This window comes from Gluconacetobacter tumulicola (assembly GCF_014174215.1).
Taxonomy (GTDB): domain Bacteria; phylum Pseudomonadota; class Alphaproteobacteria; order Acetobacterales; family Acetobacteraceae; genus Gluconacetobacter; species Gluconacetobacter tumulicola.
Map to the genome: position 1 here is coordinate 1 of NZ_JABEQL010000034.1, position 40790 is coordinate 40790.

General features: G+C 66.9%; 38 protein-coding genes, 1 tRNA gene and 1 pseudogene. 9 read left to right on the top strand and 31 right to left on the bottom strand.

All coding sequences use genetic code 11. The annotated features are described in order from the left end of the window. Positions 1–101: pseudogene (locus tag HLH29_RS17125) on the top strand (IS5-like element ISMex42 family transposase); the annotation flags it as partial. A 393-nt stretch (positions 102–494) separates the two neighbouring features. Here the strand turns inward: HLH29_RS17125 and HLH29_RS17130 are convergent. The 11 genes from HLH29_RS17130 to hisG all read right to left on the bottom strand — a co-directional run bounded on the left by HLH29_RS17130 (position 495) and on the right by hisG (position 8965). After that, positions 495–989, bottom strand: coding sequence for a hypothetical protein (locus tag HLH29_RS17130; protein WP_182968597.1), 495 nt, complete (start codon positions 987–989; stop codon positions 495–497). A gap of 75 nt (positions 990–1064) precedes the next feature. After that, entirely contained in the window at positions 1065–1469 is a 405-nt protein-coding gene (locus HLH29_RS17135) for a hypothetical protein (RefSeq protein WP_182968598.1), read from the bottom strand. A gap of 264 nt (positions 1470–1733) precedes the next feature. Then, complete coding sequence (locus HLH29_RS17140; RefSeq protein WP_182968599.1) at positions 1734–2978, bottom strand: hypothetical protein; 1245 nt, start codon at positions 2976–2978, stop codon at positions 1734–1736. A 67-nt stretch (positions 2979–3045) separates the two neighbouring features. Then, positions 3046–4110 (bottom strand): site-specific integrase, encoded by a 1065-nt coding sequence (locus tag HLH29_RS17145; protein WP_182968600.1) that lies wholly within the window; start codon positions 4108–4110, stop codon positions 3046–3048. Positions 4111–4493: 383 nt separating this feature from the next. Further along, a tRNA-Phe gene (locus HLH29_RS17150) sits at positions 4494–4569 on the bottom strand. Positions 4570–4628: 59 nt separating this feature from the next. Then, a complete protein-coding gene (locus tag HLH29_RS17155) occupies positions 4629–4856 on the bottom strand; it encodes a DNA gyrase inhibitor YacG (RefSeq protein ID WP_182968601.1) in 228 nt (75 codons plus the stop codon). Continuing rightward, positions 4849–5964, bottom strand: a complete 1116-nt coding sequence (locus HLH29_RS17160) for a ribonuclease E/G (RefSeq protein WP_182968602.1) — start codon at positions 5962–5964, stop codon at positions 4849–4851. The genes HLH29_RS17155 and HLH29_RS17160 overlap by 8 nt, the downstream gene beginning before the upstream one ends. After that, positions 5961–6572 (bottom strand): Maf family protein, encoded by a 612-nt coding sequence (locus tag HLH29_RS17165; protein WP_338030282.1) that lies wholly within the window; start codon positions 6570–6572, stop codon positions 5961–5963. Before HLH29_RS17165 ends, HLH29_RS17160 begins: the two co-directional genes overlap by 4 nt. Before the next feature lie 11 nt (positions 6573–6583). Next, the gene (infA, locus tag HLH29_RS17170; RefSeq protein ID WP_003622234.1) at positions 6584–6802 is read right to left on the bottom strand and encodes a translation initiation factor IF-1; all 219 of its coding nucleotides are present in this window, start codon (positions 6800–6802) and stop codon (positions 6584–6586) included. A gap of 142 nt (positions 6803–6944) precedes the next feature. Beyond that, entirely contained in the window at positions 6945–8258 is a 1314-nt protein-coding gene (hisD, locus tag HLH29_RS17175) for a histidinol dehydrogenase (protein WP_182968603.1), read from the bottom strand. Next, complete coding sequence (gene hisG / locus HLH29_RS17180; protein ID WP_182968604.1) at positions 8255–8965, bottom strand: ATP phosphoribosyltransferase; 711 nt, start codon at positions 8963–8965, stop codon at positions 8255–8257. Before hisG ends, hisD begins: the two co-directional genes overlap by 4 nt. A gap of 230 nt (positions 8966–9195) precedes the next feature. Between hisG and HLH29_RS17185 the strand changes: the two genes are divergently transcribed. From HLH29_RS17185 to eat, 3 genes are read left to right on the top strand one after another with little or no spacing between them, the layout of a single operon-like run. Beyond that, positions 9196–10572, top strand: a complete 1377-nt coding sequence (locus HLH29_RS17185) for an ethanolamine ammonia-lyase subunit EutB (protein ID WP_182968605.1) — start codon at positions 9196–9198, stop codon at positions 10570–10572. After that, positions 10565–11314: an ethanolamine ammonia-lyase subunit EutC gene (gene eutC / locus HLH29_RS17190; RefSeq protein ID WP_182968606.1), complete on the top strand. Its 750-nt coding sequence runs from the start codon at positions 10565–10567 to the stop codon at positions 11312–11314. The genes HLH29_RS17185 and eutC overlap by 8 nt, the downstream gene beginning before the upstream one ends. Further along, the gene (eat, locus tag HLH29_RS17195; protein WP_182968607.1) at positions 11311–12639 is read left to right on the top strand and encodes an ethanolamine permease; all 1329 of its coding nucleotides are present in this window, start codon (positions 11311–11313) and stop codon (positions 12637–12639) included. The genes eutC and eat overlap by 4 nt, the downstream gene beginning before the upstream one ends. 123 nt (positions 12640–12762) lie before the next feature. On the opposite strand, the gene murA is transcribed toward eat, so the two are convergent. The 5 genes from murA to HLH29_RS17220 form a co-directional block, all read right to left on the bottom strand. Next, positions 12763–14025, bottom strand: coding sequence for a UDP-N-acetylglucosamine 1-carboxyvinyltransferase (gene murA / locus HLH29_RS17200; RefSeq protein ID WP_182968608.1), 1263 nt, complete (start codon positions 14023–14025; stop codon positions 12763–12765). A gap of 10 nt (positions 14026–14035) precedes the next feature. Continuing rightward, positions 14036–14590: a dCTP deaminase gene (gene dcd, locus HLH29_RS17205; RefSeq protein ID WP_182968609.1), complete on the bottom strand. Its 555-nt coding sequence runs from the start codon at positions 14588–14590 to the stop codon at positions 14036–14038. A 79-nt stretch (positions 14591–14669) separates the two neighbouring features. Further along, positions 14670–14867, bottom strand: coding sequence for a hypothetical protein (locus tag HLH29_RS17210; protein ID WP_182968610.1), 198 nt, complete (start codon positions 14865–14867; stop codon positions 14670–14672). Between the two features lie 25 nt (positions 14868–14892). Further along, entirely contained in the window at positions 14893–15138 is a 246-nt protein-coding gene (locus tag HLH29_RS17215; RefSeq protein ID WP_182968611.1) for a hypothetical protein, read from the bottom strand. Further along, complete coding sequence (locus HLH29_RS17220) at positions 15128–16393, bottom strand: glycosyltransferase family 4 protein (RefSeq protein WP_182968612.1); 1266 nt, start codon at positions 16391–16393, stop codon at positions 15128–15130. Before HLH29_RS17220 ends, HLH29_RS17215 begins: the two co-directional genes overlap by 11 nt. A 381-nt stretch (positions 16394–16774) precedes the next feature. Here HLH29_RS17220 and HLH29_RS17225 point away from each other — a divergent pair, with 381 nt between their 5' ends. The 3 genes from HLH29_RS17225 (at position 16775) to infC (ending at position 20544) form a co-directional block, all read left to right on the top strand. Next, a complete protein-coding gene (locus HLH29_RS17225) occupies positions 16775–17677 on the top strand; it encodes a glycosyltransferase family 9 protein (protein ID WP_182968613.1) in 903 nt (300 codons plus the stop codon). A gap of 41 nt (positions 17678–17718) precedes the next feature. Continuing rightward, positions 17719–19662, top strand: a complete 1944-nt coding sequence (gene thrS, locus HLH29_RS17230) for a threonine--tRNA ligase (protein WP_182968614.1) — start codon at positions 17719–17721, stop codon at positions 19660–19662. A gap of 360 nt (positions 19663–20022) precedes the next feature. Continuing rightward, complete coding sequence (gene infC, locus HLH29_RS17235; protein ID WP_182968615.1) at positions 20023–20544, top strand: translation initiation factor IF-3; 522 nt, start codon at positions 20023–20025, stop codon at positions 20542–20544. Positions 20545–20598: 54 nt separating this feature from the next. Here infC and HLH29_RS17240 read toward each other — a convergent pair whose 3' ends face one another. The 7 genes from HLH29_RS17240 to hrpB form a co-directional block, all read right to left on the bottom strand. Further along, a complete protein-coding gene (locus HLH29_RS17240) occupies positions 20599–21114 on the bottom strand; it encodes a YaiI/YqxD family protein (protein WP_182968616.1) in 516 nt (171 codons plus the stop codon). Between the two features lie 79 nt (positions 21115–21193). After that, positions 21194–21943, bottom strand: a complete 750-nt coding sequence (locus tag HLH29_RS17245) for an SIMPL domain-containing protein (RefSeq protein ID WP_182968617.1) — start codon at positions 21941–21943, stop codon at positions 21194–21196. Then, positions 21940–22269 carry a hypothetical protein gene (locus HLH29_RS17250; protein ID WP_182968618.1) on the bottom strand — a complete coding sequence of 110 codons (330 nt, stop codon included), beginning with the start codon at positions 22267–22269 and terminating at the stop codon, positions 21940–21942. Before HLH29_RS17250 ends, HLH29_RS17245 begins: the two co-directional genes overlap by 4 nt. Before the next feature lie 20 nt (positions 22270–22289). Next, positions 22290–23849 (bottom strand): sensor histidine kinase, encoded by a 1560-nt coding sequence (locus tag HLH29_RS17255; protein WP_182968619.1) that lies wholly within the window; start codon positions 23847–23849, stop codon positions 22290–22292. 22 nt (positions 23850–23871) lie between these two features. Further along, complete coding sequence (locus HLH29_RS17260) at positions 23872–24552, bottom strand: winged helix-turn-helix domain-containing protein (protein ID WP_182968620.1); 681 nt, start codon at positions 24550–24552, stop codon at positions 23872–23874. Positions 24553–24662: 110 nt separating this feature from the next. Further along, on the bottom strand, positions 24663–25769 hold the full coding sequence (locus tag HLH29_RS17265) for a trypsin-like peptidase domain-containing protein (RefSeq protein WP_182968621.1): 1107 nt from the start codon (positions 25767–25769) through the stop codon (positions 24663–24665). A gap of 75 nt (positions 25770–25844) precedes the next feature. Next, positions 25845–28403, bottom strand: coding sequence for an ATP-dependent helicase HrpB (hrpB, locus tag HLH29_RS17270; RefSeq protein ID WP_182968622.1), 2559 nt, complete (start codon positions 28401–28403; stop codon positions 25845–25847). 171 nt (positions 28404–28574) lie between these two features. On the opposite strand from hrpB, the gene HLH29_RS17275 reads away from it, so the two are divergent. Continuing rightward, positions 28575–30686, top strand: coding sequence for a protein-disulfide reductase DsbD family protein (locus HLH29_RS17275; protein ID WP_246374390.1), 2112 nt, complete (start codon positions 28575–28577; stop codon positions 30684–30686). Positions 30687–30727: 41 nt separating this feature from the next. Here HLH29_RS17275 and HLH29_RS17280 read toward each other — a convergent pair whose 3' ends face one another. The 7 genes from HLH29_RS17280 to HLH29_RS17310 all read right to left on the bottom strand — a co-directional run bounded on the left by HLH29_RS17280 (position 30728) and on the right by HLH29_RS17310 (position 37628). Next, positions 30728–31633 (bottom strand): hypothetical protein, encoded by a 906-nt coding sequence (locus HLH29_RS17280; protein ID WP_182968623.1) that lies wholly within the window; start codon positions 31631–31633, stop codon positions 30728–30730. Between the two features lie 69 nt (positions 31634–31702). Beyond that, positions 31703–32662: an Hsp33 family molecular chaperone HslO gene (gene hslO, locus HLH29_RS17285; protein ID WP_182968624.1), complete on the bottom strand. Its 960-nt coding sequence runs from the start codon at positions 32660–32662 to the stop codon at positions 31703–31705. Positions 32663–32707: 45 nt separating this feature from the next. Beyond that, positions 32708–33028, bottom strand: coding sequence for a hypothetical protein (locus HLH29_RS17290; RefSeq protein WP_182968625.1), 321 nt, complete (start codon positions 33026–33028; stop codon positions 32708–32710). Next, positions 33025–34020: an ornithine carbamoyltransferase gene (gene argF, locus HLH29_RS17295; RefSeq protein ID WP_182968626.1), complete on the bottom strand. Its 996-nt coding sequence runs from the start codon at positions 34018–34020 to the stop codon at positions 33025–33027. Before argF ends, HLH29_RS17290 begins: the two co-directional genes overlap by 4 nt. After that, on the bottom strand, positions 34017–35219 hold the full coding sequence (locus tag HLH29_RS17300; RefSeq protein WP_182968627.1) for an aspartate aminotransferase family protein: 1203 nt from the start codon (positions 35217–35219) through the stop codon (positions 34017–34019). The genes argF and HLH29_RS17300 overlap by 4 nt, the downstream gene beginning before the upstream one ends. Before the next feature lie 238 nt (positions 35220–35457). Then, positions 35458–36948 (bottom strand): carbohydrate porin, encoded by a 1491-nt coding sequence (locus HLH29_RS17305; protein WP_408871990.1) that lies wholly within the window; start codon positions 36946–36948, stop codon positions 35458–35460. A 275-nt stretch (positions 36949–37223) separates the two neighbouring features. Continuing rightward, complete coding sequence (locus HLH29_RS17310) at positions 37224–37628, bottom strand: hypothetical protein (protein WP_182968628.1); 405 nt, start codon at positions 37626–37628, stop codon at positions 37224–37226. 485 nt (positions 37629–38113) lie between these two features. Here HLH29_RS17310 and HLH29_RS17315 point away from each other — a divergent pair, with 485 nt between their 5' ends. Next, positions 38114–40519 (top strand): membrane-bound PQQ-dependent dehydrogenase, glucose/quinate/shikimate family, encoded by a 2406-nt coding sequence (locus tag HLH29_RS17315; protein ID WP_246374386.1) that lies wholly within the window; start codon positions 38114–38116, stop codon positions 40517–40519. A gap of 52 nt (positions 40520–40571) precedes the next feature. On the opposite strand, the gene HLH29_RS19480 is transcribed toward HLH29_RS17315, so the two are convergent. Then, positions 40572–40790: hypothetical protein (locus tag HLH29_RS19480; RefSeq protein WP_220791573.1), on the bottom strand; the 219-nt coding region annotated here is incomplete at its 5' end.

The following is a 40790-nucleotide window of genomic DNA, read 5'->3' on the forward strand; positions in this document are numbered from 1 at the left end:
TGAAGGAATGGCGCGCCGTCGCAACCCGATACGAAAAGACCGCCACCTCGTTCCTCGCTATCCTTCACCTCGCAGCCGCCGCAGATTGGATCAAGATCTAACAGACCCTAGGTTTATGCGCGTAGCCAAGCACATGCGAGCGGAGCGAGTATGGGCTTTGGACACATAAATCTAATACGTCACATATCATGAACACCTCACAGATCACATCAGAGGACACCAAAGGCAATAGAACAGAGACAGATACGGGCGAGAGCCCAACGCTCGCACACTCGCGTGGGACTCGACCGCATACGTCGCAGATCTACGAGACGGACACACTCACTGCGTTCGCGTTCCGCTCTTGATCTACTTGTATGCGGCTTTTTCAAATCATATATCTCGGACATGACACGAGAACAGAGATATACAGGAAACATCCAAAGTAAGAGCGAAGCGAGCTAATCAGCCAATAAGAGTGGAGATTAGGTGACGCTGCGTAACACCTTCTGATATCAGCTTGGGTGTTGTAGTTTGATCAGCAGAATCGCATCTGTGGCAACCTCGTCATATAGCATCACGAGGTTTACTGCCGAGATGCCGTCGCGACTTTCGAGTTCTGTGGCAAGATTGAAGAAACCATCATTCCTTTCGTCGAGATAATTTAAGTTCTCCGGAACGATCATGTAGTTCGTTCTATCAACGCCATGATCTTTCATAACCTTATGGTAGTCATACATTTGATCCGTGGTTACATCTGTGAGCCGGAGTTCTTTTTTGAACCTTAACGAATCATTGGCCGTATCTTTGATGGCTTTGAGGAGACTGGCGTATTCGTCCATCTCTTCTTCGGTAGGATTTTTCGTAAGGTGCGAAATCCGCTCCCATTCGAAAAGTATAGAAACCAGTGCTCCTATGAGAACTTTGAAAGTTTCGACAGGGATGATGTTGTTCGCGAAAGCCTTGATAGCTTCATCAAGGCTGTTGTTCACTTCTTGCGTGGAAGTCATGTGTTTTCTCCAAGGTTAAGTGTTCCGACATCGGAACGATATGGGGTGTGGCTGAGCCACACCCCAGGTGTCGTGTTAGTGCTTCTTCTGAACCTGTGCGATCAGAGTGTTGATTGCCATCGGATCGCTCTTTGCGAGTTCGATGAAGTCCTGATAGAACTCGATGACAGCATCGAGGTCGGCGCGCTTCCGAGGCTTCTCTTCGCCGATGAACGGATTAAGAGTCTTGGGGCCATACTTGAGCGTCACCGCGTAGGCTCCATTGCCGTCAGGACCGAAAGTCATGGACGAGTGGTGGACCTCGTCGCCATTAGCTTTACGCGGACGGACAGCGCCGCCCTTGAGCTGCGTTGCGAAGTCGATTTGCTCCTCGCATCGAGCGATGAACTTGTTGACGGCCAAGTTGCTCTTGGCTGCCTTCTTCGGCATCGTGGTGGTGGTGTTGTACTTGGCGCGCAGTTCTTCGAGCGTGATTGCCACGTTATTTCTCCTAATCGGGTTATAGTTGGTTTTTACCAGGCCATCGGTGTTCTGTGCCGTTGACTATTTTGGTTTAGCAGAATCTACGAGCGGCGAAAGACATTCGGCTCAGATAGGCACGTCGTTCAAATGTGGAGAAAAAACGCAATACACATAATTTATGGCTGTAAACGGCAATTTTATAGATATGAAAAAAAGATCTATGATGGCAAATCTATCATAGTTCCTATGGGGCAGAGGGGTCTTTTCAGACCCCGACGAGGATCATATGGCGATGCGTAGAAGCTCTCGTGATCTCTCAAGGCGCCGATATTCAATGCCCGTCAGCTTTTCCAATGCGCTGAGTGTGAGGCCAACATTCTCGGCCACCATATCGACAGAGCCGACGGCATTGATGACCGACATGATGTAGTGGATGCGGATTGATTCGAGATTGCGCGGATTGCCATTGGCATCGATATCAAGTCGGCACTTCTTGATGGCCGCGAGAATCTTCTCGCCTAGGTCGTTAGCGTGCTGGCCGTTTCCATAGCGCCATATATGACTTTGTTCGAGTTTTTGGCCTCGGCTCATCTGCGTGAGCATTAAGAGATGGAGTGACTTCCCAAAGTCCATCAGAGGAATGACGGTTCGAGGCTTCTTGGGGTGGCCTATTCTGATGGTGATGTTTTGCGGGATTTCGTGATCGCTTGGTCTGGTTTCAAAATCCCATCCCAGGATATCATCCCATTTCAGAGCATTACATTCCCGTGGTGTGATACCTGATAGTCGCAGCAGATCGAAATACGCCATGAGCATAAGGTTCGTATAGCGGAGTCTGCTGGGTACGGCAGATGAGTCGCTCTGAGAACTCCGTTCCCATTGGTCGCCAAGATATTTGCCTATCGCCGTAATATCATCATTGGTGAACGCGACGGCCTTCTTCTTCTCGATTTTGGGAGCCGAGGGGAACGCGGGTAGAACCGCTATATAGCGCTCTTTAAGGCAATATTTGAGGAATTTTCTGAGAGTGCTTCTCTCTGTCTTCAGTGTCGCGTCAGACGGAATATCGTGGGATACTCTACGCCTGACAGTTCGATCCCCTCGCTGATACTCCACATACTCGTCGGTCTTGCCAGCGTTCTCGGTCCAGTAGGTCTTTCGCCATTTCACGAAGCCGATGATCATCTTCGTGGTGATCATGTCGGGTGTGAAGAATCGCCAGTACTCCGAGACATATCGGGTCAGCGTGGTTCGCTCAGAAGGTGCGACCTTCTCTTCTCTGATATACTGCTCGACCAGTTGATTGACGGTCTTCGCTTTCGGAGCGGATTCAGATTTGTCGTTCCGCGTTTCCCGTTCCCATACGGCCTCAGCCAGGATCAGAGCTTGCTCTTTGTCGCTGGTCCGAAGAGCGATGCGCTTTTGACCCACACCTTTGATCGAGAAGCTGACGTACCAGTTCTTCGAGTTTGAGGGTGAGTAGATGCTGTAGGGCTTCTTTGATGCCCCTGGGAGCGTCGTAGACAAGCGTTCGGTCCGGTCAGCTACGCAGATGCGTGGAGCAGGGTAAACCGGCTCTACGGGCTTCTGAGGGTTATAGTCGTGTCGTCTCTGGCCTCAGCTTATCCGCGCCATCTTCGGTTGTCACATGGCTATAATGGCGTTCGATGATGCCCACTGATGTGCCGCAGTTACGAGCGAGCAAGTGGATATCAACGCCTGCGACTAACTGGCTCGTGATGTAGTAGTGACGAAAGCTGTATGCGTCGCGTTTGTCGCCTTTGTAATCGAACTTCATCTTTAGCTGTCGGAGGAATACGTCTAGGGGCCGAGAGATGGTCTTGTACTGATTCATGTTGCGATAGACCCACACGAAGTCGTCGGGGGTGGGTTTGCGTTCGCATGTCTTGGTATAGATATCCCAGAGTGTTCGCAGGGTAATCTCGACGGAATCCAGAGGCACCATCACACGATGCTTGGCCTTGCCGTGAACCTGAATCCTGATGTTCCCGATTTCGTTGTTTATCTTCGGAGTGGGATTGAAATGTAGGATATCGCGCCAGCGCAGTCGGAGGCATTCGGTTGGTCTGAGACCACTCCCAGCCATAACGCTTATGTAGGCGTTCAGCACATGGGTATCGTGTATCTCTTGAAGGTACTTGGAATAGTTAGCGTGATACCAACGCTCAGCGTTGGCGACGGCCGCCATGACGATGACATTGATCTCTTGGGGATTGAAGCTCGGCCTCACACTCGTCCGAACACGGTCTTTGGTGAACTTCGGAGCCTTGGCGATATACGAGGCGTTGTCGCAGTAGGTGAGGAACTTCGACAGGATGACTTCGAGGGTGTGGATGGTTGAAGGCTTGGGCTCTTCGTGTTTGACGGGTCGCTTGAGCTTTCGACCGGCTCGCTCATACCAGAGGTAGTCGATCTCTTTCCCTGGACCCTTGGTCCAATAGGTCTTCCGCCATTCCTTGAAGTCGTGGATGATCTTGGCGTTGATCGTCGTCACATCTTTCGGACCCAGATACTCCCGAAAGTAGCGATTGATCACCGAGAGTTCGGGGGCTCGTAGAGTCGTCTTGGCAACCCATTCATCCAAGACATCGTTGACGGTCGTTTTCCGAACCAGAAGACCCGCTTCGGCCTTAGCCATGATCTTTAGGTATAGAGGATATGCGCGTCGAAGAGCTTCGTCTCGATCCGAGGTCTTTAGGGATTGCCGGAACTGCTTCTGTCCCGGAGGCGAGAATCTAACACACCACGAACTGCTGTTGGGCTTCTTGAAGATCGAATAGCCCTCCTGAGTCCGAATCGTAAGGTGCTCGCCACCTTCGGGCTCAGGGGAGTTTTGGTGTGTATAATGCTCGGTCAGGTGTGTTGAAACTGTGCTAGTCGATTTTGGCATGTTCGCTAACCCATTGAAATAACTGTCCTTAGCGCGATGCCCGAAACGGGTGTGCTAAGGTGTGTTAGCGTTATTTTCAACGTGCCAAAAGAGCAACCGCCGAGCTAAGTATTTGATTTTTAAGGAGAAAATGGTGCCCAAGACCGGAATCGAACCAGTGACACTGCGATTTTCAGTCGCATGCTCTACCAACTGAGCTACTTGGGCACCGGGCCGAGACCGGCGCGGGCGGTGCGATCGGGATCGTGCCGCCGTGGGGGTGTGATCTATCCCACCTCGTCATCGGGATCAACCCGTCTCGGATCGTTTTCGTCGAAGTTTTGTCCGCCTTCGCTCTGGTCGGGCACGCGGTAGCTTTCCGAGAACCAGCGGCCGAGGTCCACGTCGCTGCAGTGCTTCGAACAGAAGGGGCGGAACGCCGCCTCGCCCGGCCGCCCGCAGATCGGGCAGGGGGGCAGACGGGCGGGGGTGGCCGGTGCGGTGGGATCAGACATGGTCGAGCGTCCAGCTCAGGGGGGACAAGGACGGGTCCAGCCGCCAGGCCGGCTGGTGGCCCGATAACTGGGCGGTGTCGGCGATGGCGCCTGGATCATGGCCCAACGCCCGGGCCAGATCGGTGCCGACGCGCAGGGCAGGCGCCTGGCCCGGTTGGCCCGTGACCTGGCGCGCCCATTCATCGAGCATCCGCAGCATCTGGCCCGGCGCCTCCGACAGCAGTGCGTGCAGCGGCGGGCGGATGCGCGGGCGCATGATTTCGGCCAGCCCCAGGGCGCTGAAGCCGAGGAAGCGCGGGCGTAGCGGGTCCTGCGCCAGCGCGGCCTCGATCGTCTCGCGCAGGGCCGGGCGCTTGCGGATGGCCAGCCCCGCGACGTCGATCACGATGGCGCCGGAGAGGTTGCGCAGGCGGATCTGGTGCAGCAGGGCCGGCAGGGCGTCGCGGTTGGCGGCGAACTGCGCCGTCTGCTTGGCGCGCCGGTCGCTGCTGGCAGCCCCGCCATCCATGTCGATGGCGACCAGCGCCGGGGTGGGGGTGATGGTGGCCCGCAGCCCCCCCGGCAATGTCACCGATGGTTCGGCCAGCGCCGCACAGGCGGCCTCGGTCTCGGCATCGAAGGCATGGCGTTCGCGCCGCACCCGGCCGCGCAGCCCGGCGGGCAGGCGGGCCGCGAGGGCGGCATCGTCGATCACAATGGGCGCGTCGGGCCAGGCGGCGGCCAGGGCATCCAGCGGCGTCGGGCCGTGCGCCAGCAGGGCTGGCGGCCCGGATGGGCTCTGGCCTTCGGGCAGGACAAGGCCGGTTGCCGTCAGCCGCGCGCCCTTGCCGTCCTGCGGGGCGCGCACGATCCGCACCAGTACCGGGTCGCCCTCGGCCAGCGGGCCGGGCGCCGCCGAGTCGGGCAGGAAGCCGGAGGCCCCGTCGGCCAGGTCGATGAAGGTGCCGCCCATGGCCGTCAGCCGCGCGCCGGCACGGCCGCGATGCAGGTCGCCCACGCCGTCCGGCCAACCCGGCCGCCACAGCGCATAATCGCGCAGGCCGGCGGCATCGGTGACCGCGATGCGGATCTCGCCCGGCGCGCTGGCGGCGAGGATCCGCGCCGTCACGGCAGCCAGGCCCCTTTCTGGCCACGCAGCAATTGCGCGACCTCGAACACAGGCAGGCCGATCACGGCGGAGGGCGAGCCCGACAGGAAGCGGATATGCGCCGCCGCATGGCCCTGCAGCGCATAGCCCCCGGCCTTGCCTTCCCAGTCGCCGGCATCGAGCAGCGCCTCGATCTGCCGTTCCGTCAGTCGCGCGAAGGTGACGGTGCTGACGACCGTGCGCTCGGCGGCCCGGCCCTCGGGCCACGCGGCGGTGGGGCGCACGGCGATGGCGGTCAGGACCGTATGGCGCCGGCCCGACAGCAGGGACAGGCAGCGTCGGGCGGTCTCCCGCTCCTCGGCCTTGGGCAGGATGCGCCGACCCAGCGCGACCACCGTATCGGCGCCCAGCACCAGGGCGGGTTCATCGAGCATGGCGGCGACATGCGCCGCCTTCTCCCGCGCCAGACGCTCGGCGTAGGGGCGGGGCAGTTCGCCGGCGAGGGGCTGTTCGTCGAGATCGGCGGCGACGATCCGCCGGGGCACCAGTCCGATCTGCGCCAGCAGGTCGCGCCGGCGAGGCGAGGCGGAAGCCAGGATCAGCCCTGGTCCCGTGGCACTGTCGGACACAGGCAGGTGCCTTACTTGAAGCGGAACGTGATGCGACCCTTGGAGAGATCGTACGGGGTCATTTCGACGTTCACCCGGTCGCCGGCCAGCACGCGGATGCGGTTCTTGCGCATCTTGCCGCTGGTGTGGGCCAGGATCATGTGCTCGTTATCGAGCTTCACGCGGAACATGGCATTGGGCAGCAGTTCGGTCACCGTACCGCTGAATTCGATCATGTCTTCTTTCGACATTGTATCCTTCGATCATGCTGGTTGGCCGGCATCGGGCCGGAAATAAGGAAGCAGGCATGGCCGCAGGACCGTCCTATTGGGACGGTCCTGCGGCCGGTCGGATGAAATGCAGGCGGATATGTGCGGTCTGTCGGGGCCGCGGTCAAGCTTTGTCCGCGCCCGAGCATTGCGCGTCCAGCCGGGCCGATACGCTCAGGGCATGCGCATCAAGCCCTTCGGCCCGCGCCAGGGCCACCGCCGCCGGGCCGATCCGCAGCAGCGCATCCGGCCCCGCACCGATAAAGGTGGTGCGCTTGAGGAAGTCGAACACCGACAGGCCGGAGGCAAAACGCGCCGTCCGGCTGGTCGGCAGCACATGGTTGGGGCCACCCACATAATCGCCGATCGCCTCGGCGCACTGATAGCCCAGGAACACCGCCCCGGCATGACGCACGCGCGCGAACAGCGCCTCGGGCTCGGCCAGCAGCAGTTCCAGATGCTCGGGCGCGATCTCGTTGATCAGCGCCGCCGCCTCGTCCAGGTCGCGCACGATGATGATGGCGCCATGCGTCGCCCAGCTTGCCCCGGCGATTGCGGCGCGCGGCAGGGTGCGCAGTTCGGCCTCGACCGCCTCTGCCACCCGGTCGGCCAGGGCGGCGTCGGTGGTGATCAGGATCGACTGGGCCAGCGCGTCATGCTCGGCCTGCGCCAGCAGGTCCAGCGCCACGATCCGCGCATCGGCCCCAGCATCGGCCACCACCACGACTTCCGACGGGCCGGCGATGCTGTCGATGCCCACCCGGCCGAAGACCTGGCGCTTGGCCTCGGCCACATAGGCATTGCCGGGGCCGACCACGCGATCCACCGGCTGGATGGTGGCGGTGCCGTAGGCCAGTGCGCCCACGGCCTGCGCCCCGCCGACGCGATAGATCTCGCTGACGCCGGCACGGCGGGCGGCGGCCAGCACCAGCGGGTTCAGCACGCCGTCGGGCGTCGGCACGCACATGGCCAGCCGCTCCACGCCCGCCACGCGCGCCGGCACCGCATTCATCAGCACCGAGGACGGATAGGCCGCCGTGCCGCCGGGCACATACAGCCCCACCGCATCCAGCGGCGTCCAGCGCATGCCCAACTCCACGCCCTCGGCATCCGTATAGCGCAGGTCGGCGGGCAACTGCGCGCGATGGAAGGATTCGATACGCGTGGCGGCCACGTCCAGCGCCTGGAGCAGGTCCGGCGAGACCTGCGCACAGGCGGCCTCGATCTCGGCTTCCGTCACCCGCAGCCGGTCAGGCGTGATCGGCATGCGGTCGAACCGCTCGGTATAGGCGCACAGGGCCGTGTCGCCCTCGGCGCGCACGCGGGCCAGGATCTCGGCCACGGGGGCATCGACGCGGGCGGTATCGCCCTCGCGGTCGGCCAGCAGGCGGGCGAAACTGGCGCGGAAATCGGGCTGGGTGCTGTCGAGGCGTTTCATGCGGGCAGGGTCTCGGCGGTGGCGGGCGCGGACAGCGCCTGGCGGAAGCGCGCGATCAGCGCGCCGATCCGTTCCGGCTGGGTCTTCAGCGCCGTGCGGTTGACGATCAGCCGGCTGGTGACATTGGCGATCGTCTCGGTTTCCTCCAGCCCGTTGGCGCGCAGGGTGGACCCGGTATCGACCAGATCCACGATCAGGTGCGACAGGTCCAGCACCGGGGCCAGTTCCATCGCGCCATGCAGATGCACGATATCGGCATTGATGCCGCGCGCCGCGAAATGGCGGCGAGTGATGGCCGGATATTTAGTGGCCACCCGCACCCGCGACCAGCGGGCGGGATTGTCGCCCTCACCCTGGCCCTTGGGGCGCGCGACCGAGACGCGGCAGGCGCCGATGCGCAGATCCAGCGGCGCATAGATTTCGGGATAGTCGAATTCCATCAGCACGTCGGCGCCGCAGATGCCCAGTTGCGCCCCGCCGAACGCCACGAAGGTCGCGACGTCGAACGAGCGCACCCGCACCACGTCCAGCGTCGGGTCGTCGGTGGGAAAGCGCAGCCGGCGGCTGCCCTCGTCCAGGCAGTCCGAGGCCGGCAGGATACCGGCGCCGGCCAGCAGCGGGGCGGCGGCCTTCAGGATGCGTCCCTTGGGCAGGGCGAGGACCAGCTTCGTGTCCTGAGTCGTCGTTTCCTGAACTGGGGCGGTCATGCGAACTCCGGCTACAAGCGCGCCCCCATTGCGGTGGCGGCAGGGCCGCCAGGGCCGCGTCCAGGCGCCAGGTGCGCTGCGACTTATCACATTCCGCCCTGCGACAGGAAGGGCGCACAGCCGTGACTGGCGGAATCCGGCGCTTGCCGCGTATGCGACCGGCCGCTTACACAGGAACAAGAGGGCGCTCCGCCCTGCCAGACCCGCTCTCTCGACGACGGAACGGCCCCATGGTGTTTCACGCGACCCTCCAGGGCGAACGCTATCGGTTCGACGATCTGCGCACCCTGCTCGCCAAAGCCTCGCCCCTGCGGTCGGGCGACGAGCTGATCGGCGTGGCCGCCGCCGATCCCGTCGAACGGGTGGCGGCGCGGGAGGCGCTGGCCAACGTGCCGCTGCGGGCCTTTCTGAACGAAGCCGTCATTCCCTTCGAACAGTGCGACGTCACGCGTCTGGTCGTGGAACGGCATGATGCCGCGTCCTTCGCGCCGATCGCGCATATGACGGTCGGCCAGTGGCGCGACTGGCTGCTGAGCTACGAGGCCGACGAGGCCGCGCTGGCCGCCATCATGCGGGGCCTGACGCCGGAAATGGTCTCGGCCGTCAGCAAGCTGATGCGCAACCAGGACCTGATCGCGGTCGCCCGCAAGGTCCGCGTCGTCACCGCCTTCCGCAACACGCAGGGGCTGAAGGGGCGGCTGGGGTCGCGCCTTCAGCCCAATCACCCGACCGACGATGCGCGCGGCATCGCGGCTTCGCTGCTGGACGGGCTGCTGCTGGGGGCAGGCGATGCGGTGCTGGGCATCAACCCGGCCACCGATTCCATCGAGACCGGCATGGTGCTGGTGCGCATGCTCGACGAAATCCGCCGGCGCTACGACATCCCGACCCAGAGCTGCGTCCTGACCCACATCACCAACACGCTGGCGATGATCGAACGCGGGGCGCCGGTCGATCTGGTCTTCCAGTCCATCGCCGGCACCCAGCGCGCCAATGAAAGCTTCGGCGTCTCGCTGGCGCTGCTGGACGAGGCACACCAGGCGGCGCGAAGCCTGCGGCGCGGCAGCGTGGGCGAGAATGTGATGTATTTCGAGACCGGGCAGGGGGCGGCGATCTCGGCCGACGCGCATTTCGGGGTCGACCAGCAGACGCTGGAAGTGCGCGCCTACGCGGTGGCGCGAGACTATGCGCCGCTGCTGGTCAACACCGTCGTGGGCTTCATCGGCCCCGAATATCTCTATGACGGCAAGCAGATCATTCGCGCTGGCCTGGAAGATCATTTCTGCGGCAAACTGATGGGCCTGCCGATGGGCTGCGACGTCTGCTACACCAACCATGCAGAAGCCGACCAGGACGACAGCGACGACCTGATGATGCTGCTGGCGGCCGCAGGGGTGAATTTCCTGATCGCCGTTCCGGGAGGGGATGACGTGATGCTGAATTACCAGAGCCTCTCCTACCACGACATCCTGACCGTCCGCTCCGTCTATGACGCCGCTCCCGCCCCCGAATTCGAACGCTGGCTGCAACGGATGGCCCTGCTGGACGGCCAGCGCCGCCTGAATGCCAACGCGCCGCTGGCCCTTCCCGGCTTCATGGATGAGTGAGAGCCGGCCAGATCCCGCCCGCGACCCGTGGAGCGCGCTGCGTGGCCTGACGCATGCCCGCATCGGCCTCGGCCGGGCCGGCGACGCGCTGGCGGGGGCGGATGTGCGTGCCTTGCAGGCCGCGCACGCGGCGGCCCGGCGGGCGGTTCATGCCACGCTCGATCCGGCCCGGCTTTCCCTCGCCGAACCGTTCATCGAAGTGCGCAGCCGCGCGCCCGATCGCGGCGTCTTCGTGCGCCGCCCCGATCTCGGGCGCCGGCTGCGCGCGCAGGACGCGGCGCGCCTGCCGCATGCGCCTTGTGACGTCGTATTCGTCATCGCCGACGGGCTCTCGGCACTGGCGGCGGCGCGCCAGGCGCCCGGCGTGCTGGAGGCCGCGCGTGCGTCCCTGCCGGGCTGGTCCCTCGGCCCTGTCATTGTTGCGCATAATGCGCGGGTCGCGCTGGGGGACGAGATCGGCGCGCGGGTCGGTGCGCGCTGCGTGGTCATGATGATCGGCGAGCGGCCGGGCCTGAGCGCCGCCGACAGTCTCAGCCTCTACCTGACATGGGACCCGAAGATTGGCCGCATGGATTCCGAACGCAACTGTCTCTCCAACATCCATGCCCATGGCGGCATGACGCATGACGAAGCCGCCTTCCGCCTCGCCTGGCTGCTGCGCGGCGCGCGCACGCTGGGGCGCAGCGGCATTGCCCTCAAGGATGACAGCATGACCGCCCAATTGCCGCCCGGCACGCCATGACCACCCAGACCGACGCGCTGCCCCGCCATCTGGGCGTCATCCATCTCTGGTCCATCGCGGTCGGGCTGGTCATCTCGGGCGAGTATTTCGGCTGGAGCTATGGCTGGGCCAGCGCCGGCACGCTCGGTTTTCTGGTCGCGACCCTCGCGGTCGCGCTGATGTACCTGTCGCTGATCTTCTCCTACACCGAACTGACGACCGCCATGCCGCGCGCGGGCGGCCCGTTCGTCTATGTCACCGCCGCGTTCGGGCGGCGGGCGGGGCTGATCGCGGGCATCGCCTCGGTCATGGAATTCGTCTTCGCGCCACCCGCCATCGCGCTGGCGATCGGCGCCTACCTGCATGTGCAATATCCATGGCTGTCGCCGACCATGGCGGCGGCAGGCGCGTTCTGCGCATTCATGGCGCTCAATATCGCCGGCGTGCATCTGGCGGCACGGTTCGAACTGTTCGTGACCGTGGCGGCGATTATCGAGCTCCTGATCTTCATGGCCATCGTCTGGCCCGGCTTTTCGATGGCGCGCTTTACCGATGGCGGCTGGGCCGGCAGCGGACACCTCTCGTTCGCCACCTTCGGCGGCATCGCGCAGTCGGTGCCGTTCGCCATCTGGTTCTTCCTGGCCATCGAAGGCGTGGCGCTGACCGCCGAGGAAGCGCGCGACCCGCACCGCACCCTGCCGCTGGCCTATGTCGCCTCGATCTTCACGCTGGTCGCCCTTGCCCTCGGCGTGATGATACTGGCCGGCGGGGTGGGCGACTGGCGCGCCCTTGCCGACCGCAACGACCCGCTGCCCCAGGCCATGCGCATCGTCGTCGGCCCGCATAGCGGCTACGTCCACATGCTGGTATGGCTCGGCCTGTTCGGGCTCATCGCCTCGCTGCACGGCATCATCATGGGCTATTCGCGGCAGATCTACGCGCTGGCGCGCGACGGCGGCCTGCCGCGCCTGCTCGCACACCGCCACCCCCGGCTCGGCACGCCCTGGGTCGCCACCCTCGCCGGGGGTACGATCGGCATCATCGCCATCCTCTGCGACGATTTCGCCAGCTTCGGCGGCCAGTCGCTGACGGCGTCACTGGTCACGCTGTCGGTGTTCGGTGCGTTGATCGTCTATGTACTGACCATGGCCAGCCTGTTCAGGCTGCGCCGGCGCGACGGCAGTGCGCATCTGGTGTGGAAAGTGCCGGGATTTCCTTACGTCCCCGCCTTTGCGTTGCTCGCGGCATCCGGCGCGCTGGTCCTGATGGGTGTCTTCCATCCGGTCGCGCTGGGGATTGCTGTCTTGTTCGTTGGCGGTGCCATCGCGCTACCGGGCGAGGCCTGATGTTCTTTTTTGCAAAAAAGAACCAAAAAACTCTGATTCGTTCAGGAGCTTTTTGCCGGGGCATGCGACGCCCCTGAACGAACAAAAGTCTTTTTTCTTCTTTTTCTTCAGAAAAAGAAGGCCTTAATCCCGCACCCGCTCGATCTGCGCCCCGCACTGCGCCAGCTTCCGCTCCACGGCTTCATAGCCACGATCCAGATGATAAACCCGGCTCAGGATCGTCTCCCCATGCGCCGCCAGCCCCGCCAGGATCAGCGAGAACGAAGCCCGCAGGTCGGTCGCCATCACCGGCGCGCCCGACAGCGAATGCACGCCGCGAATGATGGCGGATGAGCCATGGACGTTGATGCGCGCGCCCATGCGGTTCAACTCGGGCACATGCATGAAGCGGTTTTCGAAGATGGTCTCGGTCACCATCGACGCCCCTTCGGCGACCGACAGCAGCGCCATGAACTGGGCCTGCATGTCGGTGGGGAAGCCCGGATAGGGTTCGGTCATGATGTCCACGCCGCGCAGCGCTCCGGTGCGGCGCACGCGCAGGGCGTCGTCCTCCTGGAACACCTCCACGCCCGCTTCCTCCAGCGCGCGGACGACCGCACCCAGATGATCGGCCCGGCCGCCGATCAGGCGCAGTTCGCCACCGGTGATGGCGGCGGCGCAGGCATAGGTGCCGCATTCGATCCGGTCGGGCATCACGCTGTGCGTGGTGCCGTGCAGGGCTTCCACGCCCTCGATCGTCAGCGTGCCGGAGCCCGAGCCGGTGATGCGCGCGCCCATGCTGTTGAGGCAGGCGACGAGGTCGGCGATTTCCGGCTCACGCGCCGCGTTGATGATCTCGGTGCGGCCGCGCGCCAGGCAGGACGCCATCAGCAGGTTTTCGGTGGCACCGACCGAGGCGAAGGGCAGGACGATGCGATCACCCACCAGCCCGCGCGGGGCGCGGGCGTTGATATAGCCGCCTTCCAGCGAGATCTCGGCGCCCAGCGCCTCCAGCCCCTTCAGGTGCATGTCCACCGGGCGGGTGCCGATGGCGCAGCCGCCGGGCAGCGAGACGCGGGCCTCGCCGCAGCGGGCCAGCAGCGGGCCCAGCACCAGGATCGAGGCGCGCATCTGCGACACGATGTCGTAGGGTGCCACCGTGTTGGTGATGCTGCCGCCGACGGCCAGCGTGCCGCCATCGCCTTCGATGTCCTCGACCGTCACGCCATGCTGTTCCAGCAGGCGGCGCATGGTCGTGATGTCGGCGATGCGCGGCACGTTGCGCAGCACCAGCCGCTCCGACGTCAGCAGGCCGGCGACCAGCAGCTTCAGCGCCGCGTTCTTGGCGCCGCCGATAACGATGTCGCCGCGCAGCCGGTGGCCGCCGTGAATGATGAAACGGTCCATGGCCTGTGTCCTACATCCGGGGGGTGGCGACGCCGCGCTGGCCCATATATTTACCCGCGCGGTCGGCATAGCTGACCTCGCAGGGGGAAGCGCCCTGGAAGAACAGGAACTGGCAGATGCCTTCATTGGCGTAGATGCGCGCCGGCAGCGGGGTGGTGTTGCTGATCTCGATCGTCACCTGGCCTTCCCATTCGGGCTCCAGCGGCGTGACGTTCACGATGATGCCGCAGCGGGCATAGGTCGACTTGCCCAGGCAGACCACCAGCGTGTCGCGCGGAATGCGGAAATATTCCACCGTATGCGCCAGCGCGAAGCTGTTGGGCGGGATGATGCAGGTCGGCCCCGTGCGGGTGACGAAGCTGTTCGACGCGAAATCCTTGGGGTCGACCAGGGCGTTGTCGACATCGGTGAAGATCTTGAATTCCTCGGCCACCCGCGCGTCATAGCCGTACGATGACAGGCCGTAGGAAATCACGCCGTCGCGCTTCTGCTGTTCCACGAAGGGTTCGATCATCCCGCCCTCCTGGGCCATGCGTCGAATCCAGCTGTCGGGCATAATAGGCATGTACGGTCCCTTGCGTCGCGTGGGGCGAATGTCTTCTCGTATCTGCCCGACCACTAGCGAAGGCCGGGCCCGACCGCAATCAACTCCCGCTGTTTGTCGTCCCGGCGGCGGGGGCGGGCGCCGCCTCGTCGCCGGCAGTGTCGGCACGGGCGCGGGATTGCTGCTTGCGGCGGCGCAGGTTCGCCCGCAGGGCCGCGGCCTCGCGCGCCAGGCGCTCCTGCCGCGCAATCTCGGCCTTCTCGGCCTTGGTCAGGGGAGGGGGGGAGGAATCGGTCATTGAAAATGGTCCGTATTCGGAAAGGTCAGCGGCTGCGGCGTCGGCTGGTCCACAATATGACGAGGGATGCCGCCATCAGCAGCGCGCCGGCGATATCCAGCCCCAGGATCGGCCAGCCCCGGCCCAGCAGCGGCCAGTGCCATTGCGATTGCCCGACTTCCAGCAGGATGCTGGCGCCGAAGCAGAACAGGGCGGCACTCTGGGCCCACGACACCAGGCGCGGCGTGGGGTGCTTGCGCGGCGGGGCGGCGCGGAACGGATCATTCGACATCGGTCTGTAAGGTCGCTTCCTGTAGGGGGGGCGTCTCGTGAAGAGCGTCCCCGGCCGGCTGGGTCCCCTGCCAGGCGAACCAGTCCGCCAGGCTCGAGCCCAGGATCTCATCATAGACCGCCAGCGTCGCCTGCTGCATCGCCCGGGTGGTATAGCGGGCCAGCACATGGGCGCGGGCGGCGGCCCCCAATGTTTCGGCCTCGTCCGGCGTCAGGCGCAGCATGGCGCAGATCGCTGCCGCCAGCGCATCGGGGTCGCCGGGCGGTACCAGCAGGCCTGTCTGTCCGTCCACCACGGTTTCCATCGCCGCGCCATGGGCGGCGACCACGACCGGGCGGCCCATCGCCTGGGCCTCGACCACCACCCGGCCGAACGGTTCGGGCTCCAGCGAAGGCACCACCACCACGTCCGCCATCGCCAGCGCCGCCGGCATGTCGGCACAATGGCCGGCGAAGAACACCCGCCCGCGCAGGGCCGGATAGGCCTGCGCCATCTGTTTCAGGCTGTCGCCGAACCGGTCGCGCCGGCGCGCCGGGCCCACGAAGACGCACACCCAGGGGCGCCCGCAGCCCCCTGCGGCTTCCATCCGCGCCAGGGCTTCCAGCAGCAGCGCCTGGCCCTTCCAGCGCGTGAGCCGGCCCGGCAGCATGATGATCGCGGCATCCTCGGGCAGGCCCCATTGATCGGCCAGCGCCTGGATGCGGGGGCCGCGGACCACGGCCGGGTCGAAGCGCACGGTATCGGCACCGCGCGGAATCACGCGCAGCCGGTCGGGCCCCACCCGGTAGTCGCGGGCCAGGCGCCGCGCGATGAAGGCGCTGATGGCGATCACCCGCCGGCCGGACGCCATGACGGCATTATAGCGCCGCTTGCCCGGAACATTCTCCCGATAGACGCCATGCCATGTGGTCACCAGCGGCACGCCGGTCAGCTGGCAGGCCAGCACCGCCGACCAGCCCGGCGCGCGCGAGCGGGCATGGACCAGATGCACGCCGCGCTCGCGGATCACCTCCGCCAGCCGCCGCGCGTTGAGCAGGATCGAGACCGGGTTCTTGGGCCGCAGGTCCAGCGGCACATGGACACCGCCGGCATAGGCCAGGCGCGGCAGCATTCGGCCGCCGGCACAGGCCGCGAGCGCCACGCCCCCGGCCTGCGCAATGGCCTGGGCCATGTCGACCGTGCCCTGTTCGATCCCGCCGGCATCGAGCGCGGGCAGAACCTGAAGAATGACAGGGCGGGCGACAGGCATGTCCATCCTGCCTCTCTAGCACGAACGGACCGCTCACGCATCGGCCGGGGAAGGCGGCTTTTCCGGAATTATCACGATTACGTGATATGTGATCGTGTAACATCGACACGGGCATCGTCCTTGGGTATAGAGAGGCTCAAGGGGCCGAAGCGCCTCCAAGAAGAGAGAAGAACAAGAAGAATCAAGAAGAGACGGAAACCTTCATGAAGAAGGGCCAGCATTTGCTGTCGTCCCTTTTCCCGGTGCCGCCCCGCCTGTGACCGACCTGTGTCGGCTTCCGGGGGCGGCGCCGGGCTATCCCCTGTTTCCTCCCCCGCTCCCATCCGGTTCGCCCTGCCGCCGCCCGGTGCTGTTTGCATCCCGGACGTTCTGGATTAATCAGGGCACATGACGCGCGTTCTCGTGATCAAGCTTGGGGCGCTGGGCGACCTCGTCCTGGCCTTCGCGCCCTTTGCGGCTATTCGCGCGCGCTATCCCGATGCCGACATCACCCTCCTGACCACGGCTCCGTTCGCGGCGCTGATGGAATCCGCCCCATGGTTCGACCATGTGGTGGTGGATTCGCGTCCTGCCTGGCGGGACCTGCGCGGCCTGCTGCGCCTGCGCCGGCAGATGGCGGGGTTCGACGCGGTGTACGACCTCCAGACCTCCGGCCGCTCCTCGCGCTATTTCCGGCTGGCCGGCCGCCCCCGCTGGTCGGGGATCGCGGCCGGCGCCTGCTGGCCGCACGACAATCCGCAGCGCGACTTCATGCACACCCGGGCCCGCCAGCGCGACCAGTTGCGCCGGGCCGGGATCGATCACGTGCCCGACCCCGATCTGTCCTGGCTGGCCGAAGGCGGCCCGGTGCTGCCCGGCCCCTATGCAATGCTGGTGCCGGGGGCGGCACCCCACCGGCCCGCCAAACGCTGGCCCGCCGAACGGTTCGGTGCCCTGGCCCGCCTGCTGGCGGCGCGTGGGCTGACGCCGGTCGTGGTCGGCACGGCGGGCGAATCCGCCCTGGCCGCCACCATCCGCGCCGCCTGCCCCGAAGCCGTGGACCTGACGGGCCGGACCAGCCTGGTCGAACTGGCGGGGCTGGCCGCACGGGCCGCGCTGGCGGTGGGCAACGATACCGGGCCCATGCACCTGGCCGCCGCCATGGGCTGCCCCAGTACCGTCCTGTTTTCGCGCGACAGCGACCCGGCCCGCACCGCGCCGCAGGGCCGCACGCCCGGCCAGGTGCGGGTGCTGCGCGTTGACGATCTGGCCCTTCTGGGCGTGGATAGGGTTGCGGCCTCGGTCGCCTGACGCCATTACAGGCTCTTCCTGTTTATCGGAGCATCGACATCATGCCTGCCATCACCCTGCCTGACGGATCCGTTCGCCATTTCGACGGGCCGGTGACGGGCACGAGTGTGGCGGCCTCCATCGGGCCCGGCCTGGCCCGCGCCGCCCTGGCGATGGAGGTCGACGGTGCGCAGATGGACCTGTCGCGCGAGATCGCTCATGACGCCTCGGTGCGCTTCATCACCCGCAAGGACGATGCGGCGCTGGAGATGATCCGCCACGACGCCGCCCATGTGCTGGCCGAGGCGGTGCAGTCGCTGTGGCCGGGCACCCAGGTCACGATCGGCCCGTCGATCGAAAACGGCTTCTACTACGATTTCTATCGCAACGAGCCCTTCTCGCCCGAGGATTTCGCGGCCATCGAGGCCCGCATGCGTGAGATCGTGGCGGCCAACGCGCCCTTCGAGCGCGAGGAATGGCCCCGTGACGAGGCGATCCGCTTCTTCGAGGCCAAGGGCGAGCGCTTCAAGGCCGAGCTGATCCGCGACCTGCCGGAGAGCGAGACGATCTCGATCTACCGCCAGGGCGAATGGCTGGATCTGTGCCGTGGTCCGCATATGCGCGGCACCGGCGATATCGGCACCGCCTTCAAGCTGATGAAGGTGGCTGGCGCCTACTGGCGCGGCGACCATCGCAACCCGATGCTGACGCGCATCTACGGCACCGCCTGGCGCGACCAGAAGGAGCTGGACGCCCACCTGCACCGGCTGGAGGAAGCCGAGCGGCGCGACCACCGCCGCATCGGCCGTGAGATGGACCTGTTCCATATCCAGGAAGAGGCCGTGGGCTCGATCTTCTGGCACGCCAAGGGCTGGCGGATCTACACGGCGTTGCAGGATTATATGCGCCGCGCCCAGATTCGTGGCGGGTACGAGGAAGTCCGCACCCCGCAGCTCGTCGACCGCGCGCTGTGGGAGGCCTCGGGCCACTGGGACAAATATCGCGAGCACATGTTCATCGCGACCGTCGAGGACGAGGACAAGACCCTCGCCCTGAAGCCGATGAACTGCCCGTGCCACGTGCAGATCTTCCGCCACGGCCTGCGCTCGTACCGCGAACTGCCGCTGCGCATGGCGGAATTCGGCGCCTGCCATCGCTACGAGCCCTCGGGCGCGCTGCACGGCATCATGCGCGTGCGCTCCTTCACCCAGGACGATGCGCACATCTTCTGCACCGACGACCAGATCGCCGCCGAGACCGCGCGCTTCGTGCACATGCTGGCCGAAGTCTATGCCGATCTGGGCTTCGAGAGCTTCCGCGTGAAGTTCGCCGACCGCCCGGAACAGCGGGCCGGCAGCGACGAGACCTGGGACAAGGCCGAGGGCGCGCTGATCGAGGCGTGCCGCCTGGCCGGCGTGGAATATGAGCATAATCCCGGCGAGGGCGCCTTCTACGGCCCGAAGCTGGAATTCGTGCTGCGCGACGCCATCGGCCGCGACTGGCAGTGCGGCACGTTGCAGGTCGATTACGTCCTGCCCGAACGTCTGGACGCCAGCTATGTGGGCGAGGACAGTGCCCGTCATCGGCCGGTGATGCTGCACCGGGCCATCCTGGGCTCGTTCGAGCGCTTCCTGGGCATCCTGATCGAGCAATATGCGGGCCGGTTCCCGCTGTGGCTGGCGCCGGTCCAGGTGGTGGTGGCTTCGATCGTCACCGACGCCGCGCCCTATGCCGAGCAGGTGGCGGCCGAATTGCGCGCAGCCGGGCTGACGGTCGAGACCGACACGCGCAGCGACAAGATCAACGCCAAGATCCGCGAGCACAGCCTGGCCCGCGTGCCGGTGATCCTGGTCGTGGGCCGCAAGGAAGCCGAGGACGGCACGGTCGCCATGCGCCGCCTGGGCGGCGCGGCGCAGGAGGTCCTGTCGCTGGACGCGGCGGTCGAAAGCCTGGCGCAGGAAGCCCTGCCGCCCGATCTCCGCCGGGTGGCCGCGCCCGCGGCCTAAGCCGGACTTTTCGTCCCGGATGCGGCCCGCCAGGGCCGCATCCAGCGAAAGAGGGAATGGCGGATGCGGGTCGTCTGCTGCCCGCGCATGGCTGAATCGAACGCCCATGCGACGAGAATGCTTGATCTGGATGGCCTCTTTGGGTCAATAACGGCCAGTCCGGAAAGCCATCGCGCCGTTCCGGCCCTATAGCTGGAACAGGTCCCGGGGGTGGATACCGCCCGGGGCGCGCGGGATGCGGTCACGCTTCATCCCGCAGACGCGGACGCGGCAGGCGAACGCGCCGGTCCTGGCGGGCTCGGGCGACAGATGCTCCGGACATGAAGACAAATACAGGAGCCGACCATAGCCAGACCTCCGATGCCCACTCCGCCTAACCGCGAGGGCCCCCGTGTCAATGAGGAAATCCGCGTTCCGCAGGTGCGTCTGATCGACGCGGAGGGCGAGATGCTCGGTGTCATGCCCACGCGTGATGCTCTGGCACGTGCTTATGCCGTTGGCCTCGACCTGCTGGAAATCAGCCCGAACGCCGAACCGCCGGTCGCCAAGATCCTCGACTACGGCAAGTTCAAGTACGAGCAGCAGAAGAAGCGGAACGAGGCCCGCAAGAAGCAGAAGGTCATCGAGATCAAGGAGGTCAAGGTCCGGCCGAACATCGATGAAAACGACTATCAGGTGAAGATGCGCGCCATGAAGTCGTTCATCGACGAGGGCGACAAGGTCAAGGTGACCCTGCGCTTCCGTGGCCGCGAGATGGCTCACCAGGACCTCGGCATCAAGGTGCTGGAACGCATCCGCACCGAGATGGACGAACAGGCGAAGGTCGAGCAGATGCCCAAGCTCGAAAACCGCCAGATGATCATGGTGCTCTCGCCCCGCTGAGCGGGACGATCCCCTGACCAAAGAAAAAAAGCCCGGACGTTTGTCCGGGCTTTTTTATGGCGTGTCGGCGTCCGGAAGCGGTCTCCACTGGGGCCGCACGGCACCCGCCCCGCGCTTTTTGGCCCGGACCACGGCGGTATCCAGCGCCGAGAGGAAGGTCGAGCGATCGGCGCGGGTGAAGCCACGCCCGCCCTGCATGATCGCCCCGGTGGAGCGCAGATCCTCCATCAGGTTGCGCATCGCCAGCGCCATGCCGATCGCGTCGGCGTCCAGAATCCGTCCGCGCGGGTCCAGCACGCAGGCCCCCCGCGCCACGCACCGCGCCGCCAGCGGAATATCGGCCGAGATGATGATATCGTGCGCGCCCGCCTGTTCGGCGATCCAGTCATCGGCGACATCCATCCCCTGGGTCACCACCACCCGCTCGATCAGCGGAGAGGACGGAATGGCGATCATCCGGTTCGACACCACGAATGTGTGCAGCCCATGCCGCAGCGCCACGCGATAGGTCTCGTCCCGGACGGGGCAGGCATCGGCATCGATGAAAATCCGGGTCGCATGTAGGGGCAAACGATCGTCAATCCGGTAGCGATGGTTTCAGAAGGGTGACGGGCACAAGAAACGTGCCCGAACGGTCACGACCATGCCCTCAGGGCGTGAGCATGAAGGTCGCCGAGGCGCTGGCCGAGACATCCTGCTCTTCGGCCGGCGCGCCAGGTGCCACGGGTGCCGAGGCGGCGCGGGCCATCATCATCATCATCGGCATCGGGCGCGGCATGCCATGGTCGGACAGCGTGATGGAGCGGATCGAGGCGATCTTCAGCCCCAGCACCTTCGCGGCCGCTTCGGCTCGCTGCCGTACATCGGTCAGGGCGCCGGCCTCAGCCTGGCGGGTCAGGCTCTGGCGCCGGTCGGGCGACAGCGACCAGTCGAGCCCGCTCAGGGCCAGCCCCTTGGCCTGAAGCTGCCCGACCAGGGCCAGCAGCGCCGCGCCGTCGGCGCCGGTCAGGCGGACGGTCTGGCGGGCCGTCCAGGCCGGTGCCTTGCCGCCCTCGTTATGCTCGGCCGAATAATCCTCGGTCACGGTCGTAATGCCGCCGGCCGCCTTGGCGGCGTCGATGGCCGTGCCGGCCAGGGCATTCACATGCTCCTGCGCCGCCGCCGCGCTGGCGGCGCCGGCTTCGGCAAACAGCGTGGCCGTCAGCCGGTCGGGCGCGGCATGGACGGTGCCGGTGCCCGACAGGGTCAGCGCGGTGCCGGCCGGGGCGTGGCGGGGCAGCATCTCCGGCATGCCCGGCCCCGGATCGGGCGGCATGTCCTGGGCTGAGGCGGCGAGGGGCAGCAGGATCGCGGCTGTCAGGGCAAATACCCCAAGGGCAGGAAGGCGGAACTCGGTCATGAATGCGTGTCTTCCTTCAGCGCCATCAGGGCCCGGCGCAGTTGAACGATGCCCGAACGCACCTTGCCCTCATGGCACAGATGCGTGCCCTGGGCGCGCAGATCGTCGACCTCGTGCCGCAGGGGCGGCCCGTAGGCGTCGATGACGGCAGCCAGCCGGTTGCAGAATGCGCGGCTGTCGCTGGTGATGATGACGGGGTGATTGGGGTCGGCCGCGCCCCGGCCGCCCGTGGCCAGCGACGCATCCATGTCCGGCGGCGGGGCCATGCCGCACAGGCACAGGCCCATGACCGCCAGTGCCGTGATCGAAAGAGGCTGTGAATTCATGGACGCGAGCCTAGGGTTCGTCATGTGTCGCCCTCGTGGGGCGATCGTGAAGTCTGCGTCACCCGGGTCGGGACCTGCGTGGGGGCGGCGGCGCGCCGGGGCTGCCGGCCGGTCTTGGGGGCTTCGCGCGGCACCGGCATCACCATCCGCACCGCCAGCCCCGGCTGGCGCGGATACAGGCGCAGCGTGCCGCCATGCAACTGGACGATCGCCTGCACCAGCGACAGGCCCAGCCCGGCACCGGGCGTATTGCGCGCGGCCTCGGCGCGAAAGAACCGTTCCGAGGCACGGGCCAGGTCGGCCTCGTTCATGCCGATCCCCTCGTCGGTGACGGCGATCGAGACCACGTCGCGCGTCGGCGTGCCCAGGGTCAGCCCCGGCAGCGCCGGCCCCAGGGCGGCGGCCAGGGTCACGGTGCCGCCTTCGGGCGAGAATTTGATGGCATTGTCCAGCAGGTTGGCCACCGCCTGCTGCATCATCGCCCGGTCGCCATGGAAGGGCAGGCTGGGCGGCAGGCGCAGCACCAGATGGATATGCCGCTCTTCGGCCACGGCTTCGTATAGGTCGCCGATATCGGTCAGCAGCGGCACCAGGTCGAACGGCGCGAAGGCCGACCGGCGGGACCCGGCTTCGATCTGCGCGATGCGCAGCAGGGCCTCGAACACGGCAGTCACATTGTCCAGGTCGCCCACCGCGCGCTCGACGGCCGCGCGCAGCTCGTCCGTGTCGCGGGCATGCAGGGCGGCATCTTCAAGCTGGGTCCGCGCACGGGTGATCGGCGTGCGCAGGTCGTGGGCAATGGCGTTGGAGACCTGCCGCACGCCATCCATCAGCCGCACGATGCGGTCCAGCATCTCGTTGATCGCCTCGGCCACCTGGTCCAGCTCGTCGCCATTGCCCACCAGCGGCATGCGGCGCGACAGGTCGCCATGCGCGATGGCCTGCGTGGTCTGGGCCACCGACTTGATCATGCGGCGGAACATGCTGTGGACCAGCGCGGCACCGCTGATCGCCAGCAGCGTGACCATCATCCACGCCCAGATCAGCGAATCCGTCAACAGCCGGCGCAGCACCGCCCGCGCCCGCACATCGCGCCCCACCAGCAGGCGGAAGCCCCCGGGCAGGCTGAAGGCATGGATCTGCGCCGTGTCGCGCATGCCCGCACGCGTGACTTCCAGCGAATACCACCGGTCGTTGCGCATCACCTGCGCCGGCCATTCCGACAGATTGCCCGCCAGACGGTGGCCGGTCGGGTCGACCATCAGGTAGATCGCGTCGTCGTCCAGATTCTGTTCCAGCCGGTCGTCGATCGTGAGCGCCAGTGTCGGCAGCCCGCCCTCCGCCCAGCGCTGGCTCAGCGCCCGCGCGTCGGCATTGATCGCGGTTTCCACCTGCCGTTCCAGAAAGCCGATCGTGCCCCACCAGATGAAGGACATGAACAGGATCGACGACAGGGCGAACAGCAGCCCATAGCCCAGCGAGAAACGCAGCCCGGCCGAGCGTGGCAGGCGGAATCGCCGCCGTGGCCGTTCCGCGCTGCCCTGGGGCTTGGCTGGAAGCGTCTGCGGAGCAGAGGACATGGCCAGTTCGTGCGTTCCCGCCCTAATCCGCCCGCAGCATGTAGCCGGCGTTGCGGATGGTGTGGATCAGCGGCGTGTCGAAGGGTTTGTCCACCTTCTGCCGCAGGCGCGAGACGTGGACGTCGATGACGTTGGTCTGCGGGTCGAAATGATAGTCCCACACGCCTTCCAGCAGCATGGTGCGGGTCACCACCTGGCCTGCATGGCGCATCAGATATTCAAGCAGCCTGAATTCGCGCGGCTGCAGGTCGATCCGCTGGCCGCCGCGCCGCACGCTGCGCGACAGCAGGTCGATCTCCAGATCCGCCACGGTCAGGCGCGTCTGCGGCGCGTTGTCGCTGCGCCCGCGACGCGACAGCGCCTCGACCCGCGCCAGCAATTCGCTGAAGGCGAAGGGCTTGGTCACGTAATCGTCGCCCCCCGCCTTCAGGCCCTGCACCCGGTCGTCGACATCGGCCAGGGCCGACAGCAGCAGGACCGGGGTGGTGTTGTTCTGCGCGCGGATGGTCTCCAGCAGGCGCAGCCCGTCGATGCCGCCGGGCAGCATGCGATCCAGGATGATCAGGTCGAAATTCTCGCTGACCGCCAGGAACAGCCCGTCCTTGCCGTTGTCCACGGGTTCGACCAGATGCCCGGCCTCGCGCAGGCCCTTGGCGACGAAATTGCGTACGGTCGGATCATCCTCGACGACCAGGATATGCATGTCGGTCCCGCTCCGCTATGGCTTCGCATCGGTACGGCGAAGCACGCTTCTCCGCACCAAACGAGGACCTTACCCCGCATGCGGGGGGGCTGGCCAGAGCGGGCAGGTTGCTAGTCGTCCATGTCCGCCGGGCGGTGGCCGACAATGACCGGTACCGTCAGCTCGGTGCCGCGGCGGCGGATATGCACCTGCACGGTCGATCCCGGATGTTCCGCCGCCACCGCGCGGATCAGCGTCCGCGCGCTGTCGACCGGTTCCTCGCCCACGGTCAGCACGATGTCGCCGGTCCGCAGCTTCGCCTTTTCCGCCGGCCCGCCCCGGTCGATGTCGGTGATGCGCACGCCGGCATGCCCGTCGCCATCGGCCAGGGTCACGCCCAGCCAGCCGCGATCGATATGCCCGCTGCGGCGCAGTTCGGCCACGATGGGGGCCACGATTTCCGACGGAATGCCGAAGCCGATGCCAACCGATCCGCCGGTGGGCGAGACGATGGCGGTATTCAGCGCCACCACCTGGCCGCCCAGATTGAAGGACGGCCCCCCCGAATTGCCCGGATTGATCGGGGCGTCGAGCTGCAGGAAATCGTCGAACGGGCTGGCGCCGATATCGCGCCCGCGCGCCGAGACGATGCCCGCCGTAACCGACGAGCCGAGCCCGAACGGGTTGCCCGCCGCCATGATCCAGTCGCCGACATTGACCTGCCTACTGTCGCCCCAGGTGACATAGGGCAGCGGATTCGGCGCCTGGATGGAAATGACCGCGATGTCGGTCAGGTCGTCGCTGCCCACCAGCCGGGCCGGATATTCGGTGCCGTCGGACAGCGAGACGGTGATGCGATCGGCCTCGCCCACCACATGGGTATTGGTCACGATCACGCCGCCAGGGTCGATGATGAAGCCCGACCCGGCGCCGATCATCTCTTCACCGCGCGAGCGCATCCGGTCGCGGAACCGGTGCTCGAAGGGCGTGCCCTTCACGCCCGGCGGCACCGGCTGTCGTTTGGCCCGATCGTCCGCATCCTGCGTCACCGCGATATTGACCACCGCCGGCACCACCTTGCGCACCAGCGGCGCGAAGGTCAGCGGCCCCGAGGTGACGATTGCAGGCACGGGGGGCGCGAGCAGCGCCGTGTCGTCGGCCCGCGCCGGCCCGCCCGGCAGGGCAACGGCCAGTGCGGACGCAGCAAGGAAAAAAGACCGGCTAGCCATCCGCCGCATGGGCTGGGAATCCTGATCAGGGCGCATGGTCGGCGCGTTGTGCTGGGCCCACGATACCGCAGGATAACGTCGCCGTCATGATCGTCCGCCCCGCCGCGCGCCTGTCGGCGGCGCGGCTTCGGCCGGGTTCTCGGGCCAGTCGTGCCGCGGGTAGCGGCCGCGCATGTCGCGGCGCATGTCCGCCCAGCCCCCGGTCCAGAAACCCGTCAGGTCCGCCGTAATGGCCTGCGGCCGTCCGGCCGGCGACAGCAGGGCGATCAGCAGTTTCACCTGCCCGTCGGCCAGGCGCGGCGTCGCGCGCAGCCCGTAGAAGGTCTGGGCCCGGGCCGAGGCCGTGGGCACCGGCTGCGTATAGTCGATCGGCACCCGCCCGCCCGGCAGGTCCAGCGCGGTGGGCAGGGCCCGGTCCAGCCAGCTCAGGCGCTGATGGTCCAGCCGTGCCCGCAGCATGGCCAGTACATCCAGCGCCGCGACCTCGGACAGGCGGCTCAGCCCGCCCAGCCACGGGGCCAGCCATGTCGCGGCCTCCGCCGCCAGCGCGGTGTCGGACAGGTCGGGCAGATCCTCCTGCCCCGGCAGGGCGCGGGCCAACGCGACACGGGCCTGGAACTGCCGCGCCGCCGGCGTCCAGCCCAGCGTGGTGTCCAGCCGGTCGGCCGCCTGCCGCAGCAGCAGATCCGCTATCTCGTCGGCCGCCGCCGTTACCGTACGGTCGCGCAGTACCAGCGCCCCCAGCCGCAGGCGCCGCCGTGCCAGCACCGCGCCGGTCACCGGGTCCAGCGTCGTTTCCACCTGTTCGGTGGCGCGGCGGCGGATGGTCTCGGGCAGATTGTCCGGGTCCAGCTTCGCGGCCAGCCGGATTTCGGCCGCCGTGCGCACATGCAGCGTGGCCACCGCCAACAGGCCGGAATCCGCCAGCCGGTCGGCGCGCCCCAGCTTCGCCCCACCGCCGCCCGACAGGCGAAAGCTGCCGGCCTCACCCCGCCGCTGGGCGATGCGGTCGGGGAAGGCGGCAGCCAGCAGCGCCGCCGCATCGCCCTGTGCGGCGACATTGGCGCGCAGCCCCAGCCGCCGGCGATACTGGTTCGCCGCCTGGCGGATACGCACCAGCGCCCCGCGGTCGGCATCCGGATGGTCGCCGCCCGCGATCAGCTCCAGCCGCAGGGCAATGTCGGCGGGCGGCACGGCAGGGGCGCCGCCCTTCCCGCCCGATGCAGGGCGCGCGCGCAGCGGGTCACGTTCCTCCAGCAGCGCGGCCAGGTCGGCGGCCAGCGCGGCCTCGCCCGTGTCGCGGGCCGACAGCATCATCGCCGCCAGGCGCGGATGCGCGCCAAGGGCTGCCATCCGCTCGCCTTCCTCGGTGACACGCGCATCCTCGTCCATCGCCCCCAGGGCCGTCAGCAGGGCGCGCGCGGCCTCAAAGGCGCCGTTGGGCGGGGCGTCGGGCAGCGGCAATTGCTCGGGCGGCGTGCCCATGGCGGCCTGCCAGGCGGCGGTGTCCAGCCGCAGGCCGGTCAGTTCGGCGTCCAGGATCTCCGGCCGGTCATGCGGGGCCATGCCGCGCTCGGTGGCCTCGCTCCACAGCCGTATCCCCACACCCGCCGACTCGCGCCCGGCGCGGCCGGCGCGCTGGGTGGCGGCGGCGCGCGAGATCCGCACCGTATCCAGCCGCGTCAGGCCGGTGCCGGGGTCCAGGCGCGGGCTGCGCCGCCATCCGCCATCCACCACCACCCGCACGCCCGGCACGGTCAGCGAGGTCTCGGCGATCGAGGTCGCGAGGATCACCCGCCGTCCGGTCCCCGGCCGGGGGCGCAGCACACGGTCCTGCTCGCCCGGCGGCATCTCGCCATACAGGGGCAGGATCTCGGCGGGCGCCCCCGCCAGAGCCGTCTGGGCGCGGCGGATCTCGCCCACCCCGGGCAGGAAGGCCAGGATATCGCCCTCATGCTCGGCCAGGGCGGCGCGGATCGCGCGCGCCATGGCGTCGGGCAATTCGCGCAGATGGGTGATGTCGCGCGGCGCGTGATGGATGGTGACCGGAAAGGCCCGGCCCGCGCTTTCGATCAGGTTGGCGCCCATCAGCGCGGACAGGGCGGCACCGTCCATGGTGGCCGACATCGCCACCAGCCGCAGGTCGGGCCGCAGGCTGCGCTGGGTATCGAGGCAGAAGGCCAGCGCCGCGTCGACGTCCAGCGAGCGTTCGTGGATTTCGTCCAGGATCACGCAGGCCACGCCGTCCAGCGTCGGGTCGGACAGCAGGCGCCGCACCATCAGCCCCTCGGTCACCACCTCGATCCGCGTGCGGTCCGAAACGGCGGATTCCAGCCTCGTGCGGTAGCCCACCAGCCCGCCCGCCTCCTCGCCGATCAGGGCCGCCATGCGCTGGGCCGCCGCGCGGGCGGCCAGCCGGCGCGGCTCCAGCATCACGATCCGCCCGTCGCCGCGCCAGGCCGCGTCCAGGAGTGCCAGCGGCACCGTGGTGGTCTTGCCCGCACCGGGCGGGGCCACCAGCACGGCGGACGGGGTTTCCATCAGGCTGGCGCACAGCTCGGGCAGGATCGCGCTCACCGGTAGTTCGGCCGGAATCGACAGCCGGGGATGGGCGGGGCTTTGCAGGGCGGGGTCGAATTCCATATCCTGCTTATGCGTCCATGGCCTGGAACCGGCAATCCACCGGCTTGCACCGCCGTTCCGCCACTCGCCCTTCCTGATTTTCCGGAGCCTCCGTTCTTGATCCTGTCCCGGTTCATGTCCGCGTTCGCGGCGCCTTGCCACCCCCGCCCGCTGCCGTCGTGGCTGGTGCCGATGCTGGTCGTCCTGTCCCTTGCCCCCGGCGGGACCCACGCCCTGGCGGCCGAAAGTGCCGCGCAGACGAGCGAACGCGATATCGCGACCCTGGTGACCGATACCGAACATTATCGCCCCGGCACGAAGCTGCATGTCGGCCTGCGGCTGCGGCTGAAGCCCGGCTGGCACACCTACTGGATCAATCCCGGCGACGCGGGCGAGGCACCGACCCTGTCGGTACAGGCCAGCGGCGGGGCGGGGGGTACCTCCGGCGCCATCGCATGGCCGGCGCCGGAGCGCCTGCGCGACGGGCCGCTGATGTCCTACGGCTATACCGGCGACGTGCTGCTGCCGGCCGAATTGCAGCCCTCGGGGGTTGGCGATGCGCCGATGGTGCTGAAGGCCACCGCCGAGTGGCTGGTCTGTGCCGCGGTCTGCGTGCCCGAACAGGGTCAGTTCACCCTGACCCTGCCGGCGGGCGACCCCGTCCCCTCGGCCGAAGCACCGCTGTTCGCGCATGCGGCCTCGGCGCAGCCCCTGGCCTCGCCCTTTGCCGCCACCGTCGCCCCCGACGGAACGCTGAGCCTGACGGGCGCGGGCCTGACCCCGTCCGCCGTGCGCGAGGCATGGTTCATGCCCGTGACCACCGGCGCCATCGACCAGGATGCCGACCAGCCGCTGAAGATCGCGGACGGCACGCTGACCCTGGCGCTGAAGCCCGGCGACGCCTTCCATGCCGCCCCGACGCTGGACGGCGTGCTGATGCTGAAGGACCCGGCGGGCGAGACACGCGCACTGTCGATCGCCGCCCGGCCCGGCCCGGCGGCGGCCGCCCCGGTTGCTCCCGCAGGCGCGCCGGCCATGGCGCTGCCCCTTCCCGCACCGGAAGGCGCGGCAGGCGGCCCGCGCATGCTGCTGCTGGCCTTCGCGGGCGGGCTGATCCTGAACCTGATGCCCTGCGTGTTCCCGGTCCTGATGATGAAGGCGATGGCGCTGACCCGCCTGGCCGGCGCGCAGACCATGGCCCGCTTGGCTGGCGCCGGGGCCTATGCAGCCGGCGTGGTCGGCGCCTTCATGGTGCTGGGCGGCATCATGCTGACCCTGCGCGCGGCCGGGGCGGTGGCCGGCTGGGGCTTCCAGTTCCAGTCCGCCGCCTTCGTCGCCGCCGTGTGCTGGCTGCTGTTCGCCGTGGCGCTGAACCTGCTGGGCGTGTTCGGCATGGGCAACGGCATCGCGGCCCTGGGCGGGGCAGGGGTCACGCGCGGCGGCTATCTGGGCGACGCGATGACCGGCGTGCTGGCGGTGCTGGTGGCCACGCCCTGCACCGCGCCGTTCATGGGGGCGGCCATCGCGGGCGCGCTCACGGCACCGGCCTGGGTGGCGATGGCGGTGTTCATCGCCATGGGCGCCGGGCTGGCCGCGCCTTACCTGGTCCTGGCCGGCGTGCCGGCGCTGGCGCGCTACCTGCCGCGTCCGGGGGCATGGATGGATATCCTGCGCCAGGGGCTGGCCTTTCCCATCCTCGCCACCTGCGTGTGGCTGATGTGGGTGCTGGCCCTGCAGGCCGGCGCGACCGCCATCGCGGTGCTGGGCGCCGGGCTGGTGCTGGTCGGGCTGGCGGCGTGGCTGACCGGGCTGGCGCAGGGCATGGCGATGCGTGACGGCCCGGCGCGGCAGGTCCGGCTGTGCCGCGCCCTGGCCGTGGCGGCGCTGGCGGTGGCCATGGCGATGCTGCCCGGCCTGCGGGCGGGCCGTGCCGGCGCCGATGCGGGTCTGGTTGCCTCCGGCCCGGCGGGCACCGAGGCCTTTTCGCCCACGCGGCTGGCGGCGCTGCGGGCGGAGGGGCGGCCGGTCTTCGTCGACATGACGGCCGCATGGTGCATCTCGTGCCTGGTGAACGAGCGGGTGGCCCTTTCATCCGCCCCCGTGCAGGCGGCCTTCCGCGACCGGCATGTGGTCTACATGAAGGGCGACTGGACCAATCGCGACGCCACCATCAGCGCCTTCCTGGAGGCGCATGGCAGGGCAGGGGTCCCGTTCTACGTCTATTACGCGCCGGGCGACGCGCAGGGCCATGTCCTGCCGCAGATCCTGACCAGCGGGCTGGTCCTCGACGCGCTGAAAGGATAGGTGCGGCGGGGGCGGATCCGTCTCCGCCCCCGTCCGTCGGGTCAGTAGCCGTTGCTGGTGTTGGGCGCGCCGGTCGCGGCGCCCGTGGTCGCGGTCCCGGGCGGCAGGGCCAGGTAGCCGGGCTGGGGCGACTTCACGCGCGGCGCCGGGGCGGCGCTGCTGTCGGTGGCCGGGCCGCCGGTCGGGAAGATCGCATTGGGCTCGCTGGGAACCACGGCCGGCGCCGGTGTCGCGGGTGCAGGTGCGGCCGGGGCGGCAACGGCCGCGGGCGCGGCGGCAGTCGGGGCAGGCGCGAGGGAAGCCGTGGCCGGAGCCGCCGCCTCGGGGCTGCCGGGCAGGCCGAGCTGCTGCTGCTGGATCGCGCTCGGTGTGGTGCCGGCGGTATCGACCAGCCAGTCCGCCAGATGATGCCGGACCTGGAACTCCAGCTCGACATTCATGTCCTTCATCATCTGCGACGTGATCGCATACAGGTTGGCCGGCGAATCCGCATTGCCGCCGCTGTCCGAAGCCGTCGAGCTGAAGGTGCGCCGGACATGGGCCTCGGCATAGCCCTGGCGCTGGCTGTTGGGGCTGGAGACGTCGAGATGCACGTCCATCTGCCCCTCCAGCGTGCCGCCCGGCTGGTGCAGGATCGAGGCCCGGTCGATGGTGAAGACGGCGCCTCCGGTGCCGCCGGCCGCCATCAGACGGTCGGTGGCCATCTGGCGCAGCGCCTGGTCGGGCGGCGTGGGGGCGCGGCCGGAAAGATCGCCCGGCACCGCGCCCGGCTGTCCGTTATCGACAATGTTGATCGTCGCCACGTTCAGGCGCAGCACCGGCAGGTAATCGTAGCGCATCGGCGCGAAATTCGGCGGCGGCGCGTCGCTGCACGCCGCGAGCGGCAGGAGCGGGCAGGCGAGCAGAAGCAGCAGGGGCAACCGGGCAGCCCGGCGGGACGGACGCATGCAGGAGTTCTCCGACGGTGGGATCGACACAGGACGTTCTGAGAAAACTGCCGCTCCAGTCCTGTCCGGTCAATCCGTTACCGGGCCGCCCACTTCGTCGCGACCGAAGCGGAAGCTGATATTGCAGAACGCGCAATGCATGCTGATGGTGCCGTCCTCGGCCATATGGTCCAGATCCTCGCGGCCGAAGGTCTCCAGGATGCCGGACAGCCGCGCCCGGCTGCACCGGCAGCCGAAGGCCAGCGCGCGGGGGCGGTCGGCACAGACATCCTCGGAATGGAACAGGCGATAGAGCAGATCGTCGGACGACAGATTATCGTCCAGCAATTCCGCATCGGTCACCGTCGCCGCCAGCGTGACGGCGGTGGACCATGTCTCGTCCTCGTCGCTGTCGGGCGGCGTTTCGGCCGCGATGCCGCCTTCGGTCGCGATGCGTTCCAGGATCAGGGCCGACGCGCGCCAGCCGGCATCGGTGTGCGCGCAGGCCAGCCGCACCCAGCAGGCATGCTGCTCGCTGGTCTCGAAATAATGGGCGGCCATGTCCGACAGCGACGCACCGGCAATCGCGACGATGCCCTGATGCAGGTCGGTATCCGGCCCCTGGTCGACCGTAAAGGCCAGATAGCCGCTGCCCAGCAGCCGGGCCGCATCGGCATCCGGCTCGCTCACTGCCAGCGCCGCCACGGCATCGTCGTCGGAATGGGCATGGAAACGCAGCGCACCGGCATTGGTGCAGTCCGCCACCAGCAGCGAGACCGGGCCGTCCCCCTTGGCCTGGAGCGAGAACGAGCCCTGGAATTTCAGGGCGGAGGCCAGGCCGCCCACCAGCGCCAGTGCCTCGCCCGCCAGGCGCAGCACGATGTCGGGATTGTCATGCCGGCTCAGCAGCGCATCCGCCAGCGTCCCCAGCCGCACCAGCCGTCCGCGCACCGGCCGCCCGGCCAGGTAGAACGGCGTCACCCCTTGCGGGATCACCAGGTCGGGTACATCCGGTCGATGGGCGTCGAGAAAGGCAGGGGTATCGATCATGGCAAATTCCGGATAGGGCAATAAGGGGGCGTGTCAGGCCGCCTCTTAAATACGGGCGCTGATCTCGGCTTCCACCGCTTCCAGCCGGATCTCAAAAGCGCGCAGCGCCTCGGGGCCGATTTTTTCCCGCGCCGCCAGCGCCTTCAGCAGCGCCTGCCGGCAGCGGTCATGCGCCGCGTCCAAATCTTCGGTGCGGGGGGCGTTGGCCAGGCAGTCCAGATAGGCGTTGCGCAGCACCATCACCCCCGGTCCGGAGCAGGGCAGGGTGGCGAAGGCGGCCTCGACGCTGCCTTCCACCCAACCGGGGGTGGACGGGACATCCTCGGTTGTCGTCGGGTGGGCGGGCGTCTCGGCCGGTCCGGTCATCGCGACGGTTCCTCTTCTCCGTAATCCTGCCAATGCGCGCCGCCCAGCGCCCAGACCAGCAGGCCCTTCTGCGCGTGCAGGCGGTTCTCGGCCTCGTCGAACACCACCGAATGGGGGCCTTCGAACACGTCCTCGGTCACTTCCTCGCCGATATGGGCCGGCAGGCAGTGCATGAACAGGGCATCGGATGCGGCCAGCGCCATCAATCCCGCCGTGACCCGGTAGGGATCGAAATCCAGCAGGCGCTGTGCCGACCCGCTGTCGGACATGCTGACCCAGGTGTCGGTCACGACGCAATCCGCTCCCGCCACGGCCTCGCGCGGGTCGGTGGTCAGGGTGATGTCGGCGCCGCCCTCCCGGGCCCACGCCACGGCCTCGGCCGACGGCGCGTGGCGGTCGGGCGTGGCCAGACGCAGGCGGAAGCCGAACAGCCGCGCCGCCTCGATGAAGGAGGTGGCGACATTGTTGCCGTCCCCGATCCAGGCGATCGTGCGGCCGCCGATCGGCCCGCGATGCTCCTCGAACGTCATGATGTCGGCCAGTATCTGCACCGGGTGCGAATGCGGCGTCAGGCCGTTGATGACCGGCACGCTCGACCAATGCGCCAGTTCGCGCAGCGCCGCCGCATTGCCGGTGCGCAGCACGATGGCATCGACGAAGCGCGACAGCACGCGGGCGGTATCGGCGACGGTCTCGCCGCGCCCCAGTTGCATGTCGGCGGGCGACAGCAGGATGACCTCGCCGCCCAACTGACGCATCCCGACCTCGAAGGACACGCGGGTCCGGGTCGAGGGCTTGGACAGCATCAGCCCCAGCGTGCGGCCCAGCAGCGGCAGGCGCGGGTGCAGCGGGCGCGCCCGTCCATGCTGCATCCGCTTGATGCGGCTGCCCAGGTCCAGGATGGCGCGCAGGGTCGCGCCATCGAAATCGCGCAGTTCCAGAAAGTGGCGCGGCGCGGGGTGCGTGACGGGGGTGGCAGGCAGCGCGTTCATGCCGCATCCTCCGCCGAAGCGGCCAGATGGGCCCGCACGCGCAGCGCCGCACGGCGCAGCCGGCGCCCGGCCTCGGCGCAATCCTCATCGGTCAGCACCAGCGGCGGCACCAGGCGCAGCACATTGTCGCCGGCGGTGACGCTCAGCACGCCTTCGTGCATCGCCGCGTCCTGCATCAGCGCGACCGGCGCGATGCAGCGCAGGCCCAGCAGCAGGCCGATGCCGCGCCACTGGGCGAACAGGTCGGGGAACTCACCGACCAGCGCATCCAGTTCCCGCGCCAGCTGGGTGCCGCGCGTCTGCACCTGGTCCAGGAAGCCCGGGGCCAGAATCACGTCCAGCACCGTGTTCGCGGCGGTGCAGGCCAGCGGGCCGCCGCCGAACGTGGTGCCGTGCGAGCCCGCCGTCAGGTATTTCGCCGTCGCCTCGGTGGCCAGGATGGCCCCCATGGGAAAGCCGCCGGCAATGCCCTTGGCGGTCGACAGCACGTCGGGCGTCACCCCCGACCATTCGTGGGCGAACAGCCGGCCGGTCCGGCCCATGCCGCTCTGCACCTCGTCCATGCCCAGGAACAGGCCGAACTCGTCGCAGGCGGCGCGCAGTTCCTGCAGAAAGCGCGGATCGGCGACGTTGACGCCGCTTTCACCCTGCACCGGCTCGATCATGACGCCGGCGGTCTCGGGCGTGATCGCGGCGCGCAGGGCGTTCATGTTGTTCATCGGCACATGGTCGAACCCTTCGACCACGGGTCCGAACCCGTCGAGATATTTCGGGTTGCCGGTGGCCGACAGCATCGCCAGCGTGCGGCCGTGGAAGGCGCCGTTGAAGCAGATGATCCGCGTGCGCTCCGGATGGCCGCCATGGGCCTGCGCGCGGCGGATGATCTTGACCATGCCTTCGTTCGCCTCGGCGCCCGAATTGCAGAAGAAGACACTGTCGGCAAAGCTGGCGGCGACCAGCCGCGCGGCCAGCCGCTCGGCCTGCGGCACCCGGTACAGGTTCGACACATGCATCACCCGCGCCGCCTGCCCGGCAATGGCCGCGACCAGCTGCGGATGATCATGCCCCAGGGACGAGGTCGCGATCCCCGCCCCGAGATCCAGGAATCGTCGCCCGTCCGCCGTGTACAGCCAGGAGCCTTCGCCCCGCTCGAAAGCGAGATCGGCACGGTTGTAGGTGGGCATCAGGGCGGGAATCATGGAGGTCGGAACCTTATCGTTTCGTTGTCCGGCTTCGTCGGATGTCGGTAGGGTTGATCATGTCGAACGCGAAATGGCCCACCCGCCGCGGCGGGTGGGCCATTTCGCCTCTACCCGCATGATGTGGGTGGGCACGGCTTCAAGTCAAATTCTCTGTGCACCACAGGCCGCGCACCGGCCATGCGGCAGGCGGCCCACGCGCGCCGGGTCGCCCCGGCGCGCGTGTCCCGACAGGCGCTCAGAGGGAAGCGATCACTTTCAGGCCCACCACGGCCGCATTGGGAATATGCGAGGTCTCACCGGGGCGGATCATGTACTGGAATTCGGGCTGGATCAGCAGTCCCGGACAGGTATCGATCCCGTAATAGGCCTCGATGACGTGGGAGTCGGTCTGCGGTCCCCGCACCGTGCTGCCCAGCGACAGGCCGGCATCCTGGGCGAGCATCTGCCCTTCCCGCTTGCGGTCGCTGACATGATACCAGGAATACAGGATGCCCAGCCGGTCGGTCACCCGCCCGGGGATCAGCCCGTTGAACGAAATGCCGCCATAGGCCTCGTCGGAAATCGACGCGACATGCGGCGTGTTGTGGATGTAGCCGGCCATCAGGTAGCCGCCGGCCATCTGGCCGCGCCCACCCATGCGGTAGATCATCTGGTCGCTTTCGAACCAGAACATGTCCATCGGCGCGCTGCGCTCACGCCCCGGCTGCGCAACCAGCGCGGCCGGCTTGGTCCCCAGCGCGTCCGGGTAGCGCGTGGTGTCATGCGCATAGCCGACGACATAGTGGCCAGGCAGCTTGTCGTGCGTCAGGAAGGGTTCCCACGTGAATTCCGTCGGCAGCATCAGGCCGGTGGGCGTTTCGCTGGCCCACGCCCAGCCGCTGGGGCCGTCGGCCAGCGGCTGGACCTCATAGGCGCCCACCTGGATGGCGGTGTCGCGCGTGGGGCGGAAGCGCGCCCGCGCGCCCCAGGTCGCCTTGGGATACACGGCAAAGCCGGGGTCGACCTTCAGCGCCACGGGCGCCGAACAGGTGACCATGAACGAGCAGATCAGCGGCGAGGTCGCGAAGACATGGGTCAGCGACATGCGGCCGAACGTGACGTCGAGCCGATTGTTCAGCATCTTCTTTTCGGCATAGAAATCGACAAGATGCGCCACGACATGGCCCGACAGGCCATAGACCTCCATCAGGTTCACATAGTAATCGCCGACCAGATCATGCGAGACCTCGCGTCCGGCGCGGTTCATCACCAGCGTATGGATAGTCCACCCATCCAGGGATCGTGACATCTTTCCCAGGTCGAAATTCATCTGCAGCGTGAATTCGTGCACGTAATCCATGCCACGACGGATGCCGCCATCGATATCGGCCATTCCTTCCGCCTTGTAGGTCAGGGAGAAGGTGAAGCCCTTCTGTTGCAGACGCTGGCGGAAGGGCATGATCTGCGGCAGCAGATGCCCGGCGGCCCCGGTCGGCACGTAATAGGGGTCCGCCATGTCGGTGCGGCGCTGGGCATCCACCTCGGACGGCAGCAGCCATGACAAGCCTTCCTGGTCGGTCAGCGCGTCCAGTTCGATCGCATGATGATGGTTGGTGCGATCATAGGCATTCCCGGCAGTGGCGCCTGTCGCGGTCTGGCCGGCCTTGGTCGTCCGCACGGTGCTGCGCGGCGGAATCACCACGCCCGGACTGGACGGATCGGTGCCGCTGTCGATCCCTGTCTTGATGGTGGGGGCCGCAGCCTGCGTGGCGGCATGCGCGGCGGAAAGGGCCCCGGCTTCACCGGCCAACCCGACAAGAGCGGCCAGGCAGACACCGCCGACAGTCAACCGGCGGAACGAATGGGGGAATAAAGTTTCGCCGTTTGTTCTGGCAGTGAAAGTTGTCACAACGACGAGGCTCCATTATTGTTATGTATTAACCTAACTAACGATAACAAGAACACGATGCTCCGCCTTTTTTCAAGGGGAGGTCCCGTTATATGCCTTGTGCAGACTTGTTATTACATAAAAGCGACCAGTAAGGCCGCAATAATGGCGGCGGCAATACGGCCGACAGCCCTATGCAAGCCCGATGCAGGCAGGATCGCGATTTTTTCAGAGTGGGGGGAAGGCGCGCATGCCCGGATCGAACCGGTATGAAAACGAAATACCGCCACCGGAATCACGCCGGGCAGGGGGCTGCCTTGCGCGGTTTCAATTAATTTTTGTTCATATTTCATAACCAAAAATGAACTGCGTGTAATTTTCTTTCCCGCCCTCCCGGGCCACGCGCCCATCGTGATGCGGGAGGCGCCTGACAGGCATGACGCGATGAAAATTGCCCCTGTGAAGCAGAAATCCTGTTTTTCCTGTTCCGAAAACAGAGCAATCCGGCACCGGTGTAAAATACTTAAACCGTCATCCATCAATACCTGATCGGTATCAATGGTCGCGACGGCTCCCTGCCGTGACCCGGCGGCCGTCCGGAGAAAAACTAAAAAATATTATAAAAACAAGATGATGCTTTGGAACCTCTTGCAGGATGTCAAGTGGCCGGGCCATCGCCGCGGCGCTGCATGACACCGGAAAGCTGGCCATCACAAGCATGTGAGAGGGGCTGCCAGTCCCGTGGATGCCCTCGCCGCGACCGGACGAAGCAACGCGTCATGCGCAAAAAGAGGACGATCAGGTATCAATTAAAAAGTTTTAATGAAAATCGTAACAATGTTTTCCTTCCCGTTATGGAAAGAGCGCGGGAACAGGCGTAGACATCCCGAACATTATCGGGTGGAGGATGAATGCATTCCCATGCGTCTGCTCCCGATCCGGCTTGGCCCGAACGCGATGCGTGTGACAGCGAAGCCTGCAACCTTGGAACGATAGAATGGACAATACAGCAAATCAGCGATCTATGATCAGTGACGGATGCCGGATTGCGTTCGTCCTGATCAGCCTGGCCGTCGGGCTGGCCCTCGTCGCCGGCGGGTTCCAGCTCGTCACTCTTGGCGGCTCCTTCTATTATTTTCTGGCTGGCATCGCCTATGTGGCGCTGGGCGCGCTCTTCCTGGTCAGGAGCCGGGTCTCGTGGGCGCTCGCCCTCTCGGTCGCGATCTTCGTCGCAACGTTCCTGTGGGCGCTCTATGACGCGCCGCAGCTTGCCTTCTGGCCGCTGCTGCCGCGCCTGATGGTGCCTGCCATCCTGTTCATGCTCAGCCTGCTGCTGGCGGCGGTGCTGCCCTATGTGCCGTCGTCCACCCGGCGGATCAGCGCGGGCGGCGGCCTGGCGCTGCTGCTCGGGGTGGTCGTCACCCTGGCCGAAATGTTCTCGCCCCATGGCGGAATCCAGGGCGAGACGCTGGACAAGAATGCGCGCGTCGCCTCCGCCGTGCCGGCCCAGCCGGACGACTGGCAGTTCTACGGGCGCAACGCCAGCGGCACGCGCTACGTGCCCTATACGCAGATCACCCCGCACAACGTCACCGACCTGAAGGTGGCCTGGGTGTATCACACCGGCCGCCGTACCAAGGGTCCCGGTGCCGGCGTCGATGAAAACACGCCCGCGCAGATCGGCTCGGTCCTGTATTCCTGCACGCCGGAAGACGTGATTTCCGCGATCGATGCCGACAGCGGCAAGCAGATCTGGAAATTCGACCCGCACGCCCACACTGCCGAGCATGTCTCGTGCCGTGGCGTCGGCTATTACGACATCGCCAAGGATGACAGCCTGACCGACGCGGACAGGCAGGCCGCTTCCGACCAGCCCTGCCAGCAGCGTATCCTGGTCTCGGCCGTCGATGCCCGCCTGTTCGCGCTGGACGTCCATACCGGCCAGCTCTGCGCCGGCTTCGGCGAAAACGGTTATGTCGACCTCAAGAAGAACATGGGCCCGACGGAAAACGGCAAGCGCTATCATCCGACGGCGGTGCCGGTCGTCATGGGCCATCTGGCCGTGATCGGCGGCTGGGTGCGCGACATCGTGCATGGCGAACCCTCGGGTGTCGTTCGTGCTTATGACACCCGCACCGGCGCCCTGGCCTGGGCGTGGGATGTCGGCAACCCCGACAGCCCGGTTCCGCCCGATGCCGACAGGCAGTTCACGCTGGAAACGCCGAATGTCTGGGCCATCCCGACCTATGACAAGGCGCTGAACCAGGTCTACCTGCCCACCGGCAACGGCCCGCCCGACTATTGGGGTGGTGACCGCGACGCGGTGAAGAACAAGTTCGGTGCGGCCGTCATCGCCGTCGACGCCACGACCGGCAAGACCAAATGGGTCCGCCAGCTGATCCATCACGACGTGTGGGATTTCGACCTGCCGTCGCAGCCGGTGATGTATGACGTGACCAACCCGCAGGGTGAGAAGGTCCCGTCGCTGGTCCAGACCACCAAGACCGGCCATATCTTCGTCATCGACCGCCGCACCGGCGAATTCGTGACGCCTGTTGAGGAGCGCGCCGTCCCGACCACGCCGGCCGCGCAGGGTGAACATCTGTCGCCGACGCAGCCCTTCTCGGTCGGCATGCCCACCATCGGCGCCGATCCGCTGTCCGAGCAGTCGATGTGGGGCGTCAGCACCTTCGACCAGCTCTATTGCCGGATCATGTTCAAGAACTCGGTCTATGAGGGCCCCTTCACGCCGCCCGGCGAGAAGCCCTATATCGAGTGGCCCAGCCTGCTGGGCGGCATGAACTGGGGTGGCATCTCGATCGACGAGGCGAACGACATCATGTTCGTCAACGACATGCGCATGCCGCTGCGGATGATGCTGGTGAACCATGAGGACGCCAAGCATTACAAGATCTCGACCGACGAGGTCCCGGGCTTCATGGGCACGCTGCGTCCGCAGATCGCCGGCCCCTATTCCGGCGTGCGCATCGACATCCTCCAGTCGCCGCTGCAGGTGCCGTGCAACACGCCGCCCTTCGGCACCATGAGCGCCATCGACCTGCGCACCAAGAAGCTGCTGTGGCAGGTGCCGATGGGAACGGCGGAGCAGCTCGGGCCGATGGGGATCAAGAGCCACCTGCCGATGCCGATGGGCATGCCTACCCTGGGCGGCCCGACGACGACGGCCTCCGGTCTGGTCTTCTTCGCCGGCACGCAGGATTACTATCTGCGCGCGCTGGACAGCATGACCGGCAAGGAACTGTGGAAGGCCCCGCTGCCCGCCGGCGCGGTCGCGGCTCCGCTGATCTACAAATCCCCCAAGACGGGCAAGGAATATGTCGTGATCTCGGTCGGCGGCGCCAGCCATTCGCCCGACGTGGCCGACGACGTGATCGCCTATGCCCTTCCCGAAGGGACGGCTGCCCAGTAACGCGAACAATCGCGCTCTACGCTGGAATAACGAAACTCAGCCCCTGCCGTGTCTACGGCGGGGGCTTTTTTTTGACGATTATACCGTTTGCAAAGACGGCGATGATGACGTGACGTGTCGTTTGCTCAATTCCCATATGGACCTGGCAGGCGGCTATGGCGGGAAGAACGAACCCGCTGCGCGGGAATGGTGTAGCGTGGCTGTCTGTCACCACGGCGTGAAACAGGTGTTTTATTTGAAGCTGACCTGATGGTCCGCCGCACTCTGGCTT

What these genes read in the sequence shown, in the direction of transcription:
- HLH29_RS17130 (WP_182968597.1), bottom strand. Translation starts at nt 989, where the DNA reads ATGACTTCCACGCAAGAAGTGAACAACAGCCTTGATGAAGCTATCAAG.
- HLH29_RS17145 (WP_182968600.1), bottom strand. Translation starts at nt 4,110, where the DNA reads ATGGCTAAGGCCGAAGCGGGTCTTCTGGTTCGGAAAACGACCGTCAAC.
- HLH29_RS17155 (WP_182968601.1), bottom strand. Translation starts at nt 4,856, where the DNA reads ATGTCTGATCCCACCGCACCGGCCACCCCCGCCCGTCTGCCCCCCTGC.
- infA (WP_003622234.1), bottom strand. Translation starts at nt 6,802, where the DNA reads ATGTCGAAAGAAGACATGATCGAATTCAGCGGTACGGTGACCGAACTG.
- hisD (WP_182968603.1), bottom strand. Translation starts at nt 8,258, where the DNA reads ATGAAACGCCTCGACAGCACCCAGCCCGATTTCCGCGCCAGTTTCGCC.
- hisG (WP_182968604.1), bottom strand. Translation starts at nt 8,965, where the DNA reads ATGACCGCCCCAGTTCAGGAAACGACGACTCAGGACACGAAGCTGGTC.
- HLH29_RS17185 (WP_182968605.1), top strand. Translation starts at nt 9,196, where the DNA reads ATGGTGTTTCACGCGACCCTCCAGGGCGAACGCTATCGGTTCGACGAT.
- eutC (WP_182968606.1), top strand. Translation starts at nt 10,565, where the DNA reads ATGAGTGAGAGCCGGCCAGATCCCGCCCGCGACCCGTGGAGCGCGCTG.
- eat (WP_182968607.1), top strand. Translation starts at nt 11,311, where the DNA reads ATGACCACCCAGACCGACGCGCTGCCCCGCCATCTGGGCGTCATCCAT.
- murA (WP_182968608.1), bottom strand. Translation starts at nt 14,025, where the DNA reads ATGGACCGTTTCATCATTCACGGCGGCCACCGGCTGCGCGGCGACATC.
- dcd (WP_182968609.1), bottom strand. Translation starts at nt 14,590, where the DNA reads ATGCCTATTATGCCCGACAGCTGGATTCGACGCATGGCCCAGGAGGGC.
- HLH29_RS17210 (WP_182968610.1), bottom strand. Translation starts at nt 14,867, where the DNA reads ATGACCGATTCCTCCCCCCCTCCCCTGACCAAGGCCGAGAAGGCCGAG.
- HLH29_RS17215 (WP_182968611.1), bottom strand. Translation starts at nt 15,138, where the DNA reads ATGTCGAATGATCCGTTCCGCGCCGCCCCGCCGCGCAAGCACCCCACG.
- HLH29_RS17220 (WP_182968612.1), bottom strand. Translation starts at nt 16,393, where the DNA reads ATGGACATGCCTGTCGCCCGCCCTGTCATTCTTCAGGTTCTGCCCGCG.
- HLH29_RS17225 (WP_182968613.1), top strand. Translation starts at nt 16,775, where the DNA reads ATGACGCGCGTTCTCGTGATCAAGCTTGGGGCGCTGGGCGACCTCGTC.
- thrS (WP_182968614.1), top strand. Translation starts at nt 17,719, where the DNA reads ATGCCTGCCATCACCCTGCCTGACGGATCCGTTCGCCATTTCGACGGG.
- infC (WP_182968615.1), top strand. Translation starts at nt 20,023, where the DNA reads ATGCCCACTCCGCCTAACCGCGAGGGCCCCCGTGTCAATGAGGAAATC.
- HLH29_RS17245 (WP_182968617.1), bottom strand. Translation starts at nt 21,943, where the DNA reads ATGACCGAGTTCCGCCTTCCTGCCCTTGGGGTATTTGCCCTGACAGCC.
- HLH29_RS17250 (WP_182968618.1), bottom strand. Translation starts at nt 22,269, where the DNA reads ATGAATTCACAGCCTCTTTCGATCACGGCACTGGCGGTCATGGGCCTG.
- HLH29_RS17255 (WP_182968619.1), bottom strand. Translation starts at nt 23,849, where the DNA reads ATGTCCTCTGCTCCGCAGACGCTTCCAGCCAAGCCCCAGGGCAGCGCG.
- HLH29_RS17260 (WP_182968620.1), bottom strand. Translation starts at nt 24,552, where the DNA reads ATGCATATCCTGGTCGTCGAGGATGATCCGACCGTACGCAATTTCGTC.
- HLH29_RS17265 (WP_182968621.1), bottom strand. Translation starts at nt 25,769, where the DNA reads ATGCGGCGGATGGCTAGCCGGTCTTTTTTCCTTGCTGCGTCCGCACTG.
- hrpB (WP_182968622.1), bottom strand. Translation starts at nt 28,403, where the DNA reads ATGGAATTCGACCCCGCCCTGCAAAGCCCCGCCCATCCCCGGCTGTCG.
- HLH29_RS17275 (WP_246374390.1), top strand. Translation starts at nt 28,575, where the DNA reads ATGCTGGTCGTCCTGTCCCTTGCCCCCGGCGGGACCCACGCCCTGGCG.
- HLH29_RS17280 (WP_182968623.1), bottom strand. Translation starts at nt 31,633, where the DNA reads ATGCGTCCGTCCCGCCGGGCTGCCCGGTTGCCCCTGCTGCTTCTGCTC.
- hslO (WP_182968624.1), bottom strand. Translation starts at nt 32,662, where the DNA reads ATGATCGATACCCCTGCCTTTCTCGACGCCCATCGACCGGATGTACCC.
- HLH29_RS17290 (WP_182968625.1), bottom strand. Translation starts at nt 33,028, where the DNA reads ATGACCGGACCGGCCGAGACGCCCGCCCACCCGACGACAACCGAGGAT.
- argF (WP_182968626.1), bottom strand. Translation starts at nt 34,020, where the DNA reads ATGAACGCGCTGCCTGCCACCCCCGTCACGCACCCCGCGCCGCGCCAC.
- HLH29_RS17300 (WP_182968627.1), bottom strand. Translation starts at nt 35,219, where the DNA reads ATGATTCCCGCCCTGATGCCCACCTACAACCGTGCCGATCTCGCTTTC.
- HLH29_RS17310 (WP_182968628.1), bottom strand. Translation starts at nt 37,628, where the DNA reads ATGGATGACGGTTTAAGTATTTTACACCGGTGCCGGATTGCTCTGTTT.
- HLH29_RS17315 (WP_246374386.1), top strand. Translation starts at nt 38,114, where the DNA reads ATGATCAGTGACGGATGCCGGATTGCGTTCGTCCTGATCAGCCTGGCC.